The following is a 56921-nucleotide window of genomic DNA, read 5'->3' on the forward strand; positions in this document are numbered from 1 at the left end:
GTGGTAGCGGCCGAGCCCCCCGGCGAGCTGGAGCAGAGTGCGCTGGCGACCCTCTCGCGGATCCGCTACAGCCCGGCAGAGGGCAACCCGGATGCCATTCCGGTCGAGGTGACCAACCGCTTCGAAATCGAGATCAATTGATCCCCCACCACTCTGATGCCAGAGAAAGAGAGACCCCGGCCAGGCCGGGGTCACGTTTATTGCTGTTTGCAGTCGTTGTAGGCGGTCTGCCACTCGCCATCCTGATCCCGCAGCTCGACAAAGCCCTCATCCCCCTTGTTCCACCAGACGGCCTCATGTTCGTCTGTATAGCGGGCACCGGAGGCCGAGACGGCTTGGGGCAGGGTGTAATCCTTGCCGTCCGGCAGTGACAGCTTGATAAAGTTGAGGCTCTCGTCTGAGAGGGAGAAGTAGCGCACCTGCACCTTCTTGCCCTGCTCGCACTGGTAACTGACCGGTTCGCCACCAGTGACTGAGAGGGTATTGCCCTGATTGCAGCCAGCGAGCAGGCCGAGGGCCAGCGCACCAGCGGCCATCATATGTGCTTTATTCATGATTACAGCTCCATTGGTGTCATACGGGCGTGAGCCTAACAGGTTGCCGTTATTGTGCAATCAGCGGGGCCATTCGGTGCGTCGCTGGCTGTCCGGCATACCGCGCGAGTATGAGGGGGATGCCGCTATCAGCAAGGTAGTGTCAATCAGTGCAGGCCAAGTCTGGTTTCAAACTGGCGGATCAGCGTCTCATAGGTGCCGTTGTTCTTGATCTTCTGCAATCCCTGCTCGAACTGCTTGGCCAGCGCTTCCCCTTGCGGTGTGTTGCGGGAGAAAGCGAGCCAGAAGCCATCGGTGGAGATCTTGCCAACCTTGACCACCTTGCCGGTCAGCTGCTTCTGCTGGATCTTGAGGTAGCCCGGCATACCGTTCATCAGGATGTAGTCGACCCGGCCACGTACCAGCATCTCGAGGATCTGGGCATCGGATTTGGCCTGAAAGCGGGTGATCCTGGGGTTCTCCATAAAATCGGTGGGGTAGGTGTAGCCGAGGGTGATGCCCACCCGCTTGCCCTCCAGCGAGGTAAGCTTGAGATCCCGTTGCGGGTCGCTGGCAAGAGCGAAGATGGCGAGATCCTCCTCGAACATGGGGGTATCGTGCCAATGGTACTGGTAGCGGTTCTCTTCGGTGATGGTAGCGTTGAAGCACCCCGCAAGTTTGCCGCTTTTTGCATCGTGCATGCAGCGGGCGAAGGGGAGGGTGCGAAAGACAATCTCGATCCCTTCGGCGGCGAACACCGCCTTGACCAACTCAGGCGCCAGTCCGCGGGGCTGGCCATCCTCATTGTCCTTGCCGCGCTCGCAGTAGGGAGCCCAGTCATCTTCGGCGCCAATGACAAGCGGAGCCGCCCCGAGCGGGCTGGTGGCCAGCAGCACCAGACACACCAGCCATTTTTTAAACAACGAAACCATAGGTGCACCTCATCGACAGCAGCCTTACAAGCATAGCCATACTTCTGTGCTGACTTGTGGTGACGGGAGGATGACAAGGGTGCAAAAAAACGCCCCGGCAGGTGACGGGGCGAAAGAGAGCTCATCCATGGGCTGACAACAGTGTTTACAACAGGAGATCAATAACCGAAGCGGGTCGCCTCGAAGCGGTTGAGCAACCGGTGGACGAGGTAGCAGGCCAGCAGGGTGACCACGATGGCAAACAGGATGCTGCTCACCCGGTAGAGGGCGCTGAACACCAGATCGTTGCCCGGGGTGAGGTACTGGCCAAACAGGATGCCGAGGGTGGTGAGGGCGCCAAAGCCGACCCCGGAGCCGCCTGCCTCCTTGACGTGGGCATGGCTGAACAGCATGGCGCCGAGCCACAGCAGTGGAGCGACCAGCAGCAGTTGCCCTGACCAGTCATAGAGCAGCAGTTGGCCGAGCAGGCCGAAGGTGACCCCCAGCAAGGTACCCATCGCCCGTTTACGGGCATAACTCAGCGCACCGTTCCAGTGCATGGGGAACAGCACCAGCAGGGTTGTGGCCTGGGCAGACATGGAGTCGCGCAGGTCAAACACCTGAAATACCAGAAACGACAGGGTGGCCACAGTGGCACCCAGCAGGGCTTCATGGCGCATCCGGTGCGGTGCCTTGGGGGCCGAGGCGGGCTTGGGTCTGGCCTCCACATCCGGGATCAGCATGGTCATCAGGTAGGCGATCAGCACCGACAGCAGGCTCGCCCAGATATTGTTGAGGATCAGGTCGTTGAGGTCGGTCTGCGGATAGCTGGCAAAGTGCAGCATGATGCTGAGGCTCAGCACCCCGTTGGCCCCGAACAGAAACAGGCTGCCCCGCGACATGGCGGCGAAACGGTAGAGAAACAGCAGAAAGGCGATGGGAGTCATCAGTGCCGGATGGCTGCCAAACAGCCCCCCCAGCAGCCCGACCTCCACCCCACAGACCATCGCCGCCGCGATCAGCTGGCGTGCGGCATGGCCATTCATTACAGGCACCATCCCCAGCAGCAGCACCGGCGTGACCGTATAGAAGACCCCGTAATTCCAGCCAAACAGTTTGCAGAGCAGAAAGCCCGTGGTGCAGCCAAAAGCGATGCGCAGGCACTGGCGCAGCTCGTTGCCAGTGAGGGGCCGATACCAGAGGTGAGTGGCAGCACCACCGACGAGGTGGGCTGGGGCAGTATTGGCCGACGGGTGAGTGGCGTGGTTAGTAGACATAATGGAGCAGGCTGAGCAGGTGGATCTGGCCCCGTGCCAGCATGGCGGTCAGGGCATTGTCCGGCAGCAGTTGCACCGTGGCCCGCGCCCCGGCTGGCAGATGGTCGGGGAGCTGGTCCAGCTCGAGGTGCAGCCGCATCCGCTGGGCATCCCGCACCCAGCGATCCGACTCCACCGGTGCGGCCAGTCGACCATTGGCATCAAACTGACCGGCACTCACCCCGGCATCCAGACTGCTCACCCGGGCAGGATAGAGCTGACCCGGCTCGCCATCGAAGGCGACCAGTGCGCGGGTTTGCGCGCCGACATGGCGCAGGCTTTTCTCCCGAAAATCGGCAATGACGTCCACCTGTTCCGACACCAGCGCCAGCAGCGGGCTGCCCGCGCTGGCAATACTGCCCGGCTTGAGCTGCAGGTTGGTGATGGTGCCATCCTGATCCGCGTGGACCTGGCTGTAAGAGAGGGCCAGCTGCGCTTGCGCCAGCTGGTTGCGGGCCTGGCGCAGCAACAGATTGTCCTCACCGGTCACACCACGACTGGCCTTGAGCTGGGCCAGTTTGGCCTGACTGGCGCGCAGGTTGGCCTGAGCGCTGCGCAGGGCGCTGTCAGCCTCATCTTTTTGTTGCAGCGAAACCATATGACGTTGGTACAGCGCATCGATCCGCTCAGCCTCGCGCCACTTCTGGCTGGCCAGGGTCTCCTTGGCGTTGATCTCGGCAACGGCGGCTGTCAGCGCAGCATCCAGTTCACTGTTCTGCTGCTCTGCCTGTGCCAGCGCAAGGCGGGCTTGCTCCACTGCCAGTTCAAAAGGGGCCGGATCCAGCCTGAACAGCAGATCTCCTTTCTTGACCTGCTGGTTGTTGTGAACGGCGACCTCGATCACCTTGCCGCTCACCTGGGGGGCCAGCTTGGTGACCACCCGGGTCGCCATTGCCTGAGGGGTGAGGGGCATCAGCAGGTCGGCTATCAGAAAATAGGCAAACAGGGTGGTAAAGCCAGCCATGGACCATTTGATCCAGCGGGTAAATTGTTGATCCGGGGTCATCTTATTCTCTCTCTGTGCTGGCATCGGGAGGGCTTGTATCGCCTCCTGCCTGTCGGTCGTGGTGCTGTTCAATCTTGCTGAGGGCGTTGGCCGAGATCCGCTGCACCGTGGCTTCAAACAGCTGTAGGGTCTGCTCGTCGATGCCCCCCAGCAGCTCCCGGCGAATATTCATGATGCGGTCGGCGATCTGATCGAGCAGGGTCTGGCCGGCTGGGGTCACGCAGACTATGCGGGCCCGCTTGTCCTGACTGCAGCAGTGGCGCTCAATCAGTCCCTGCTCTTCCAGCTGGCCCAGGGTGCGCATCAGGGAGGGCAGTTCTATTTCGAGGGCTTCGGCCAGGGTCTTCTGGCTGACATGGCTCCCCATGCGGGAGAGCTTCCACAGCGCGGTCCAGCGGGGATGGGTGAGGCCAAGGGGGGCCAGCTCCAGATCGGCGGCAGTGCGCCATAGCCGGTGCATCCGCGCTATCTGCTCGGCGAGCGACAGCTCGCGCAACCTTTCCAGATCCGTCATCTTCTCATCCTCAATGTACTTAGCCTGCTAAGCATCATACTTGTTTAGCAGGCTAAGTAAATAGTGTGATAGTGATCATGTTTCTGGTCGGATCTTTTGTTGGTGCGAGCGGGTGTCGTTCGAGATCCTGACATTGTTTTTGGGGCTGTTCCACTCGAGGCACTCTTGCCGATTCGGATATTGCACCGTGAATGGAAGATATCCGGTGGTTATTTTCATGAAATTTTCAGCTTCAGCGAGCAGCTCTTTTTTTATCCGCTAATATTGATGGGGTTATAAAACAAGGGGGAAACGGGTTGTGGATGGATATGACAGTGGATGTGTGTATCTGGCAATTGAAAGGCTGTTGAGTGATGGAGAATATGGTGCAGAGTCACACCATGGCGTGAATCGGGAAGGCACTATCAGAAGTACCGATATCAGTCATGATTTTGACCCCGCCAATATTCCATTGCTGTTGGCAGAATAGACCTGACCGTGTGTGATCCTTGTGAGTTCAAGCCAGTGCTCTGGTATTCGCTGGCTTGACTCATCACTATTTCAATCTCCCCTTTTTGCATCTTTCTCCTCACCATTTTTCATCGTGCGTGCTTCCTGCACGCTGACTTAAACCCTGATGTGGCACGCCGTGGCACTCGCGTTATGGCGATGACATTGCCCGCTGATTATCACTCACAGGATCTGTGGCGATAAATGGTCGCAGAGCTTGTTATCTGGCTCTGTTATTTCCCCGAAGGGGGGGAGATCATCGCATCGTTATTACTGCTGATCACCCAAATATCCGCCATTGGGCTCGCTCGTTTGATCGCCCTATTTCCTGACTTGGTCGGGTATCGGATGTCTGGTGTTCTATTGTGCTGCGCTCGTTGGTGGCACCATGATGTTTAAGTTTTTAATGTTTTTATATGGCTTTGCGGTCTGGCTAACCGACAGGGGAGAGGGGGATCAATAAAGTAGTGGCCACAATCACACGCAGAGTACATAACAATGAAAAACCTCTCACCCCTACAAACCACACAAGAAAAGGCCGCCTTTATGGGCGGCCAACAAATTGCCGGTATGCCGCTCTTTATATTTCTCGGGTTGGCAACCTGTGTTCTCTTTTCCGGCTGGAACGGCTCGTTGCCGCTCGGCATGGTCGGTGCGCTGGCACTGATGTTTGTGCTGGGTACCCTGCTGACCGAGCTGGGTGAGCGGATCATGCCGATCCGTGAATATCTGGGGGGCGGCACCATCCTCGCCATCTTCGGCGGCGCCGCCCTGTTCGAATATCAGCTGCTGCCGGTGCAGGCAGGGCAGGTCATCACCAACTTCATGAAGGAGGGGGGCTTTCTCAACTTCTTTATCGCCAGTCTGGTGACTGGCTCCGTGTTTGGCATGAGCGGCGCTTTGCTGAAAAATGCCGCCATGCGCTATCTGCCGGTCATTCTTGGCGGCGTCGCACTGGCACTGCTGAGCGTTGGTCTGGTCGGCTCCCTGATGGGGTATGGCTTCAAGAATGCGGTGCTGCTGATCGGCCTGCCCATCATGGGCGGCGGTATGGGGGCTGGCGCGGTGCCTTTGGTGGAGATCCTCTCCGGCCCGATGCAGATGTCCAGTGCGGATCTCTTGTCACGCATGGTACCGGCGGTGGTGATCGCCAATACCCTGGCCATTCTGGTGGGCTCCCTGCTGGCGCGCCTTGGTCGCCGTTACCCCTCCCTGACTGGCAACGGCAAGCTGATGGTTAAAGATGGTAGCCAGAGCATTGCCGATGAGCAGGCCGAAGCGCCGACCCTGCAGAGTCTGGGCATGGGCCTTTTCATCAGCTCCAGCATGTTTGTGCTGGGCTCCCTGCTTGGCAACTTTATTCCCATGCATCCCTTTGCCCTGATGATTTTGGCGGTCGCCTTTATCAAGGTGAGCGGCCTGCTGCCGCGCCGTTATGAGCAGGCGGCGGCCGACTGGTATCAGTTTGTGGTGAGCAACCTGACCCCCTCCCTGCTGGTGGGGATCGGCGTCGCCTATACCAGTATTCCGGAGCTGATCAGTGCCTTCTCCGTCAGCTACTTCGTGCTGGTCATGGTCACCGTGATCGGTGGCGCCCTCGGTGCGGCGCTGGTCGGCAAGCTGATCGGCTTCTATCCCATCGAGGCGGCCATCACCGGCGGACTCTGCATGGCCAACATGGGGGGGACCGGCGATGTGGCGGTGCTCTCGGCGGCCCAGCGCATGAAGCTGATGCCCTTTGCCCAGATCTCCTCTCGCCTTGGCGGCGCCGTGATGCTGATCCTGGCCACCGCTCTGATCTCCCTGCTCGCCTGATACCGGATTGAGGAACAAACAAAATGAACGACATCATGATGGGCACCAGCCTGCCCTATGCCGAGCGCAAGCGTCAGGGCGTGCGGGGGCGTATGCCCCACAAGGAGGAGTCCCTCTCCCAGCAGCGGCGCCGGATCTACCGGTTGGTCAGCGCCATGCAGAGTCCGTTTGACCAGCATCTGCTGCTGCGCCAGCTGCAGGAGGACAACCCTGTGCTGTTCTACGATCTGGTGCGCCACCATCTGCCGGAGTTGCTGCCGATCATCTACACCCCGGTGGTGGGAGAGGCGTGCCAGCGTCACAGTGATCTCTATCTGCGCAGCCACGGCCTCTACCTCTCCTGGCATGACAGGGATGATCTCGATGACATCCTCGAGTCGGTGGAGCAGGAGGTGGACGTGATCGTCATCTCCGATGGTGAGCGGGTGCTGGGGCTCGGCGATCTCGGTATCGGCGGCATGGGGATCTGTATAGGCAAGCTGGCGCTCTACTCCGCCGCGGGTGGCATCAACCCGGCACGGACCCTGCCGCTCTGCGTCGATGTGGGCACCAACAATCCCGAGCTGCTGGAGGATGACTCCTACCTCGGCTGGCAATCCCCGCGCATTGACGGCGAGAGTTATTACCACTTCATGGACAAGGTGGTTGCCGCCATTCGCAAGCGCTGGCCGCAGGTGGTGCTGCAGTTTGAAGATTTTGCCGGCAAGCACGCCGCCAACCTGCTGAGCCGCTATCGGGACGAGCTCTGTATGTTCAACGACGATATTCAGGGAACGGCAGCTGTGGCCTCCGCCTGCGTGCTGGCCGGGTTGCAGCAGGCAGGTACTGCTCTGTGCGATGCGCCGGTGCTGATCGTCGGGGCAGGCTCTGCCGGTTGCGGCATTGCCGCCATGCTGGCCCAGCTGGCGGGGAGCCACGACGGCGTCTGGCTGTTTGATCAGGATGGGGTGGTCTGCGCCGATCGTCCCAACCTGACTCGCGCCCAACAGCCGTTTGCCCGCGCCGTTGAGGAGGGGAGTAGTTCGCTGCTGGAGACCATCCGTCAGGTGCGTCCGGCGGTCTTGATTGGCGTGAGCGGTCAGGGCGGCCTCTTTACTGGCGAGGTGCTGCAGGCGATGGGGGATGTGTGTGCGCAGCCGGTGATCCTGCCACTTTCCAACCCGACCCGCAGTGCCGAGGCCACCCCCGAGCAGGTGTGGGCTGCCACAGATGGCCGCGCCCTGCTGGCCACCGGTAGCCCCTTTGCGCCGGTGATGGTGGCTGGCGAGCGGCGGGTGGTCTCCCAGTGTAACAACGTCTATGTCTTCCCGGGGATCGGTCTCGGAGCCTGCGCCGTCAAGGCGCGCCGCATCAGCGATGGCATGTTGCTGGCCGCGGTGCGGGCAGTCGGCGCCTATCCGCTGGTGGCGGGTCGGCTGTTGCCCCCCATCGAGCAGGTGGGAGAGGTGGCCCGCGCCGTCGCCAGAGCGGTGGCACTCTGTGCCCGCGAGGAAGGATTGGCCGATTTTTTCGGCGATCCGGCTCCTTTGATTGACCAGACCTGGTGGCATCCGCACTATTGGGCTGCGTCCTGACGTTTTAAGGTATGTGCATGAAACTTCGCCACCAGTTGGTCACCCTCTCTCTTGGGCTCTCCCTGCTGCTGATCCTCATTCTGGGCAGCCTGCTGGCCCTATTTATCCGTCATCTGCTGGAGAGCAACTTGCAGGATAAGGGAAGCGATCTGGCACGGGTCATGGCGGCGGATACCCGGGTGGTCGAGGCTCTGCGTCAGGGCAGTGATCCTACCCTGCGCGACTACGTGGAGGCGGTCTGCAACCGCACCGACGCCACCTATATGGTGGTGACCGATGAGCATGGTCGCCGCCTCAGCCACCCCAACCCCGAGCTGGTGGGACAGAAGTTTCGCGGCGAGGATATCTGGCCCGCGCTGCAGGAGCGGCGCAGCTACTGCTCCAAGGATCGGGGCACCATGGGGCCGGCGATCCGCTGCTTCTCCCCGGTGGTGGGCAGTGACGGGCGCGTCATGGGGGCCGTGGTGGTGGGCTACCTGATGCAGCAGGTGGAGGGCATCTATATGGAGCGGGTGGCCCTGCTCATCTGCGCCATTGTGGCGGTGCTGGGGTGCGGCCTGCTGTTGGCACTCTGGGTGCAATACCTGCTGCGCAAGACCCTGCTCGATCTGGAGCCGGAGGCGATCGTGCGCCGCTTCACCCTGCAGGATCTGGTGCTGGAGCACATCACCGAAGGGGTGATCGCCCTCGATGGCCGCGGCAATATCAACATGATCAACAGCACCGCCAGCTATCAGCTGCGGCTGCCGGTCACCGGGCGCCATGCCCTGCAGGGGCAGTCGCTGGCGGAGCTGGTGCCGCCCCTTGCCCCCTGTCTGGAGCAGGAGGGGGGCGAGGTGAGCTTTACCATTCAGGGGGAGTCCTTTGTCGGTCGCTGGCAGGCGGTGCAGGGCAAGGCGCCGGGGCGGCTGCTGATCTTCAGCCGTCCGGAGGTGGCTGCCAGTCTGGGGGTGCAGGTGACCCATCTGCGCCAGTATGCCGAGATGCTGCGGATGCAGAGCCACGAGTTTGCCAACAAGCTGAGCAGCCTCTCCGGCCTGTTGCAGCTGGGCCATGTGGATCAGGCGGTGGAGCTGATCCAGCAGGAGAACGAAGCGTGCCAGACCATGCTGCAGGAGCTGCTGCGGCTGATCGACAACAAGCCGGTGGCGGGGCTTATTCTCGGCAAGTTCAGCCGGGCCCGCGAGCTCGGGGTGACCCTGGAGCTCGATCCCGATTCGGCGCTGACGGAGTATCCGGCCTCGGTCTCGGCCGATCTCATCACCCTCATTGGCAACCTGCTGGATAACGGCCTGCAGGCGGCTTGGCGCAACCGCCAGCAGCGGCCGCCCCGGGTGCTGCTGTCTCTGTGCGATGTGGGGCGGCGACTGGTGATCGAGGTGGAGGATAGCGGCGAGGGGGTCGACGAGGAGCTGGCCGATCACCTGTTCGATTACGGGGTGAGTCGCCAGAGCGGCGATCACGGGGTGGGTCTGTTCCTGGTCAAGGAGACCGTGGGTCGGCACGAGGGTGTGATAGAATGGCGGCGAACCGCCGAGCAGACCACCCTGTTTGGTATCTACTTGAATAAAAACCAATTAATGTGAGCCATGGACCCAATAATCACGCTTGTTATTGAAGATGACGATCGGATCGGTGCCATCTTGTCAGAACTGGTGGCGGCGACCCCCGGTTTCTCCCTGCTGGGGCGGGCCGGCACCCTGGCCCAGGCCGATGCCATGATGGCCGGTGTGGTGCCCCAACTGCTGCTGGTGGATGTCTCCCTGCCCGATGGCTCCGGCCTTGAGTGGGTGAGCCATCTGCGCAGCCACAACCGCGAAGCCTACGTCATCATGGTGACCGCCTCGCGGGATGTGGAGACCATCCAGCAGGCCCTCAATCTGGGGGTTCATGACTACGTCATCAAACCATTGCGGCTATTTCGCATTCAGCAGAGTCTGGACGAGATCCTGCAACTGCACAGTCGCCTCTGCGAGCGGGGTCGGCTGGAGCAGGAAGATCTCGACAAGCTGCTGGGCAAGGGGGGGCGCTCCCAAATTAAGGAGATGCGCGTCACCCCCAAGGGGATCGACAGCATCACCCTGCGTCAGGTGCTGGATCTGCTGGCGGGCGAGCCGGAGAACGTCTTCTCCACCGACACGGTGGCGCTGCGGCTATCCCTCAGCCGCACCACGGCGCGCCGCTATCTGGAGTATCTGGAGTCGGAAGATCGGGTGGATGTGGATCTCAACTATGGTCAGCGGGGGCGACCGGAGCGGCGCTACCGCTGGCGCCGGGCGGGGTGAAGTCGGTTCACCGTCGCTAGAGCACTATAGAAATGAACAAGGGAGCCAGCGGCTCCCTTGTTGTTTTTTGCATGTTGCCCGTCAGGCCGCATTGCGTTCCGGCAGTGGGACACGCTTTTTCAGCTGGGAGATCATCACGCCCCCAAGAATCAGGCCGCCACCCAGCAGGTGATAGCCGTGGATCGGCTCCCCCAGGCCGACGACGGCGATCAGCGCCGTACAGAGCGGCATCAGGTTCATAAAGACCGAGGTGCGCTCGGCGCCCATGCAGGCGAGGCCGCGCATCCAGCAGTAAGCCGCCAGCAGGGAGGAGGCAAGCCCGGCGAAGAGCACCAGTCCCCACCCTTCGGCTGGCACCGCCATCGAGTCGGCACTGAGAGCGAGCGGCACCAGCAGCAGTACCGCCAGCAGGATCTGCATGTAGAGGTTGAGCCAGGGGCCAAACGGCAGGTGCCAGCGGCGGATCAAGAGGCCGTAAAGGGCGTAGCTGGCGGACCCCAGCAGCATCATGCCATCCCCCGGGTTGATGCCGTTATGGAGCAGGGCAAGCGGTTCGCCCTTGCCAAGCAGCCAGAGCACCCCGAACAGGGAGATACTCATGCCGAGCAGTGCCTGTTTGCCGGGACGCTGGCCGAAGAAGAGCGCCCCTTGCAGCAGGGTGAGCAGTGGAATGAGGGAGCCGATCACCCCCATATTGGTGGCCGAAGTGCTGTGAGCAGCGTAGTAGGCCAGACACTGATAGAGCACCATACCGAGCGCCGCCAGCACCAGCAGCTTGCCGAGCCAGGGGCGAACCTCGCGACGGCGGCGCCACAGCTGCGGCAGGCAGAAGGGGGTCAGTGCCAGGGCGGCAATCACCCAGCGATAGAAGGAGATAGCCGCGGGGTCGAGCACACTGGCGGCCGCCTTGGACACCACGGTATTGGTAGCCCAGATCAGCACCGCCATCAGCGGAAAGAGAAGAGGGGAAAAGATTCGCATCAGAGGCTCCTTATTAACAGGGGGCCAAGTCTACCCTTGTCTTTATATTATCAAGTAGCGTAAAACAGACAGATGACCCAGCAGAAAAGACAACTCTTTCTGATGCACCTTATTCCGGCCCACACGGGCTGCGTCTGCCCGCAACTGATGGCTGCTTTTGACCTGTGCCGGAGACCGAGCCAACAGGGCGTTGCATCACGCCTGCTCCTCTCTCTCGCTGACAAGGGGCGCTGATGGTCACTCACCACTTTCAGCCGGTAGATGTCGTTCTGCCCGCTCCCAATCCGCTCTATTTCAGTTACCAGCAGATGCTGGCCGACAGCGCGACCGTGCTGCACTCCCACCCCTGGGGCCAGCTCAACATGATCAGCCTGGGGATCATGGAGATAGAGCTGGGGGATCAGCGACTGGTGGCCCCTGCCGACTATCTTATCTGGGTGCCGGCGGATCTCGACCACACCTCCTACAACGAGCAGACCCTCGACTACACCTCCATCTACGTCAGTCACGAGCTGGCGGCCAAGCTGCCGCCAGAGCCCAGATTGCTGCTGCTCACCCCGCTGATCCGCGCCCTGCTGAGCGATTTTTGCGAACGGCGGGTGAGCCATATGGCGGATGAGTGGGATCAGCGTCAGGCCGAGTTACTGGTGGAGCGACTGGCGCGCACCCGCTGTCAGGAGAGCTACCTGCCGATGAGTCAGGACAAGCTGCTGGCTCCCATGCTGGCGGCGTTACACAGCGATCCTGCCGATCCCCGAACTCTGGCCCAGTGGGCCGGACAACTGCATACCACAGAGCGCACCCTGGCGCGGCGCTGCCTGCGGGAGCTGGGGATGAGTTTCGGTCAGTGGCGGGCGCGGTTGCGGCTGCTCAAGGCGCTGGCCTGGCTCAAGGGGGACATGCCGATTCAGGAGCTCAGCTGGCGGCTCGGTTACGGCTCCACCTCGGCCTTTATCGCCATGTTCAACCGGGAGCTGGGCTGCTCCCCTCAGCGTTATCGCCAGCAATCGGCAGAACGGGGGCTCTAATGGGAAAAAACGGGAGCGATGCAGTGTGAATGCCATGATAAGTAGCCTGTTTCTTGTCGTTACAGGGATTATCATAGAGCCCTGTTATCATGGGCCATCTGGCAGCAACGATCGGTTGTCTGCCCGAGTGAATGGCTGTGCCTTCATATTCAGGGGTTAGGGTAAGCATGATCGCGTCCGGTTCCCGTTTGGCCGAGTCACTATTCTGGTATCTGCTGGCGCTCACCGGTTGTGCCATCCTGCTGTTCGAGTTCGGGCCAGAGCGAGTTCTCGATATCAAGGAGTGGCCGCTCTCCATCACAGTGCAGCAGCCACGGGATGCTGGGCCGGGGGCGGTGCGCTATCAACCCTCGGCGGATGATCATCCCGGAGTGGTCTGTACGTTAACCGCCAATCCGGCCAGCTACCCAAGTTGCGGCCTTATCCTCACCCTGACCCCCCGTGACAAGGGGATTAATCTGACCCGTTTTGGCACACTTCATATCCGTTTGAGCGTAACCGGGGCTGGCGAGCAGGATTGGCGCTTGTATCTGCGCAACTACAATCCGGTCTATGACCGGGTTGATGAGCCTGAGCAATCCAAGTTCAACGAGATCATTTTTCGGCCGGCGGATTACGGCCGGGATCACGAGGTGCCACTGGATGTGTTTACCCCGGCGACCTGGTGGATCACCCGTTACAATGTGCCGTTGCAGCAGCAGGGGGCCAATCTGGATCGGGTTTATGCCATCGAGGTTATGGCTGGTTCAGATATGCCGCCCGGTAAGCATGGCGTGGTGATCGAAGCGCTGCAGTTTCACGGTAGCTGGCTCGATGCCACCCTCTTCTATCGGCTGATCCTGTTTGTCTGGTTTCTTTACGGTTGTACCGTTTTTCTGATCAACCACCTTTTGATGAAGCAGCGCTTGCAGCATGCCCATCAGGCCAAACTGGAGGCCGAGGCGCTCAACCGGACCTTGAGTGAAGAGAATCGCCGCTCCCGCGAGGAGGCCTGTTATGATGCCCTGACCGGCGCCCTCAACCGGCTCGGCGGTGAGCGACTGCTGCTCGAGATAGGTGAGCAGCCCTGCACTCTTGTCTATATCGATGTGGATCACTTCAAACAGATCAACGATAGCCATGGCCATCCGGTGGGAGACGAGGTGCTCAAACTGCTGGTCAGCGAGATCCTGCGCCACTGCGATCCCCTCTGCCATCTGGTGCGCTGGGGGGGAGAGGAGTTTGTGTTGGTCTGCCTTGATTACGATGAGTTGCGGGCGTGTATCCTGGCCGAGCGGCTGCGTACCCTGCTGGAGGCATCTGCCCATTGGCCGCTGGCCTTGCGGGTGACCGCTTCGTTCGGGGTGGCCGAGCGGGGGGGAGAGCCATGGGAATGCGTACTCAAACGTGCCGACGAGGCGCTCTATCAGGCCAAGACGCAGGGACGCAACCGGGTAGTGGCGCATTGAGGGCGGTAGCATGACATGTTAAAGACGAGAGCAAGATGACCAGACAATCTATTGGTGTCCTGACCCTGCTGGTGGCCGACTATGACGAGGCTATCGCCTTTTTCACCGAGGGGCTGGGGTTTGCGCTGCTGGAAGATACCCGGCTCGACGAACCGGGTAAACCGGGCAAACGCTGGGTGCGGGTTGCTCCCGCTGGCAGCTCGGGTTCCTCGTTGCTGCTGGCGCGGGCTGCGACCCCGGAGCAGCTGGCCGCCATTGGCAAACAGGGTGGCGGACGGGTATTTCTGTTCCTCGAGACCGATGACTTCTGGCGGGATTACCGGCGGATGCAGCAGTATGGTGTCCATTTTTGTGAACAGCCTCGACAGGAGTCCTACGGCACCGTGGTAGTGTTCGAGGATATCAGTGGCAACCGCTGGGACCTGCTGCAACGCGCTGCTGCCAACTGAATCTGAAAACGTTTATCATCCCGCCTGTCATAAAGTCATAAAAGTGTCACAGAAAATTCTAATAATTGGCGCACCCATCTTCACAGAGGAGAGAGAAGGGAATGGCTAAGCGAATTCTGGTGGTCGAGGACGAAGCACCGATCCGCGAAATGCTCTGTTTCGTGCTGGAGCAGAAGGGGTATGAGACGATTGAAGCGGAAGATTTCGCCGACGGACTGGCGAAGGTGCGTGAACCCTACCCGGAACTGATCGTGCTGGACTGGATGATGCCGGGCGGCAGTGGCATCCAGTTTATCAAACAGCTCAAGCAGGATGAGGTGACCCGCCAGATCCCGGTGGTGATGCTCACCGCCCGCGGTGAGGAGGAGGACAAGGTGCGTGGTCTGGAGGCCGGTGCCGACGACTATATCACCAAGCCGTTCTCGCCCAAGGAGCTCACCGCTCGCCTCCATGCGGTGATGCGTAGAGTCTCCCCTACCTCGGTAGACGAGGTGATCGAGGTGCAGGGGCTCAAGCTGGACCCCGTCTCCCACCGGGTCAGTGCCGAGGAGAAGGCGCTCGACATGGGGCCGACCGAATTCAAGCTGCTGCATTTCTTCATGACTCACCCCGAGCGGGTCTATAGCCGTGAGCAGTTGCTCAACAATGTCTGGGGTACCAATGTGTACGTCGAGGACAGAACCGTGGATGTGCATATTCGGCGCCTGCGCAAGGCGATTGAAGAGACAGGGCACGACAGATTGATCCAGACGGTGCGTGGAGCCGGATACCGCTTCTCAACCCGTCTCTAGAGGCAGTTATGTTGCAACCTTACGCCTGGCGGCGACAGTTGTGGCGAATGGCGTTTTTCTACGCCCCCTTCGCATTGGTTGGCTGGTTGATTGATCATCTTGCCCTCTGCCTGTTGGTGGCGGCAGTGTTGCATCTGGGCTGGCATTACCGTTTTCAGAAGCGGCTGTCTGATTGGCTGTGGCACGACCGCAGCCTGGTACCACCTAACGGCAGTGGCAGCTGGGAGCACATTTTCAACGGGATCTACAAATTGCAACAGCGTCACCGGGCTCGGCGGCGCGAGCTGGCGGGGCTGATCCGCCGCTTTCGGGAGGGGGCCGAGGCGCTGCCCGATGCGGCCGTGGTGTTTCGCGAAGATGGCAGCATCCTATGGTGCAACCGGCTGGCAGAGCAACTGCTCGGTTTCCGCTGGCCGGAAGATGCAGGTCAGCACATTGGCAACCTGATCCGCCATCCTGCCTTTGCCGCCTATCTGGGGAAGGGGAGCTATGATGAACCACTGGAGATGACTTCTCCGATCAACGAAGAGAAGTTTCTCGAGTTTCGCATTATGCCCTACGCCTCCGATCAGGCGATGCTGGTGGTACGCGATGTCACCCGCCTGCGCAGTCTGGAGAAGACCCGCAAGCACTTTGTCTCCAATGTCTCCCACGAGCTGCGCACTCCGCTCACCGTGCTCAAGGGCTATCTGGAGATGACTGAAGATCCGCCCCCGCCTGCCATGTGGGCCAAGGCGCACCGGGTGATGATGGAGCAGACCATCCGGATGGACAATCTGGTCAACCAGCTGCTCACCCTGTCGCGCATCGAGGCGGCACCGACCGTGGATCTCTCCCATCTGGTGGACATGCCTGCCATGCTCGGACTGCTGGAGCAGGAGGCGCGGGCGCTCTCGGGCGAACGGGCCCACCAGATCGAATTCATGGTGCAGCCAGACCTGTTTGTGCGCGGGGATAAGGAGCAGCTGCGCAGCGCCGTCTCCAATCTGGTCTACAACGCCATCCACTACACACCGGCAGGGCGCAAGATCAGCGTGGAGTGGCGCAAGCAGGGGGCAATGGCGCTGTTTGCCGTGAGGGATGAGGGGGAGGGGATTGCCCCCGAGCATCTGGCGCGGCTGACCGAACGGTTCTATCGGGTCGACAAGGCCCGCTCCCGCCACACCGGTGGCTCCGGACTCGGCCTTGCCATCGTCAAGCATGCCCTCAGTCATCATGACTGTCAGCTCGAGATTGAAAGTCGTGTCGGCCTTGGCAGTCGCTTCAGCTTCATGATACCGGCTCGTATGGTGGTGTTAAAATAGCCTTTTATGACAATGGGTTAGTAAATTCGAGAGGGCCACAATGCGGGCCCTCTCTGCATTTGTGCAACTTTGTTGTCATGTCATTAAAGTGTCACATTTAATCCATAAATTTGTCACTGCCAGGTCAGATACTGGCGCCGTCTTAAGAACGGACCTTCTGTAACTTTGGAGAGATTGGATGAAACTCAACAAACTGGCTGGTGTAATAGGATTTACCGCAGCAACCCTGTTTTCTGCCAGCACCCTGGCCTATGGTGTCGACAAGGATCTGCCGGATTACACTCCGACCAGCGGTATCTCAGGCAACCTGTCCTCTGTCGGCTCTGATACTCTGGCCAACATGATGACCCTGTGGGCAGAAGAATTTAAGCGTGTCTACCCCAACGTAAATGTCCAGATCCAGGCGGCCGGCTCTTCTACCGCACCGACCGCCCTGACCGAAGGGGTTGCCCAGTTTGGTCCCATGAGCCGCGCCATGAAGGCCGGTGAAATCGAAGCGTTCGAGAAGCGTTATGGCTACAAGCCGACCGCTATCCGCGTTGCCGTCGATGCCCTGGCGGTATTCGTCAACAAGGACAACCCCATCAAGGGGCTGACCATGCAGCAGGTTGATGCCGTTTTCTCCAGCACACTCAAGTGCGGCGAAGCCAAGGCGGCTACCAAGTGGTCTGATCTGGGTCTGGATGGCAGCTGGTCCGGCAAGGATCTGCAACTGTTCGGTCGCAACTCGGTATCCGGCACCTACGGTTACTTCAAGGAGCACGCGCTCTGTAATGGTGACTTCAAGAGCGGTGTGAACGAGCAGCCGGGTTCCGCCTCCGTGGTGCAGTCTGTTTCCGCTTCCCTCAACAGTATCGGTTACTCCGGTATTGGTTACGTTACCTCCGGCGTTCGTGCCATTCCGCTCTCCAAGGATGGCAAGACCTTTGTCGATGCGACTGCCGATAATGCCATCACCGGCAAATATCCGCTGTCACGCTTCCTGTACGTTTACGTGAACAAGCATCCGAACAAGCCGCTCTCTCCGATGGAGCAGGAGTTCGTCAAGATGATGCTCTCCAAGGCGGGCCAGAACATCGTTGCCAAAGATGGCTACGTACCGGTACCGGCCAAGGTGGTGCAGGCGGATCTGAAAAAGCTGGGCATCATGTAACCGCTTGCTGCCAGCATCTACTGATAAAACGAGCCCCAATCGGGCTCGTTTTGTTTTTGGTGACTGTCAGTTCTGTTAATAGCGCTGGATGGATGTTTTTCCGCCAGCCGGGGGCAGGTTCCCTTGCGTAGCAGGGCTGCATTTCCGAGAATAGGGCAACGTTATGGCAAAGGATCCCTTCATGATTGCGTCCCTCTCCAAGTTTGGCCTGGTAGCCCTCTGTAGTTCCCTGCTGGTCGCCTGCGCCCAGTCGCCGACTGGCCGCAGCCAGATGCTGCTCTACTCCCCCCAGCAGATGAACCAGCTTGGTGCCGACTCCTTCGAGCATATGAAAAAGCAGGAGAAGGTGAGCAAGGATGCCAAACTCAACGCCTATGTCTCCTGTGTCGCCAAGGCGGTGACCGCCCAGGTGCCGGCCAGCTATGGCATCACCAATTGGGAAGTGGTGGTGTTTGACTCCAAGCAGGTCAACGCCTTCGCCCTGCCCGGCGGCAAGATCGGGGTCTACAGCGGCCTGCTCAAGGTGGCCAAGAATCAGGATCAGCTGGCGACCGTCATCGGTCACGAGTTGACTCACGTGCTGGCCCAGCACTCCAACGAGCGACTCTCACGCAGCCAGTTGGCGGGGATCGGTCTGGCGGCTGCGGACATTGCCATGGGCACCAGCGAGTATCGCGGCGCCACCATGGCCGCCCTTGGCCTCGGGGTCGAGGTCGGAGTGATGCTGCCCTACGGCCGCACTCAGGAGAGCGAAGCGGATCGGCTGGGGCTTGAGCTGATGGCGCGTGCCGGGTTCAATCCGGCCGAGGCGATCCCCCTGTGGCAAAACATGAGTGCCGCCGCCGGTGGCAACACGCCGCCGCAACTGCTCTCTACCCACCCGAGCAACGAGAACCGGATCGCCGAGTTGCAGGCGCAACAGGCGCAAGTGTTGCCACTCTATGAGCAGGCCCGCGCCAACGGTCTGGTGCCCCAATGCAAGGCATAAGCCTGCGTATGGCGCGCAGCGACGATGCTGCTGCCATGACGGTGATGCAGCGAGCCAGCTGGCTCGCTGCCTATGGCCAGGTGCTCGGTGCCGACCTGCTGGAGCAACTGGATGTTACCGCTCATCTGCAGATCTGGCAGAGCCGTCTGGCCGAGCCGGGCCCAAGGCCCATGCTGCTTTGTCTCGACGAGGTGGTGATTGGCCTGCTCTACTGGCAACCACTGCAGGAAGCGGGGCAGAGCAGCGCCCTGATCCGCGCTTTTTACCTCCATCCCGACCACTGGCGACAAGGCTATGGCAAACGGCTGTGGCAGGCGGTGGCGATGCAGATGCGCCGCGCCGGTTGCCATAGCGTCAAATTGTGGCTGCTCGATGGCAACCACATCGGCGAGGGGTTCTACCTGCGCCGCGGCTTCGTCTTTGATGGCGCAGAGCGCACCCTGATAAGCCTCGGGCAGCCCTGCCTGCAGCGACAAATGAGTCGTTTGCTCTGATCACTCTCCCGTTTTTCGTCCCCGGTCACTTTATTTTTTTTGCGAATTAATACAATGTCCCCCTTGGAACAGAGTTGGATAAACACGGGCTGACAAGGGAGTGCTGGCATGTATTACGGCTTTGATATCGGTGGCACCAAGATCGCCTTCGCGGTCTATGACGGTGCATTGAACCTCTGCCACGAGGAGCGCATGAGCACCCCGGGCAACGATTACGAGGGGCTGCAGCAGCTGATCCGCTCCCGGGTCGAGCAGGCGGATGCCCGCTTCGGCGCTCGGGGCTCGGTCGGCATCGGTTTCCCCGGTGTCATCAACAGCCAGGATCACAGCATAGTGGCGGCCAATCTACCCTCCATCAATGGTCGCCATCTGGGTGCCGATCTGGCCGAGCTGCTGGAGCGGCCGGTCAAGGTGGATAACGACGCCAACTGCTTCCTCTGGTCCGAAGTGCATCAAGGGGCAGCCGACGGCGCAGGCAGTGCGCTTGGCGTCACCATTGGCACCGGCATCGGCGGCGCCGTCTATCTGGCGGGCAAGCTTATTCAGGGGCGCAACTGGCTGGCTGGCGAGATTGGTCACTACCCCCTGCCCGCGACCATGCTGATGAAGTACCCCGAGTTGCCCCGTCCCCGTTGCGGCTGCGGCCGTCTGGTCTGTTTTGAAACCTATGCCTCCGGCACCGGTCTGGAGCGTCTCTATCATCATTTCCATGGCCAGCGCGCCACGGGTCACCAGATTGTGGGACGCTTCGAGGCCCATGAACCCCATGCGGTCGAGACGGTCGACTGCTGGCTGGAGATCATGGCCGCCGGGCTTACCACCGCCATTTCGGTGATTGATCCCGAGGTGGTGGTGTTGGGGGGCGGCCTGAGCGGCCTGCCCGCCCTCTATGAACAGCTGCCGCTGCGTCTGCCCGGTCACTTGCTGCCCGGGGTCGCCCTGCCCGAGATCCGCCAGGCCCGCTTCGGCGGTGCCGGTGGTGTGCGCGGCGCAGCCTTGCTCAATCTATGAGATCAGATGTGGGGTCTGATCTCCCCGAAAAAGGAGTCCTCATGACCCGTCTTGAAATCTGTATCGACAACCTGGAATCCCTGTTTACTGCCCAGCAATCCGGGGCGGATCGCATCGAGCTCTGCTCTGCGCTGGGTCTCGGTGGTCTGACCCCCTCCTACGGTTTTATGCAGCAGGCGGCCCGCCATGCCACCGTGCCGGTTTATGCCATGATCCGCCCGCGCGCCGGGGATTTTTGCTTTAACGACGGCGAGTTCGAGATGATGCTGCAAGATATCGCGGCGGCAAGCGCTGCGGGGCTGCAAGGGGTGGTGGTCGGTCTGCTGGATGAGGAGGGGCGGGTGCCTGCCGCCAAGCTCAAACAGCTGGTGGATGCAGCAGGATCGTTGGGGGTCACCTTCCATCGCGCCATCGACCTCTCCTCCGACTGGCGTCTGGATCTGGAGACCATAGTCGCGGCCGGCTGCGAGCGTATTCTGAGCTCGGGCCACGCCGCAACCGCGCTGGCTGGGCTCGAGACCCTGCAGGAGATGCAGCAGGCGCTGGCGGGACGTGCCAGCCTGATGCCGGGGGCCGGGGTCAATGCCGACAACGTGCGTACCATCATCGAGTTCACCGGGGTGAGCGAAGTGCATATGTCCGGCATGGGCTGGCGCGGTGGCATGGTGCCGCACGGAGTGAATATGGGCACTTCGGATGATGGTCGGGTCAATATCACCGATGGCGCCAAGGTGGCTGCGGTCAGAGCCTTGCTGGATCGCGGTTAAGCAGATCGCCGCCGTTGGGCGGCGTTCATCCGCATCTTGTGTGAAGTTCCTCCCACTGACGGGGAAATCAGGGGCACCCCCGGCAGCACCCCGGCTAAAAGTCTGATATCATCCCGCCTCTTTACTACATGGATCTGGAGCAACATCTCAATGTCCCAATACGACTCTATCGAACAGAAGGCCAGCTATGGCATCGGCCGTAACATGGGTGATCAGCTGGCGCAGCAAGCCTTCGCCGGTCTGGATATCCCGGCCCTGCAACAAGGTCTGGCAGATGCCCTGAATGGTCTGGAGTTCGCGGTCAGCCGTGACGATATCAATGATGCCTTCCAGGTGATCACTGCGCGTATGCAAGAAGAGCAGGAAGCCGCCGCCAAGGCCGCCGCTGCTGACGGCGAAGCCTTCCTGGCTGACAACGCCAAGCGCGCTGAAGTGAAGGTGACCGACTCCGGTCTGCAGTACGAAGTGCTGGTAGAAGGCAACGGTGCCGTTCCGGTAGCCGGTCAGTCCGTGCGTGTGCACTACCACGGTACCTTCACCCACGGTGGCGTATTCGACAGCTCCGTCGCTCGCGGCCAGCCGGCTGAATTCCCGGTGACCGGCGTGATCGCTGGCTGGGTTGAAGCGCTGCAGCTGATGCCGGTTGGTTCCAAGTGGAAGCTCTACATCCCCCACGATCTGGCCTACGGTGCCCGTGGCGCGGGCTCCATCCCGCCTTACTCTGCACTGGTATTTGAAGTCGAGCTGCTGGACATCCTGTGATCCTGCTGGCTTGATGCAAACGGCGACCCTCGGGTCGCCGTTTGTTTTTGGGCTATGTGATAGACAGCATTTGTCTCGACCAGCGGGCTGGAGAGCAGAAAAGGGCGGCACTTTTGCGCTTTTTACTGGTTTTTTCAGAAACGGGAACAGGCATACTGCGACTCATTAGAGAGGATAAGGAGAACCCGATGAGCAAGAAGATGAAGAAAGTAGCGGGGCTTGCTCTGTTGCTGCTGAGCATTCCGGCCAGTGCTGATGCCATGCGCTGCAAGAACGCCCTGATCACCGAGGGAGACACCACCGCCGAGATGCTGCTCAAGTGCGGTGAGCCGATGTTGCGTGAAGAGCTCAACCGCAACGAGGAGAACCAGTTTGGCAACATGGTGCAGGTCAAATATGGTGAACGCTGGACCTACAACTTCGGCAAGAACGAGTTCATGCGCTTTGTGACGGTGCGCAACGGCATCATTACCGATATCGAAAACGGCCCGCGCGGCCAGTAGCCGGCGGGCAAAGCATGGATGCACAACAGACAGTAGGGCAAGACCCTTTGACTCACATGTCCGGCAAGGGGTCGCGGTGACCAAGTTGTCTGACCGCCAGATTGATCTGGCGAGCCAGTCTTAGCCGCTGGCGGCAGGTCAGGCCATGGAGGCTGATCCTGCCCGCGTTGAATTCAAATGTCCCCAGCGACTCGATGGCAAAATAGCCTCGATGAAAGCTCTTGATGTAGCGAGCGATCTGCCGTGGGGATAACTGCTTGAATACCTTCATCACACGGTTCCCTGATTGCCTGGACAGGGCACACTATGGTGTCGGTCGATGACACTGATATGACGGTTTATAAAGATTTGCATGAATCCTTATTTTGCCAGTGAGCTCGGCAAATTGACGGCGTCATCGAAAAAGTTGTGCCATGACAAACCACCGCACCGATATACTGCGGGCTTGAATGGAACAAATAAAAGGGCCTGTGCGTGGAATGGGTTGATGTGGTGGACGAGGATAACCGGGTGATTGGCGTGGCCGAGCGAGCCAAGGTGCGGCGGGAGAATCTCTGCCATCGCGCCAGCTATATTCTGGTGCTCGACGACGCGGATCGGATCCTGGTGCAGCGACGCACCCTCAGCAAGGATTTCTGCCCCGGCATGCTGGATGCCTGCGCCGGTGGCGTGGTCACCACCGGTGAGGAGATGGAGCGCTCCGCCCGGCGCGAGCTGGCCGAAGAGCTGGGGATTATGGATGTTCCTCTGCAGGGCTTTGGCAGCTTTTATGCAGAAGGGGAGGGCTACCGGGTCTGGGGTGGCCTCTTCAGTTGCCGTTATCAGGGGCCGCTGCAGTTGCAGGCCGAAGAGGTGAGCGCGGTGCACTGGATGAGCTTGGCCGAGATCGCGGAGCGCGCCAGCGAATTTACCCCCGACTCCCTGCTCGCCATCGCCACCTGGCAGGCAAGGCGCTGACCAACTTCATATATTCTCTTCTCCAGAGACAAGACGGGCAGCCTGATGGCTGCCCGTCTGCCTTTGTGCATTGACTTGGTCTGCTACGCCAGCTTGAGGCGTCGGTTGGTGCGCCCGCAAGCGCTCGGCTTGGCGAGCCAGTGACCTTGCCAGTCGGTGGCTAGCCGCAGCAATGGATATTCCAGATCGAGTCGGGTCACCACCAGCTGGCCGGTCTCGTCGCCACTCACAGGATTGCCGCTGGCGGGATCGATGATTTCGACGATGCAGCTCTCGTTGACGATAAAGCCCTGACCGGGCTGACTCTCGTAGGCCACCACCCCCACATCCTGCCACACCAGACAGTTGAGGGCCGCAATGCCATGAATGGCGCGCAGCGGCGCGGTTTCGGGATGGGTGGCTTCACACAGCAGGGCGCGGCGCAGTGAGTCGGTCGGGATGTCGGCCGCTTCGGCCGCTTCCAGCAGATCGAGCAGGGTCATCAGCGGACCGACGTAGCCGGTGGGTTGATAGCGCAGCAGCGCCTCCAGTTGGCGCTGGGTATCGTGGGGCCCGCAAGGTACCACGGGGGCTCCCAGCTGTCGGGCACCGTTATCGAAGATAAAGGCGGTGGGGCCGGCATGATAGTCGTGGCCATTGAGTATTACCTCACCCGGCTTGAAGCCGGCGGCAAACAGTGCTCGAGCGGCCCCCCACCAGTCTGCTCCCGCATACTCGGGGATGGCCAGCTGGCCCGGACAGGAGAAGACCCGCAACGCCTGACTGGCGGGGCGGCCCGTGAGACCGGCGAACGGAGGGTGAGCCTGCTGGGCGGCAAACAGCTCTTTGCTGTCGAGCAGTGGCAGGGTGGCCAGCTCTGCCAGATCCTCGAGGCGGCACTGGCGATAGACGCTGGAGTAACCGGCGCAATATTGACTGACATGGGTAAGCTGATGATTGAGCTGTTCCAGCTGCTGTTGTTCGCGCAAGGCGGGGGGGCGAATTTCCAGTCCATCGTAATAGTGCTGCATGAGGCCTCCTTGGTCGGCTGATCCTGCTCAAGGTTAGTTCAAATGATCCCGGCAAAGGGAGGCCTGTGTCACAGCTCGACGGTGGGGTAGACTGGGGCCTTCTCCCTCTACTTAAGGATGAGCACAATGATTGCGATGGGTCAGACTCTGCCTTCGGGCGAATTTACCTTTATCACCGCCGAGGGCAAGCAACTGCGGGATAGCCAGACGCTGTTCGCCGGTAAAAAAGTAGTGCTGTTTGCCGTGCCCGGTGCTTTTACTCCCACCTGCTCCAATGCCCATCTGCCCGGCTATGTGGTGCTGGCCGATCAGTTTATGGCCAAAGGGGTGGATGCCATCTGCTGTCTGTCGGTCAACGATGCTTTCGTGATGCGGGCCTGGCAGACTGCCCAGAACGCCGAGGCGATCACCATGCTGGCGGATGGTGACGGCAGCTGGACCCGTGCGCTGGGTCTTGCCAAGGATACCGGCGCCTTTGGCGGCATCCGTGCCCAGCGCTTTGCGTTGATCGCCAACGATGGCGTGGTCGAGCAGCTGTTTGTGGAGGCGCCTGGCAAGTTTGAGGTCTCCGATGCCGCGAGTCTGCTGGCTGTGCTGTGAAATGTTAATCACAGTTTGATTTTCCCTTGAAATGGGAGGCTGGCTCGTTACACTGGCGCCACTTTTGAATTGGGTCAGGAGCTTGTCCTGACTCTGTTGCTTACTGGCGATGGGATGGAGATGTTATGACCCTGGCTGTTGTTGCCCTGATTGCCGGACTGGCACTGCTGGTCTGGAGTGCTGACAAGTTTGTGGATGGCGCTGCCGCCACCGCCCGTTATGCGGGGATGCCGCCGCTGCTGATCGGCATGGTGATCATCGGTTTTGGTACCTCGGCCCCCGAAATGGTGGTTTCGGCACTGGCCGCCTCGCAGGGCAATCCCGGGTTGGCGCTCGGTAACGCCTATGGATCCAACATCACCAATATCGCGCTGATCCTGGGTCTGACGGCACTGATCAGCCCTATCGCGGTGGCCTCTCAGGTAGTGCGCAAGGAGATCCCGATCCTGCTCGGTATTACCCTGCTCTCCGGCGCCCTGCTGATTGATGGTCATCTGGGCCGGATGGATGCGGTCATTCTGGGGGCCGTCTTCGTTGCCCTGATGGGTTGGTCCATCTGGGCTGGCATGAATGGCAAGGGAGATGCGCTGGATACCGAGACCGCCGAGGATATCGAGAGCGAGGGGATGTCCCTCAAGAGCGCCATCTTCTGGCTGGTGGTCGGGCTGGTGCTGCTGATCGGCGCTTCCCGCCTGTTGGTCTGGGGAGCGGTGACCATCGCTCAGGCACTCGGTATCAGTGATCTGGTGATTGGTCTCACCATAGTCGCGGTAGGCACCTCCCTGCCGGAGCTGGCCTCGTCCCTCATCGCCATTCGCAAGAACGAGCATGATCTGGCTCTTGGCAACGTGCTCGGCTCCAACCTGTTCAACACCCTGGCGGTGGTGGGGATCGCGGCGGGTATTCATCCGTTGGATGTGGCGCCGGAAGTGCTCACCCGTGACTGGAGCATCATGATGGGGCTGACCTTGCTGCTGCTGGTGATGTGTCTGGGCCACAAGGGACAGGGCCGTATCAGCCGGTTGGAGGGGGGCGTGCTGCTGACCTGCTTCGTCGCCTATACCGGCTGGCTGCTGACCAGTCAGTTTATCTGATAGAGGTTGGTGAAATGAGAGAGGGGGAAGCTCAAGCTTCCCCCTCTTGTTTTTGCCCAGTGAACCTGTTGGCGAGCGAATTGTGTGCTCAGGCTACTGCCACCAGCTTCTGCCCCTTCTGGCTGCTGTCCAGAATCAGGATGCTGGCCTTGGGGAAAAAGTTGAAGGTGGAGGCGGAGGCCCAGGTGTAGGCACCCATTACCTTGCCTACCACCAACTCGCCGATAGCCAAATCCGGCAGCATGATGCCGTCGCGGATCACATCCACGCTGTCGCAGGTGGGGCCTGAAAGCACCGAATTGTGCTGCTCGCCACTGGCATAAGGTGTGCTCACCGGATAGGTGACGTGGTCATAGAGCTGGCCGTTGTAGCTGCCGTAGAGACCGTCATCCAGGTAGTACCAGATCTTGTCGCCGCGGTGCGCCTTGCCCATCACGCTTGATACCGAAGTCATGGCCGGCGCGCTGATAAAGCGGCCCGGTTCGGCAATCTTCTGCACGGTAGCGGGCAACTTGGCCAGCGCTTCGCGGATCGGCGCGCAGAAACCGTCGATATCGAACTCGCCCCCTTCATAATCCACCGGGAAACCGCCGCCGATATCCAGCACCCAGGGCTTGAGCCCGAGCGCCCAGGCTTGCTCCATGATCTCGCGGCAGGCGTCGATGGCCTGCACATGGCGACGGGCATGAGGCACTTGCGAGCCGACGTGGAACGACAGCCCCATCACCTTGATCCCCTTGGCGTGGGCCAGTTGCAGCAGCGGCAGCGCCTGCTCCGGAGTGCAGCCGAACTTCTTGGAGAGATCGACCTTGGTCTCGGGGTTCGGGAAGCTGACCCGCAGCAGCAGTTTCACTTCGTCCTTGTAGGGAATGAACTTCTCCAGCTCCAGCGGGTTGTCGTAGACAAACACAGTGCAGCCGAACTCCAGCGCATAACGGATATCGCTGTCGCGCTTGATGGGATGGGTATGAATGCAACGTCCCGGGCGAACCCCCTGACTGCGCACCAGATCCACTTCGCCATTGGTGGCCAGATCGAAACAGGCCCCCTCTTCCTTCAAGACAGAGACCACCGCCTCATGGGGCAGGGGTTTGAGTGCATAGTGCAATCGTACATCGGGCAGGGCGGCGGCCAGGGCCCGATACTGTTTGCGGACGGCTGCCTTGTCGAGCAGCAGCAGGGGGGAGCCGAATTGTTCAACCAGCTGACGGTAATCTTGTGCGACCACATCTTTTGCAACCAGGGTCTCGTTCATTCTCTTTTGGTCATCCTTAGGGGGCGTGATATGCCCAAGCCATATGCGATTGAACCGGCGACGGCCGGGTCAGGCGAGCGGTCCGGTGGGACCAACCGAACACAGTGCATAAATTGATAACAAAGTGCTTGGTTATGCAGCGGATTATCGGCTTATTGATTCTGTGTGCAAGCATTTTGATTGGATATGTCGGCAAGATTTTCTTGGCGAAACGAGAGGGATCACTGTTCTCTATCCGCCATTTTTCCCGTTTGGGCCACATTTGATCCGTGAAAGCCTAACTTGTTGATAGTTAACTAATATTTAACATTCTTGCTGCGATTCTGGTGGTCACTAAAAAAATATAAATGGGGGCGGCCAAGTGCGAGACAGCTCACATTTTTTGGATTAACATGCCGACTTCCTAATCCAAACTAGTTCGGATGAAGGTAGCAGGAGAGCGATGGGCAACCATCCACCGAAGAAGTGAATCTTTCAGGTACCGGGCAACCGGTGTGGACTGCTACTGGACGATACTCTGGAGAGACCCGTTAAATCGGGCGCCGAAGGAGCAAGGCACCATGACTACCCGCAAGGGCAGGCTGGCGCCGGAAACTCTCAGGCAAAAGGACAGAGGGGATGGGATGGTTGTACCTGGGCTTGGCCCGCATCCGATCGCCTCTGGCCGATCGCGACACCTATGGGAAGATCATCCTTCTCCTCCTTAATTTCTGTTTCTTAAGGAGGATGCATGTCATCAATTCAATCGGCGTTAACCGCCATCGATAGTTTTATCTGGGGGCCGCCCCTGCTGATCCTGCTGGTCGGGACCGGTATCTATCTCACCCTGCGTCTGGGTCTGCTTCAGGTCGTGCGCTTGCCGCTCGCTCTGCGGCTGGTCTTTGGCCGCGATCAGGGGCAGGGCAAGCAGGGGGATGTCTCCAGCTTCGGCGCCCTCTGTACCGCCCTCTCTGCCACCATTGGCACCGGTAACATCGTCGGGGTGGCTACCGCCATCAAGCTCGGCGGCCCCGGTGCCCTGTTCTGGATGTGGATGGCGGCACTGTTCGGCATGGCTACCAAGTATGCCGAGTGCCTGCTGGCGGTCAAATACCGCGAGCAGGATGCCAACGGCCAGATGGCTGGCGGCCCCATGTACTATCTGGAGAAGGGGCTCGGTTCCAAACCGCTCGCCAAGCTGTTTGCCCTGTTCGGTATCGGCGTGGCCTTCTTCGGCATCGGTACCTTCCCGCAGGTCAATGCCATCTCCGATGCCATGAGCCTCTCCTTCTCGGTGCCCCGTGAAGCGACCGCCGTGGTGCTGACCCTGATCGTGGCGCTGGTGACCCTGGGAGGGATCAAATCCATCTCCAGCGTGTCGAGCAAGGTGGTGCCCTTCATGGCCATCTTCTACATCGTCGCCTGTCTGGGTGTGCTGGTGAACAACGCCAGCGCCTTGCCCGATGCCGTCATGCTGGTTATCGAGAGTGCCTTCACCGGCCATGCGGCGACCGGCGGCTTCGTCGGTGCCAGCATAATGCTGGCCATTCAGTCCGGGGTGGCGCGCGGGGTCTTTTCCAACGAATCGGGACTGGGCTCTGCGCCCATCGCGGCGGCGGCGGCCAAGACCGATTCGTGCGTGGAGCAGGGGCTGGTCTCCATGACAGGTACCTTCATCGACACCATCATCATCTGCACCATGACCGGCCTGACCCTGGTGGTGACCGGCGTGTGGAGCGGCGATGCAAGCGGCGCGGCCATGACCAGTCTGGCCTTTGCCCAGGGGCTCGATGCTCATGTCGGCCAGTATCTGGTGAGCATTGGGCTGCTGTTCTTCGCCTTTACCACCATCCTTGGCTGGAACTACTACGGCGAGCGCTGCACCGAGTACCTGTTCGGGGTGAAGGCGATCAAGCCCTATCGTCTGGTCTATCTGGCGCTGGTGGCGAGCGGTGCTTTCCTCCATCTGGACATGATTTGGCTGCTGGCCGATATCGTTAACGGCCTGATGGCGGTGCCCAACCTCATCGGCCTGATTGGCCTGCGCCATGTGGTGATCGCCGAGACCCGCGCCTACTTTAGCCGGGATCTGGATAGCGAAGCCGAGCCGGAGCCGCAGACGGCCTGAGCGCCTCGGCCCGTTTCACGTTCCCATTGAAAAGAACAAGCCACGACTCCGGTCGTGGCTTTTTTGTGCGTTGTGTCTAAGGATGGGGACTATCCCTCTCCCTTCGGGATAAGGTCAGGATGAGGGAGATAGCCCCTCGCTCAGCAGGCTATCCAGACGTGCTCGCACTTTCTCTACCAGTGCCTGATCGCTACCGTGCCAATCGATGCAGCTTGCTAGCGTGGTGGAGGTTCCCGCCATAAAACGCAGCTCGCCGCCCGCCAGCTCGTAGAAGCGGCTCGCCATCCTGGTTCCCTCATCCACATCACCCGCCACCAGCAGCATGGCTTGCGCCAGCACGGCGCCCTGGTGATCCTGCCCCGGCGCCAGCCAGCGCTGGGCGGTACCGGTGATCTTGCGTCCCCCGATCACCAGATTGTACTGACCATCGCAAAAGGATCCGGGCACAAAGTCATAGCTTCCCTCAAGGCCGTACTCCGCCAACAGGGTCAGCAGCGGCGCCCCCAGCAGCCGGTAGTAGTGGGCGAGATCTGTGGTGGTGCGGGGCAGCAGCAGGGATAGGTTGAGGATCCCCGCCCCGTGGGGCACGGCGGTGCCACCGCTGTCGCGTACATGTACCGGCCAGCCTTCATCTGCAAGTTGCTGGCAGGCGGCTTCGTAACGGGGGAGGCGGGTATCTTTGCGGGTGACAATCAGGCATTGGGGCGCCTGCCAGAGGTGAGCGCGGGGCTGGCCGTCATGGGCACAGTCGCGCAACCAGCACTGCTCTTGCGCCAGTATCTGTGCGGGTGAAGCGGTATCGTGGAGGGGGGAGAGCAGGCGATAGGGCATGGCGGCATCCTCAAAAAAGGCTGCCCAGCACACTACCCGTGGCGACTGGCAAGGTAAAGCCCCGCAGTGCGGGGCTGTTTGCTATCGGTAGACGGTGTCTCAGGAGTGACGCGCTTCGCGCTTGGGCAGCAGCAGGTTGAGCACGATGGCGGTAATGCCACCGGTGGCGACGCCGTAGGAGAGCACGCTCTTGGCCAGCTCCGGCAGGTGTTGCAGCACTTCCGGCACCTGCGCGACTCCCAGCCCCATGGCCAGCGACACTGCCAGGATCATCAGGGCGCGGCGATCCAGCTCCTCGCGGGCAATGATGCGCACGCCAGCGGCGGCGATGGTGCCGAACATCACGATAGTGGCGCCCCCCAGCACGGGCTCGGGGATCTGCTGCACCAGACTGGCGACCGCCGGGAACAGGCCGAGCAGCGCCAGCATGGTGGCGATAAAGAGCCCGACGTGACGGCTGGCGACACCGGTCAGCTGAATGACGCCGTTATTCTGGGCGAAGGTGGACATGGGGAAGGTGGAGAACACCGCCGCCAGCATGGAGTTGGCACCATCGGCCAGCACGCCGCCTTTGATCCGCTCCATATAGACAGGCCCTTCCAGTGGCTCGCCGGAGATATCCGAGGTGGCGGTCATGTCGCCGATGGCCTCGAGCGCCGTCACCACGAAGATGATGGCGAGCGGCACGAACAGCTGCCAGTCAAAGCCGAGACCGTAGTGGAGCGGAATGGGCACCATCACCAGCGGGCCGTCGAAGGTGGGGGCGCTCACTTTGCCCAACAGCAGGGCCACGGCATAGCCCGCCAGCATGGCGATCATGATGGCGGAGAGGCGCAACCAGGGGTTGCGACTGCGTTGCAGCAACACGATAAGGCCGAGCACCAGCAGGGAGAGGAAGAGGTTGGTGTGACTGGCGAAGCTGCCATCAGAGAGGGCTGCATAGCCGCCGCCCATGCTGATCAGGCCTACCTTGATCAGGGTCAGGCCGATCAGCAGCACCACTATGCCGGTGACCAGCGGGGTGATGATCCGTTTCACCAGATGGAGGAAGCGGCTCATCACCACGATAGTGAGTGCGGCAACCATCATGGTGCCAAACAATGTGCCCAACAGATCCTCGGTGGGCATGGCGGCCTGTTTGAGGGCGAGACCGGAGGCGATGATGGGGCCGAGGAAGTTGAAGCTGGTGCCCTGTACCGAGAGCAGGCCGGAACCGATGGGGCCGAAGCGGCGGGTTTGAATGAAGGAGGCGATGCCGGACATGACCAGCGACATGGAGACGATATAACGGGTGTCGGCGGCAGGGAGGCCGAGGGCATTGGCAATAATCAGGGGCGGGGTAATGATGGCGACAAACATGGCGAGCATATGCTGCAGGGCGGCGAACAGCGTCTGGGGCAGAGGCGGGACATCCTCTATGCCATAGACCAGTTCGCTATGGGCTCGCCTGGGTGGATGTGCCTCTCGATTGGCGCGTGTGATAGCAGCCTGTTCCATAAGTACCTCGAATTGTGTGGGGAGGGGGAGAAAATTGGGCGCTATTGTAGTGATTGAAATGAGGCTGACCAGCGCTAATTATGCAAAAAAAGTTTATTTTTTGATGGGTTGAAACGTTTGCGCGCTGAGATTATCATCGGTCGGTTTGTGTGATCGACCTCTCCTTTTTATTCTCACCGCTAATGACATTTTTACCACTTTGTAGGTGTAGAATGAGCCACTCGACCTTGAAGTGGAGGCGATGGATGCTCAAGTTGTCAGAGTTCTGGAGTGCCAGGGCTCACTCCGAAGACTTTACCCGTACTCGCATGGGGTTTATGACGGTGCGTCTGCGCCTGCTCACCTGCCTGCTGATGATTGGTTTGCCCGCCTGGGCCGTGGTGGATTGGCTGACTTTGCCCGCCGTTCATTTCGAGCAGCTGTTTCAGGCCAGGATCTTCTGCACCCTGGCGCTCTCGCCACTTATTCCGCTCTCGTACCTCATCCACTTCAAGCGGGAACGGATGAAGCTGGCCCTTGGCTACCTGATGGCCGTGATGATGCTCTTCTCCCTCTTCTGCCTGAACAGCTTTGGCGCCGGACAGGAGTTGCAGGCGGGTTATGCGGCCTTTCCCTATCTGCTGATCACCCTGTTTGCCATCTTCCCCATCCCCCTCTCCCTCGGCTTGCAACTGGCTGGTGTGGTACTGGTGACCATGCTGCTGGGCCACTGGCTGCTGGTGGGCCAGAGCATCTGGAGTCAGGCCACCCTGAATCAGGTGTGGGTGCTCGGCATGTTTACCATGGCCAGCTGCTGGGTGCAGTGTGGCCAACTCAACATGCTGCTGCGGCTATATCGGGAATCGACCACCGATGAGCTGACCGGCATGATGAACCGCCGCCTGCTGATGAAGCAGCTGGAGCAGGCCAGAGTCCGGCTGCAGCTCAAGAAGAAGCCCTTTGCGGTGATGCTGCTGGATCTCGATCGCTTCAAGCGGATCAACGATATCTACGGCCATCTGGCGGGGGATGCGGTGCTCAAGGAGGTGGCGACCACCCTGGGGGAGCAGCTGGAGCCTGATATGGTGCTGGGGCGTTATGGCGGCGAAGAGTTTGCCATCCTGATGCACAACTGCGCAGATCCGGCGCTGACGAGCAAAATGGCCGAGCGGCTGCGCATTGCCGTCGAGGCGCGGCTGGTGAAGAGCCCCACCTCGGACGAATTGCTGGAAGTGACGGTGAGTATCGGGATTGCCATGGCTCGTTCCGATGACACCATCGATATTCTGATCAACCGTGCCGACGAGTGTCTCTATCAGGCCAAGATGGCGGGACGCAACTGCGTGGTGGTCGAGGGGCAGAACCGCGCAAAAACAGATGCCGCCTGAGGGCGGCATCTGTTGGCAATGAGCTGGCGAGATCAGGCCAGCTTGTACTTGCCGGAGAGCTGCTGAGCCAGCAGCTTGAACATGTTGAAGACCGCCATGGTTTTGCCGGTCGGGGTGCCATCTTCGGCCAGGAAATACTCCCCCTTGAACACCAGAATATCCCCCTTCTGCTCCACCGAATCGGCGTGCATACCGTGGATGAAGTCTTCATGCTCTTTGATGATCTTGTTGGCCATCTCAAGCAGGGCCGTCTCGGTGATCAGCTCTTTCTGTGGTTGCATGCTCGTCTCCTTAAACGACTACTGGACAGGGAAACCGTGGATCCCTGTCTCTGATTGAAGAGGCGCCCAGCATACTGCAAACAGGGTTTTTCTGTCATTGATATGACCCCGATTTGTGGCTGTTTATCCGATCACCAGATTCTTCAACCAGCAGCGTTGGCGAATACGGCGCTGCACCAGCAACACCTTGCTGAGCTCCTCCAGCAAGACCACCGCCACCACCCAGGAGAGGGGCCAGCCGAGCAGCGTGACCGCCACCCAGGCGAGCGGGATGCCGATGCACCACATGCCGACGATGTCGATAAAGATGCTGTAGTTCACATCACCGCCAGAGCGCAGCACTCCGATGATCCCCACCATGTTGAACACCTTGAGCAGCATCCCGAGGCACATGATGCCGAGCACCTGACCCGCTTCCGTCATCAGCTCGGGGGGCAGGTTGCCGACCCACTGCAGCAGGTTGGCTTGCAGCAGCCAGACGATGATCCCCACCAGTAGCGCGCCAATCGGTGCCAGCAGCAGGAACAGCTGGGAGTGCTGCCAGGCAATCTCGTACTCCTCGGCCCCGAGCCGGTGGCCGAGCAGGGTGGAGCAGGCCACCGCCAGTCCGAAGAAGAGGGAGATAAGGATGCTCTCCAGGGTGCCGAGGGTGGTCATGATGGCCAGCGAATCGGTGCCAAGATGGGCATAGAGAAAGCCGTAAATCAGCATGCCGAAGGCCCAGAGGCCGTCATGGAACAGCAGCGGCAGGGCGATCAGGGTAAAGCGCACCACCTCCTTGCGTTTGAAGGCGGCCAGCCAGTCTGGTGCACGCGGGATCAGGCGCGCCTCATAACGCTTTACGTAGAGCAGCAGCAGGGCTGTCTGCAGCAGCCGTGAAATGGTGGTGCCCCAGGCCGAACCGGCCACCCCCATCGCCTCGAAGCCGAAGTGACCGAAGATGAGGGCGTAGTTGAGGATGACGTTGGCGATGATGGCGATAATGCCGATGCGGGTCGGCGCGGCGGCATTGCCGACCGAGCGCAGGGCTGACTCCAGCGGCACCACGATGGCGGTACAGAGGATGGTGGCGCCGGTGATCATCAAGAATTGATCCGCCAGCTCGCGCAGTGCCGGATCCTGACTGGCAAAACCCAGCACGCTGCCCGGTGATAACACATAGATGAAGGCAAAGGGCAGGGTGACCAGCAGGGCGCCCACTATGGCCAGCGCCAGGGAGCGGCGCACCCCGGCCATCTCACCGCGCCCGAAGTATTGTGCTGCCAATACCGAGACCCCGCCCGCGAGGCCTGCTATCACCAGCAGATTGAAAAAGAAGACCCGGTTACCCAAGCCGACCGCCGCCACAGCCGTGGTGCCAAGCTGGCTCACCATCATGATATCGATGAGGCCGAGCAGGGAGAACATCATGGATTGCAGCGAGACAGGCAGAGCCAGCCGCCACAATCGAGTCATGAACTCGCGATCGGTGGTTTGTTTTAAAATCGCTTGCCAATAATTCATAGTTGTTAACCGGGTATGAGAAAAGCAAGGTTTGTCAGCGGTATGATAGGGACTAGCGAGGCTCTTCTCACTGTGAGTAGCTCTCGATTTTCTTGTGTAAAACTATCCTGTTGAGGTGTTATGCCATTTGCCAGCGAGTGTCTGGAGATAGCGCCAGCCTGTGAAGAGCAGATGCTGGGACGTGAAGGGCTGCCCCTGCTCGGCGAGGCAGGGATCTTCCTGACCGGCCTATCCCGGGTGCGGGATCACTACCTCATTCGCCGCAATCGCCCCGAGTTTCACATTCTGATGGTGAGTCACGATGGGGGGGGCGCGCTGCTCACCGACGAGGGGGAGCAAGCCATTCCGGCCGGATCGCTGATTTTCCTGCCCGCCGCCGTGCCCGGTGGTCTCAAGCTGATTGGCGAAAGCTGGCAGATCAGCTGGATTTTGCTCGATGACGTGCCGCGCTGGCAGCATCTGCACTGCCTTGGCCACCGTATCTGGCAAGGGGATGGCGGCGATCAGCTCTACCATCTGCTCAGCCTGATGCAGGGGGAAGGGGTTCGATCTTCGCTGCAACCCCAACTGCTTAGCCTGTTGCTGGCGCTGCTGGAGCGTACCCTGCAAGGGGAGGTGCGCGGTACCCCTGAACTCAGATTGCAGGCGCTGTTTCGCCGGGTGGAGGCGCGCCTGGACGAGCCCTGGAGTGTCGCCCTGTTGGCCCGACAGATGGCCTGCTCCGTCCCCCATCTGCACCGGCTTTGTCAGCAAGTGTTCGGTATGGGGCCGATGGCGAGGGTGACCGAGCTCAGAATGAACAAGGCACGCCAGCTGCTGCTCTATACCAACTGGCCACTTGGCGAGCTGGCGGCCCGGGTCGGTTACAGCGATGGGGCCAACTTTGCCAACTGCTTTCGCCGTCTGACTGGTCAGACCCCCGGCGCCTTTCGTCGACTGGGTCGCAAACCTTTTGCAACGGATGTGCAAACTCTTTGAAATTAATGACACAAGCCCCTAGGATCGGCGGGTCCCTGCGTCTAGCTAACCGTTTAGGTACCAAGATCCATGTTTGAAGATAATAACCAGAAACGTCCTCTCTACATTCCCTACGCCGGTCCCGCCCTGTTGGAGACCCCTTTGCTCAACAAGGGCAGCGCCTTCACCAGCGAAGAGCGCAGCAACTTCAACCTCGAAGGTCTGTTGCCCCAGAATATCGAGACCATCGAAGAGCAGGCCGAGCGTGCCTATCGCCAGTTCATGGCGTTTGGCAACGACATGGACAAGCACATCTATCTGCGCAACATCCAGGATACCAACGAGACGCTGTTCTACCGTCTGCTGCACAACCACTTGACCGAGATGCTGCCCATCATCTACACCCCGACGGTGGGCAAGGCGTGCGAGGAGTTCTCCAACATCTATCGCCGCGCCCGTGGCCTGTTTATCTCCTATCCGGACAAGGACAGGATCGATGACATGCTGCAAAACGCCACCAAGCAGAACGTCAAGGTGATCGTAGTGACCGATGGCGAGCGGATCCTGGGTCTGGGTGATCAGGGGATCGGCGGCATGGGCATTCCCATCGGCAAGCTCTCCCTCTACACCGCCTGTGGTGGCATCTCGCCCGCCTACTGCCTGCCGGTGGTGCTGGATGTCGGCACCAACAACCAGCAACTGCTCAATGACCCCTTCTATATGGGGTGGCGCAATCCGCGTATCTCGGGGGATGAGTACGCCGAGTTTGTCGATGCCTTCATTCAGGCGGTCAAACGCCGCTGGCCCGACATCCTGCTGCAGTTCGAGGACTTCGCCCAGAACAACGCCATGCCGCTGCTTAACCGCTACAAGAACGAGCTCTGCTGCTTCAACGACGATATTCAGGGCACTGCAGCGGTGACCTTGGGCAGCCTGATCGCCGCCTGCAAGGCCTCCGGCGCCAAGCTCTCCGAGAAGCGGGTTGCCTTCCTCGGGGCGGGCAGCGCCGGTTGCGGCATTGCCGAGCAGATCGTGGCGCAGATGAAGGCCGAAGGGCTGACCGATGCCCAGGCCCGCAGCCGGGTCTTTATGGTGGACCGCTTTGGTCTTATCACCGACAAGATCCCCAACCAGCTCGACTTCCAGCGCCGTCTCTCCCAACCGGTGGAGCGGATCAAAGACTGGCCGGTGGGGGACAACATCTCCCTGCTGGAGGTGATGGAGCACGGTCGCCCGGACATCCTGATCGGGGTATCCGGTCAGCCGGGGCTGTTCACCGAAGAGGTGGTCAAGACCATGCACAAGCACTGTGCCCGTCCCATCATCTTCCCGCTCTCCAACCCCACCTCCCGGGTCGAGGCGACACCTGCGGATTTGATCCGCTGGACCGACGGTCAGGCGCTGGTGGCCACCGGCAGTCCGTTTGCACCGGTGGAGCACAAGGGCAAGCGCTACGTCATCGCCCAGTGTAACAACTCCTTCATCTTCCCGGGGATCGGCCTTGGCGTCATCGCCTCCGGCGCCACCCGGGTGACTGACGCCATGTTGATGTCGGCCAGCCGCGCGCTGGCGGAGTGCTCGCCGCTGGTGAAAGGGGAGGAGGGCTCCCTGCTGCCGGACCTGGCGGATATCCATCAGGTCTCCCGTTACATCGCCAAGATGGTGGCCAAGACCGCCATGCTGCAGGGCAAGGCGGTGCAGACCCCGGACGAGGTGATCGATCAGGCCATCGAAGCCAACTTCTGGCATCCGGAGTATCGCCGCTACCGCCGCACCTCCTTCTGATTGGGGAGAAGGGAATGCCACGGCAAAGCAAAAGGGATGCGAAAGCATCCCTTTTTACTGCACGTCTGACATGGTTATCGCCTCAAAATCAACTACTCGCTGGCGCCCTGTACGCCGGTGACGCGCACCTCGACCCGGCGATCCGGCCCAAGGCAGTCTATGAGGGCGGCTCTGGCCTTGATGTCGTCACACTGGTTGCCGGTGACCGGATTGCTCTCGCCATTGCCCTGAATGCTTACCTTGTCGGCAGGCAATCCCTTGCTGATCAGAAAGTCGGCAACGGTTTGGGCCCGAGCTTCTGACAACCTCTGATTGTTGGCATCCGAGCCGATACGGTCGGTATATCCCATCACCACCGCACTGCCATCCTTGGGTTGTACATCGACGATCCGCTGGTAGAGATCGTCCAGCGCGCTCATCCCCTCCGGTTTTAGGTCCGCTTTGCCAAAGGCGAACAACACATCGGAACTGAGGTTGAAGGTCTGATCTACCACCTCCGGTTCGGCCGGTGGCGGGGGGACCACGACCGGTGCGGGCGTGGGAGCCGGCTCTGTCGGCTGGCTGCGATTGGGATGGATCACTACTTCCAGGGTTGCTGTGCTGATGTCGCTGACCCAGCGCTGGGTGCCGCTGTTTGCCTTGTCATTGTCAGGATCATCGCCGACCCTGACCAGATAACGATACCTGGCTTGGAGATCGACCCAGTCATGGAGCCGGGCCGTCACTCCCAGACCTGCCAACGGTGCCAGGTTGTCGTCCCCGCCATTGATCGATTCAACGTGATAGATATAGCCACCACCCTCGGCAAACACCGAGAACATCTCGCTGAGCGGCAAACGACCAATCACAGACAGGGTAGCTCCCTTGCTGTTGAACTCATGACCGCTGATATCCCAGTCACCTGTGGAGAGGTAACCAATTTCGGCGCCCAGGTTCTCCGTGAAGTTGTAGCCGCCAAACAGGGAGAGCGCAGTCGCATCCTTGCTGACATCCTGGCTGAAATCATTCAGATCGTGGGCTATCGCCCAGCCACCGCCTATCCCGGCATACCAGTCATGGACCGGTACCGCTTGTGCGCCTGTGCTCGCCAATGCCAGTGCAATCCACACAGGTTTTAATCTTATGTTCATCGCGTATCCTCGTCGATGTGTGGTTTATTGGGGCTGCTTGTTGGTCAAACCCCACACTTATGTATAGGTGACAGGTTGTATTTAACCACTCAAGAGGTGTGGATTGCGGCCATAAGTGAACCTATGTCACTGAAACCATGCGGGAAGAGGGAAGATAGCCTGAGGTGGGCGGCATGGAAGACAATAAAAAGGAGGCCATACGGCCTCCTGCTTATCCAAGTGATCAGGATTATTGTGTGACTTGTTGCACACCGGTGACGCGCACTTCAACGCGGCGATCCGGCGCCAGGCAGGAGATCAGCTGAGCCTTGCCCTTGACGCTGTTGCACTGGGTGCCTGTGACCGGATTGGCTTCACCGCGGCCTTCGATGGCAACTTTGCCAGCCGGCAGGCCCTTGCCAACCAGGAAGTCGGCTACGGTACGGGCGCGTGCTTCGGAGAGTTTCTGGTTGTAGGCGTCAGTGCCGATACGGTCGGTGTAACCGACGACCACGGCACTGCCATCTTTTGGCTGTACGTCGACGATCTGCTGATACAGGGTGTTGAGCGCTGCGACACCTTCTGGCTTGAGGGTGGATTTGCCAAAGGCAAACAGCACGTCAGAGCTCAGGGCGAAGTTCTTGTCAACCACCACAGGCTCTGGGGTTGGCTCGGGTGCTGGTGCCGGAGCGGGGGCCACGTAAGTGGTGCGGTTCGGGTGCATCACCAGCTCCAGGGTTGCGACGCTCATGTCGCTCTCCCAGGTCTTCTGCTCGTCACCCAGACTCCACATGTAGCGGTAGCGGGCTTGCACATCGATAAGGTCGGAGAGCTTGGCAGTCAGGCCCAGACCCGCCAGCGGCGCAGTGCCGTTGTCGCTGTTGCCATTGCCGTTGACGTGGTTGAAGTAGGCACCACCTTCGGCAAACACCGAGAAGATGTCACCCAGTGGCAGGCGGGCGATACCGGAGAGGGTTGCACCCTGGGTTTTGAAATCGGCACCGTCAACGCCCGCTTTACCTGCGTAGAGGTATCCCAGTTCTGCCGAGTAGTAGTCGTTGAAGTTGTAGCCGCCGAACAGATTGAGCGCGGTGGCATCCTTGTCAGTGTCTGTCCCGAAGTCATCCAGGTTGTGAGCATAAGCCCAACCGGCACCGACACCGGTATACCAGTTATCGGCGGCCTGAGCCGTGGTTCCTGCGGCGGCGAGCGCCAGTGCAATCAGGGTAGGAGCCATTTTGAGTTTCATCGGTTTATCCTCGTTGTGTTAGCCCATGTCGGGCAATGCACTTGTTTTTATTGCTGCGAAAAAACCGCCAGCAAAGTGGATAGCGAAGGCTTATGGACACTCATGAGGCAGTGGCGTCATGGACAACAGACCGGACAAGAAGCGCTTTTTAGTGCTTATCCAATACCTTACAGGCGCAACTACTTTATGCTTTCGGGGCGGGGCAGGCAAGGGTAGGGAGGCGGGAGTGAGGGATGATGCAAGCGAGAATGAGGCAAACAAAAAGGGATGCCGCAGCATCCCTTTCTTTTGCATTATTTGAACGAGGTCAGATTATTGCTGAACTTCTTGTACGCCAGATACGCGAACTTCTACGCGACGATCCGGAGCCAGGCAGGAGATCAGCTGAGCTTTAGCGGTTACGCCGTTGCACTTGGTGCCGGTAACCGGGTTGGCTTCGCCACGACCTTCGATGGCAACCTTGCTGGCAGCCATACCTTTGCTCACCAGGAAGTTGGCAACGGTACGGGCACGGGCTTCAGACAGCTTCTGGTTGTACGCGTCGGAACCGATACGGTCGGTGTAACCAACAACAACAGCGTTGCCATCTTTCGGCTGGAACTCAACGATCTGCTGGTACAGCGCATTCAGGGCTGCAACGCCTTCCGGCTTCAGAGTCTCTTTGCCAAAGGCAAACAGCACGTCTGAGTTCAGTGCGAAGTTCTTCTCTACAACTTGCGGAGCAGGAGCCGGTGCTTCTTCAACAACCGGGGCAGCTACCGGAGCTACGTAGGAAGTGCGGAACGGGTGGTATACCGCTTCCAGAGTAGCGATGCTCTGGTTGGCCTTGTAACGCTCACCGTTGGCGTGCAGGTCAGCCACGTCCCACATGTAGCGGTAACGAGCTTGCAGATCCAGCGCGTCATTTACCTTGTAGGTCACACCGGCGCCAGCCAGCGGGGAAACTTTAGTGTCGCTGGTACCCAGACCATCGGTGTGACCCCAGTAGGCGCCGCCTTCAGCGAACAGGGAGAAGTCGTTGCCAACCGGCATACGGGCGATACCGGACAGGGTGGCGCCCTGGCTCTCGTAACGGTTGCCGTCGGTGTTGCCACGACCGGTGTACTGGTAGCCCAGTTCGGTACCGAAGTTCTCGGTGAAGTTGTAACCCATGAAGGCGTTGGCGGCAGCCGCGTCTTCCTGGCCTACATTGGTGCTTTCCAGCTTGTTCAGGCCGTTGAAGTGAGTAGCACCGACACCGGCACCGAAGTAGATGTCGTCAGCGGCGTGAGCAGCGGTAGCACCCAGAGCAGCCATGGCGATGGCGATCATGGAAGGAGCCATTTTCATCATAAAAAAATCCTCGTTGAGATCGCACGTTATTCACGTGCTTCACACTTTGTAATTTATGTAAGCTGCAGGCTCCGCCGTACGGCTGGCGTCGAGTCTGGCAGATGACCCGGTACAACCGGGTTGCACACTCTCCTGGTGTGTCGAGTGCGCTGGCATGGCACGCAATGCGTGAGAAACCACTGCCAGGCAACTGATGTCATTCCGATGACGAGGCGCACTCTATGCCGATTTTAAAACATGATCAAGCTCACAAATGAGCCTTGTGGCAAATTGTGTCGTGACCTTAAATGGCTGTTTATCCAGATTAATTAGTGATCCAGATAGGCCCTGTGCAGTTTTTTTTCCAGTTTCATATAGGCCTGAACCCAGTCGGAGTGCGGGTTGGCAGGATTTGCTCTGGCAGTGAACACCTCGAGGTAGTCTGCTTCCGTTGCACTTTTCAGCAGGGGAGTAAACGCCATCAGGTAGTGGCGGGCCAGATAGGGATCCAGGGGCCAGATGTTGAGGATGGCTCGTGCCACAGGCTGAACCGCGGCTGAACAGATGAAATGGCGGTGTCCCGCCTCCAGCCAGTCGGCCATCTCGCACATGCCCGATTCAGCTACCAGACCACCATCACCCGGGGCGCTTGCCAGCGCAATAGACTGGCCATTTACCGTGGTGAGCTCTTCATTGTTATGCAGGGCACCATCGTGGCTGCGCAAGGGTAGGTTATGCGATTCCTGTTCAAGAAACAGGCTGCAGCTCTCCGGCAGGGCGGCCAACAGCTCGCTGGCCTGGCTGGACATCAAGGCCGGAAGCCAGAATGCTTCGGCACGATATTGTGCACCTTGACTGAGCTGTTGTTGCAATTGGGCCGGGTCAGAAACCGGGTGCAGGCGAGAGATAATGCCGGGAAACGCCATACTTATTCCTCTTAATGGGTAGCTGGCGGATTATACGAGTTATTCTGGTGGCAACAATAAAGGTTTCTTTTCGAGACTGTTTACCTGAGACAGCTGAGCGATTACCATCCCCCGTTGAAGATAAGGGTTGTCGCCGAAAGGCGCTCATAAAGATAGAGACTCGACCATAACGAGTCCGTACAAAACTGATACACTTGACTACGAGTCGTCGCGAAAAATAAAGACGGATTTAATCCGTCAAACGGAGTATGGAACATTATGAATTCAAATATCGTCACTGTTGGCAAGAAGATCCGTCAGATCCGTGAAGCGGTCGGTTTGAGCCGTCCGAAGTTTGCTGATTTGCTCGGTGTTCCCCCCACAACCCTGAAAAACTACGAGCTGGGTTACCGTGAAGTTGGGGGCGCCTTCCTGGTTGCCCTGGCGCACCACCCGGATCTGCACAAGTTCACCCTCTGGCTGCTGGCAGACAAGAAAGTCGCCGAAATCGGCCAGATTGGCCCGGATGACCTCGCCAAGGCGTGATCATCGATGTGAATAGAAATGCCGCCTTCGGGCGGTATTTTTTTGGGTCGCCGATCGATATTTTGATCTAACACGCTTTGAATTATCCATGCAGGCCAACGAGAATAAGCGGCCCCGAAAAGTGGGCCCCTGGTGGTATCTGGCCACCTGAACACTATTACATTCAGGATGATATGAGCAATCGTATGGAGTATGGGTATGAGCAGTAATGAGTTGGATAAACGCTATGGCCTGATGACTGCCATTGCGATGGTGGTCGGCGTGGTGATCGGCTCCGGTGTCTTCTTCAAGGCCGATGATGTACTGCGTCTGACTGGCGGTAATCTGGCCATTGCGCTGCTGGCATGGGCGCTGGGGGCATTTTCGATGATCTTCGGCGCGCTGGTGTTTGCCGAGTTTGCCCAGCGGATCGAAAAGTCCAACGGTATCGTCGATTATGCCGAAGCGGCATACGGCAAAATGTTTGGTTATCTGGTGGGGTGGTTCAAAGGCGTACTCTATTACGCCCCTCTTTCCGCCATCCTTGCCTGGGTCGCCGCTCTGTACACCATGATCTTGCTTGGTAGTGATAATCCGACCAACTCTGGTGCGACCTGGATACTGGCGGCTGTCTATATGACGGTCACCTATCTGATCAACTTCTACACCCCGGTCCTGGCGGGCAAGCTGCAAGTGGGCTCTACCCTGATCAAGTTGATCCCGCTGATCCTGGTTGCCATTGTGGGCACCATTTCAGGCTTGCTCAATGGTGTCACCGTGACCAACTTTGTGCAGGCAATGGATGGGATAGGAAGCACCGGAGGCACGCTGGCCACGGCCGTGGTTGCCACCGCCTTCGCTTATGAGGGGTGGATCGCCGCCGTGACCATCAACAGCGAAATTCGCGATTCCAAGAAGAATCTGCCCAGAGCACTGGTGATTGGCACCCTGATAGTCTTTGTGGTCTATGTCACCTATTTTCTGGGGATCGCCAGCGTCTTGCCGACGGACGAGATAGTGGCGCAAGGGGATAACGCGGTTAATCTCGCGACAACCAGCCTGTTTGGCGGGACTGCCTCGACCATTTTGACCGTGTTCGTGATTATCTCCTGCCTCGGCACCCTCAATGGTTTGGTATTGGCGACCATGCGTATTCCCTACTCGCTGGCGATCCGCAATCAGGGGCCAGCCCCCAAGTGGATGAGCCGTATCGAACCGCATCACCACATGCCAATCAACTCGGCCCTCGCGGCAGCGCTGTTGTCGGTGATCTACTCAGTGCTGTGGTACTGCAGCATCAACGAGACATTCGGTCGTTACATCGCCCTGGACGAGATGCCGATCGTGCTGATTTATGGCCTCTATCTGTTCCTCTATGTCTGGTACATGCGCACCTTTACCGAGTTGGGCTGGATAAAGCGGTTTGTGATCCCGACCTGCGCCACCCTGGGCGCGCTCATCATTCTGTATGGCGGTATCACCAATCCCAGTCTGGGACTCTATCTGCTGGTCTCTGTGGGGGTGATTCTGCTCGGGTTGCTCTTCTACCGTAAGGAGTAACCGGGTAAGTAAGTTGAAAAAAAAGCGCCGAATGGCGCTTTTTCCATGTGTAAACCGCTGCATGTCGACAACTAACTGCCCAGCAACCCGAGGCGGCCCAGTTCATCCTTGAGCTGATCGAGATTGCGCTCGACACAGGCTTCCCCCTCGTTGATAGCATCGCTGGCGCGATGAAAATCCATGATGGAGAAGCTGCCAAGGCGCGGGCAGAGCTGGATCTCCGGCGGGTCACCGGCCATCCGGGCGCGGGTGATCCGCTCCTGCATGATGTTGATGGAGCCACTCATCACGCTCCACAGACCGGGGGTGGCTGGCGCGGATTCACCGCGATTGAGCCACTGGCTGAGCAGACCGCCGCTGCCGGGTTGATCCGGCTCGTCGGTCCAGGGTTGGTGCATATCGGTGTTGAGGTTGACCGCAATCACCACCTCGGCCCCCATGGCGCGGGCCAGCGAGATGGGCACCGGATTGACCACGGCGCCATCGACCAGCCAGCGGTCGTTGATCCGGGTCGGGGTTAGGATCCCCGGCATACCACAGGAGGCGCGCACCGACTGGCGCAGCGGGCCCTGTTGCAGCCAGATCTCGCGGCCGGTATCGAGCTCGGTGGCGATGCAGGCGAAGGGGATGGGCAGGCTCTCGAGATCGGGATCCCCCAGATGGCTGGCGGCAAGACCAAACACCTTTTCGCCGCGAAACAGACCGCCGGAGAGGGCCGGGTCGAGCAGGCTGACCACCTGCAGGCGGGTAAAGCCGCGCACCCAGGTTTCCAGCCGATCCAGTTCACCGGCGGCATAGGCGGCACCGACAAAGCTGCCGATGGAGCAGCCAGCGATCAAATCCGGTTTGATGCCGAGACGTTCAAGGGCGCGGATGACGCCGATATGGGCCCATCCTCTGGCGGCGCCGCTCCCGAGAGCGAGCCCTACGCGGGGTTTACGTGGCACGACAGTCCTCCAAAAAGGGGTTGAGGGGTCAGCTTACTCCGAGAGTCAGGAGGCGTCACCCTGCCATCTTTCGCTGCGGTTGCGACCGTTGGCCTTGGCCTGATAGAGCGCCACATCGGCGCGGCGCACCGCTTCGTGCAGGGGAAGGTTCTCCTGGTGGGGCAGATAGCCGAGGCTGATGGTGACTTCCAGCCTGGGTTCGATGGCGGCCCAGTCGTGATCTGCCACCGCCTTTCTCAGCCGCTCCGCCAGCTCGCCGAGCTGCGTTGCATCTGCGCGGCCAATCAGCAGCAGAAACTCTTCGCCCCCCCAGCGGATCAGGCGATCTGTGGGCCTAAGTTGCTGCTGGCAGACCTGCACCAGCCGGATCAGCACGATATCGCCGACTGCATGGCCGAAGTTGTCATTGACCCGTTTGAAGTGATCCGCATCGAACATCAGGATCCCCGCTTGCAACCGGGCCAGCTCTCCCGCCTGCTCCAGCAGCACCAGATAGTGGCGGTTGAAGGCGCCGGTGAGGGCATCGTGGCAGGAGAGGTAATTGAGCCGTTGGTTGAGGCGATGGGATCTCAGGTTGGAGAGGGCGGCCAGCAGCATAAAGAGGATGGCGAGCAGGGTCGGCGTGGACTGGCAGAGCATGGCCCACACCAGCGGCAGCAGGGTGACGTTGTGCACCAGTCGCAACGGGGTATCTGGGATTGCCATGGTCAGCTGCAATGTGCCTTGCCGCCATTGATATTCGCCGGTCGGTTCGGTGTTTTGCGGCGCCACGGGTTGGCGCGCGCTGCTGGCCAGCACCTGGTGGTACTGATTGAGCAGCAGATATTCCCCCAGCGCCGGGGTCATCTGATCGAGCTGCTGCTGCAGGCGGGCGAGCAGCACATCCATGTTGATCATTCCCACCAGAGTTCCCTCTTTGTAGAGGGGCTGGGACATGGTGACCATGGGGCCGCGCCCGATAAAGTCCTCATAGGGGCGCGAGAGAACGGTCTTCTTGTCCGGATTGGTGCTGTGCAGCGCATCTTGCCAGAAGCTCTTCTGGTAGATGGTGGGATAAAAGCGAAACCAGCTGGAGGGTTGCCAAGGGTAGAGATAGATAAAGTTGTCCACACCGGTGAAGTAGACCCAGGCGATCTCGTTGCCAAGGCGCTGGCTGGCGGTGGCAAGCAAGGGGGAGAGGCTCAGGGCCAGATGAATGCGTGCCTCACGCTCGCTGCCGGGGGGCGGCAGCGGGCCATCACCGGTGAGGTTGCCTGCCAGTCCGGCCGGCAAATCACCGGGGAGCTTGTCGAGAGCCAGCCCCTCTGGCAGCGCCTCGATATGGCGATAGAGCTGGCGGGTGAGCACCGACTGGGGGTCGCTGCGCAGTCGCTCCTCAGCCTGCCCGCGCATCGCCTCCAGAAATACTTCGGTCCGTTTGAACCGATCCCGCAGGTAGATGGCACTGTTGAGGGTATCGCTTTGATAGAGGCGTTCAATCTGTTTCAGGCTTTGCCACAAAGTCAAACCAATCAGCAGGATGACCACGGCGAACAGGAGCCAGGTCAGGCGTGTGAGAAAACGGTGGCCAGACATGTTGGGCATAGGCAGTCAGTCGGGTTGCGAAGGAAATTGTCGTTAGTGTATGCGATGTGGTGTGAAAACAAACTGAACTACCTGAAACCGGGTGAGTTCACCATGCACCTGTTACGTTTTGTCACATTTATACATAGTCACGGCATAGTCTGGGGCTAAAATGGCCCCCACTCAGATTCCCCCTTCTTAACACTTCATGGATTGTTTGATGAAAATGCGTATCTGGATTGGCCTCGGCCTGCTCTCTCTGGTAGCGGCCATCTGGTGGGCGGTTGGCCACTTGCAACCAGCAGCCAAAGCCCCTTCCCGCGAGATAAATATTCGTACCCAGACCGTCGAGCAGAGTCTGGCCGAGCCGACTCTCAAGCTGGTAGGTAAACTGGCGGCCAACCACTCGGTGGTGATCACTCCCGAGGTGACCGGGCGCCTGGTCAAGATTGCGGTGCAGTCGGGTCAGCAGGTCAACAAGGGCGATACGCTGGTCGCGCTGGATGCGGGCAAGCAACAGGCGGAGCTGGCCGAGCAGAGTGCCAGTCTGCGCGACGAGAATCGCAAGCTGACCGAAATGCGCAAGCTGGTCGCCCGTGGAGCCGTCACCCAGTCGGTGCTGGAGGGGCAGGAGGCCACCGTTGATCAGGTGCAGGCGCGGGTCGATGCCGCCCGTTACGAACTCTCCCTGCGCACTCTCACCGCTCCCTTTGCCGGTACCGTGAGCCTGATTGATTTGAGCGAAGGGGCCCTGGTCAATAGCGGCGATACCCTGCTGCACCTCGACGATATCGACACCCTGCGCCTCGATCTGGCAGTGCCGGAGCGCTACCTTTCCCTGCTGCGCCCCGGCATGGCGGTGACAGCGACCAGCGCAGCCTGGCCGGATCAGCGCTTTAACGGCACCCTCACCACCCTCGATAGCCGTATCTCCAACGAGACCCAGAACATCAAGGCGAGGGTCGAGTTACCCAATAATAACGGCCAGTTGCGCCCGGGCATGCTGCTCAACGTGGAGCTCTTGCTCCCCTCCCGCCAGCTCACTCTGATCCCTGCCCAGTCGGTGGAGTACGCCGGCGAGCAGCGTTTCGTCTATCGCCTCGAGGCCGATGGCCGGGTCAAGCGGGTGCCAGTGGTGCTCGGCGAGACCGAGGGTGAGACTGTCTGGGTTACCGAGGGGCTGAAAGTCGGCGATCGCATCGTGGTCGAGGGGCTGGTCAACTTGCGTGATGGTGCCAAGGTGCACGATCTGGCGGAGGTGAATGGCTGATGTGGCTCTCCGATATCTCAGTACGCCGACCGCTGGTGGCGGTGGTGCTCAGCGCCCTGCTCAGCGTGTTCGGTCTGGTCGCTTTTAGCAAATTGACGGTGCGGGAGATGCCGGACGTGCAGATCCCGTCGGTCTCCATCACCACCACCTATGAGGGAGCGGCTCCCGCAGTGATGGAGAGTCAGGTCACCAAGCCCATCGAGGATCAGCTCTCCGGCATCAGCGGTATCAAGAATATCAACTCGGTGACCCGCAAGGGGCGCTCGATGATCACGGTGGAGTTCAAGCTTGGCTGGAACATGGTGGAGGGGGTCTCCGATGTGCGCGACGCCCTGACTCGCGCCAAGAGCAAGCTGCCGGAGGATGCCGACGAACCGCTGGTGACCAAGGATAGCGGCAGCGGTGACGTGGCGATCTGGCTCAACTTCAGCAGCAGCCAGATGGATCGCACCGCCATGACCGACTACGCCAACCGGGTGCTGGTCGACCCCTTGAGCCTGGTGGATGGGGTGAGTGAAGTGGCGCTCTCCGGCGATCTGACCCAGGTGATGTATGTGCGGTTGAGGCCGACCGATATGGCGGCCCGCGGCGTGACGGTGGCGGATGTGCAGGATGCCCTCAAGCGCGAGAACATCGAGCTGCCGGGTGGCGAGATCCGCAACAACTCCATGACCATGTCGGTGCAGATTGCCCGGCTCTACCACACCGCCGAAGATTTCCAGCAGTTGCAGGTCCGTACCGCGACCAACGGTCAGAGTGTCTATCTGGCCGATATTGCTGATGTGGAGGTGGGAGCCAAGAACGAAGACAGTGCCTACCAGCGCAATGGCCGCGAGAGTCTGGGTATCGGCATCGTCGCCCAGTCCACCGCCAACCCGCTGGCGGTGGCACAGGGGGTGGAGAAGAAGCTGGTGGAGATGCAGCGCTTCCTGCCGGAGGGGGCCACCCTTGAGGTTGACTACGACTCCACCATCTTTATCAAGCAGGCCATCGACGAGGTATATGAAACACTGGCCATCTGTGCCGTGCTGGTGGTGGCAGTGCTCTATCTGTTCCTCGGGCAGGGGCGCACCACACTCATTCCGGCCATCACGGTCCCGGTGTCGCTCATCTCCGCCTTTATCGGCGCCTGGTATCTCGGTTTTTCCATCAACCTCATCACCCTGCTGGCGCTTATTCTCGCCATCGGTCTGGTGGTGGATGATGCCATCGTGGTGGTGGAGAACATTCACCACCATCTGCAGCGGGGTGAGCCCCCCCTGCTGGCGGCCTGGCACGGCACCCGCGAGGTGGGCTTTGCGGTCATCGCTACCACCGCCGTGCTGGTAATGGTCTTTATTCCCATCGCTTTTATGGATGGTATGGTGGGCAGGCTCTTTACCGAGTTTGCGATGTTGCTTTCGTTGGCGGTGCTCTGCTCCTCGCTGGTGGCGCTGACCCTCACCCCGGCCATGGGCTCCTGGCTGATGCGCCCGCTCGACAAGCCGAACCGGCTGACGGCGGCCCTCGATCGCGCTTTGGGCCGGATGGAGGGGCACTATCGTCACCTGCTGCAGGGGCTGCTGCGTCGCTCCCGCTGGATGCCGCTGGCGCTGCTGCTCTGTCTGGCCGGTATCGGTGCCCTCTTTACCCAGCTGCCTAGCAGTCTCACCCCGACCGAGGATCGCGGTGTGGTCTTCGTCTTCGTCAAGGGGGCGGAGGGGACCAGCATCGAGCGGATGAAGCGCAACATGCAGCAGGTAGAATCGACCATCATGCCGATGTTGGGCCAGGGGGTGGTCAAGGCGATGAGCTTCAGTACCCCCGCCTTTGGCCGCGGCGGTGATCAGACCGGTATGGTGATTATCCAGCTCACCGACTGGGCCGAGCGCGACATCACCGCCACCCAGTTCTCCCGCTCGCTCGGGGCCAAGCTGTCGGTTATTCCCGACGTGATGATCCGCACCTTCCAGCCAGGCTTTCGTGGCGGCTCTACCGCTGCGGTGCAGTTCGTGCTGCAGGGCAACGACTATGCCGAGCTCTACCAGCAGGGGCTGGCGCTGCAAAAAGCGGCGCAGGCGAGCGGCCTGATGATAAGCCCGGATCTCGACTACGCCGAGAAAACGCCGGAGCTGCAGGTGACCGTCTCACGTGACAGCGCCAGCCAGCTCGGCATACCGGTCTCCACCGTTGCCAGCACTCTGCAGGCGATGCTGGGCGGGGTGAGCAAGACCACCTATGTGGACAGGGGCGAGGAGTATGACGTCTACCTGCGCGCCAACCAGAAGGAGTTCAACGGCATCTCGGATCTCGGCCGCATCTACCTGAAGGCGGCCAATGGCGAGATGGTGAGCCTTTCGACGCTGGCGACCGTCAAGCAGGTGGCGACCGCCAACCGCCTCAACCACTATCAACGCCAGAAGGCGGTGACCCTGACCGCCGATGTGGCACCGGATCACACTCTGGGCGAGGCGCTCGACTTCCTCGATGGCTGGGCCAACGAGCATCTGCCGAGCGGTATGACGGTGGATTACGCCGGTGACTCCAAGGATTACCGCGACAATCAGGGGGAGATGGCGATGGTCTTCGGCCTCGCCCTGCTGGTGGTCTATCTGGTGCTGGTGGCCCAGTTCGAGAGCACCCTCACCCCGACTGTGGTGATGATGACGGTGCCGCTCGGCATCTTCGGCGGTCTACTTGGCCTCTGGTTGACGGGGCAGGAGATGAGCATCTACAGCCAGATCGGGATGATCATGCTGATCGGCATGGTGACCAAGAACGGTATTCTCATCGTCGAGTTCATCAACCAGTTGCGTCAGCGCGGTGAAGGATTCGAAGAGGCGATCATCGCGGGTTCGGTGCGCCGTCTGCGGCCGATCTTGATGACCTCGCTCACCGCCATCATCGGCGCTGTGCCGCTGATGCTCTCCATGGGGGCTGGCTACGAGAGCCGGATGGCGGTGGGGACCGTGGTCTTCTTCGGTCTCTCCCTGGCGACCCTGGTTACCCTGCTGGTGGTGCCCGCCACCTACCACCTGATCGCCCGTCACGCCAGCATGACCGGGCAGCGGGATCAGCAGGTAGATGAGGCGCTGGCCGCCAGGGGGGACACTTCTGAGCCATAACGGCAGTGTCCGATGCCAGCTTTGACTGGGGCCGCGGAGCGTATCAGTCCGCACCCGCAAGCGTGCAGAGCCCGATAGCCGGCTCTGCACGCGCCATCCCCCCGGACTGATAGCCCGTCGAGTGGTTAATCTTCACAACAAACCACTGGTCAAGTGGCTCGACAAACATCACGGTTCTACGGTGTGGCCGGTTACGGAGCCGTGCCGTGCGTGAAGCGGCCTATTCCCCGATCCCCCTCATCATCTCTTTTTCCCCTCCATTTCTGCGGCTTGAGATCGTTTTTACCTAATTGGCACTTTTATTGCTTTTGGTCCGTCAGCGTCAATGATTTGTCTGGGGACAGAAAATGGAAATTAGTGCAAGCAGCCTGATGCAAGAGATGCAGGCTCTCAAGGTAGAGGCCGGTGCAACCCCGCTGTCACAGCCTGGCCGTCAGGTGACCTCCGATTTTGGCCTGCTGTTGCAGCAGGCGCTCGGTAACGTCAACGAGTTGCAGGGCGCAGCCAATGATCTGCGCACCCGTTTCGATATGGGCGACAAGTCGGTGGATCTGGCCGAGGTGATGATCGCGGGCCAAAAATCCTCCATCGCCTTTGAGGCGACGGTGCAAGTGCGCAACAAGATGGTTGATGCCTACAAAACCATCATGAATATGCCGGTCTGAGCGATGACCGTGCATCATGACATGTCAGCAATAAGGACATAAATCGTGGCTACTGACCAAAATGGCGATCTGCTGATAAACGATGAGGGCACCGCCGCCCTCGATGCCAACGAGCAGAAGAGCTCGGCACTGGGATTCTTGTCCAATACCGATGTACTGCGCCAGATCACTCTGATCCTGGGGCTTGCCATCTGCCTGGCCATCGCCGTCTTCATCCTGCTGTGGGGCAAGGAGCCGGATATGCGCCCTCTTGGCACCTATACCACTCAGGAGCTGGTCAAGACCCTCGACTTTCTCGATCAGCAGAAGATCCCCTATGAGGTCGATGGCAAGAGCGTGCTGGTCAGTGCCGAGAACTTTGCCAGTATCCGGTTGGCACTGACCCGGGCCGGCCTCACCAATGCGGCCGATGTAGCCAATGGTGGAGAGGATATTCTGCTCAAGGACTCCAGTTTCGGTGTCAGCCAGCGGATGGAGGCCGAGCGCCTCAAGTTGAGTCGCGAGCGCCAGTTGGCGAGCGCCATTGAACAGTTCCAGAATGTGGCCAAGGCCCAGGTGCTGCTGGCCATCCCCAAAGATAACGTCTTTGCCCGCAACGAGCGCAAGCCCAGTGCTACCGTGGTACTCAACCTGAAAGGGGCGGCACTGGGGCAGGGGGAGGTGGACTCCATCGTCGATATGGTGGCCTCTGCGGTACATGGCCTGGAGCCGACTCGTGTCACCGTCACCGACCAGAATGGCCGCCTGCTTAATTCCGGCTCCCAGGATCCCGTCTCTGCCCAGACGCGCAAGGAATTTGCGATGCAACAGAAGCAGGAGCTGGAGTACAAGCAAAAAATTGACGCCATTCTGATCCCGGTGCTTGGCGCCGACAATTATACGGCGGAAGTGGATCTCTCCCTCGACTTCTCCCAGCAGGAGCAGACCCGCAAAACCTACAACCCGGATCTGCCTGCAGTGCGCTCCGAGATGACGTTGGAAGAGAACAGCTCCGGCGGCAGCAATGGCGGAGTGCCGGGGGCTCTCAGCAACCAGCCCCCTGCCGCGTCCAATATTCCTGAACAGGCCACTGGCGGTGATGGGGCCAGCGCTGCTGCCTCGGGGCGTTCTCGCAAAGAGGCGACCCGCAACTTCGAACTGGATACCACCGTCAGCCATACCCGGCGTCAGATGGGGGGCATTCGCCGCATGACCGTCTCGGTCGCGGTGGATTACAAGGCGGTGCCCGGTGCCGACGGGGCTGTGACCCGCGAAGCGCGCACCCAGGCGGAACTCGATACCCTGCGCCGTTTGCTGAGCGGTGGCCTTGGCTTTGATGTGACCCGTGGTGATACCCTCGAGGTGGTCGCCATTCCGTTCAATCGTCCCGAGCTTGATACCGTGGCCGAGGTGCCGCTCTACGATCAGCCCTGGTTCTGGCGTGCGGTACGGATTGCCGCCTCGGTACTGGTGATTATTGTCTTGATCGTCACCGTGGTTCGCCCCATGCTCAAGCGGTTGCTCTATCCGGATGCCAAGCCGGAAGGGGAAGTTGACTTTGACAACCACACCGTATTGGGGGGTGACGACGAGCTCAGCTTGCTGGCAGCCCAGGTTGAGGGAGAGCAGGTATTCGGGGTGCGCGATGGTCAGCTGAAACTGCCGGATCTGCACCGTGACGAAGATTTGCTCAAGGCGGTGCGTGCGCTGGTGGCGAACGAACCGGATCTGGCCGCTCAGGTCATTAAAGAGTGGGTAACCAAAGATGCCTGAAGAAACTAAAAGCCAGGTGACCGGCAACGACATTACCGACAGCCAGCGCCAGTTGCTGGATCAGATGTCCGGTATGGAGATGGCGGCTGTATTGATGTTGAGCCTCAACGAAGAGGATGCCGCCCAGATCTTCCGCCATCTCGAACCCAAGCAGGTGCAGCGGCTCGGTATGTCGATGGCCTCCATGTCCGATTTCAGTCACGATCGGGTGGCGGCGGTGCACCGTCAATTCATCGACGATATCCAGAAGTACACCAACATAGGTATCGGTAGTGAAGACTTTGTGCGCAAGGCGTTGGTGGCGGCCCTTGGCGAGGACAAGGCGAGCAATCTGGTGGACCAGATCATTCTCGGTTCCGGCGCCCGTGGCCTCGATTCGCTCAAGTGGATGGATGCCCGTCAGGTGGCCAGCATCATCCAGAACGAACACCCGCAGATCCAGACCATAGTGCTCTCCTATCTGGAGCCGGAGCAGTCCGCCGAGATCCTGAGCCAGTTCCCGGAGCAGGTGCGCCTCGATCTGGTGATGCGTATCGCCAACCTCGAAGAGGTACAACCGGCGGCACTGCAAGAGTTGAACGACATCATGGAGAAACAGTTCGCCGGTGCGGCCGGTGCCCAGGCAGCCAAGATGGGCGGCCTGAAGGCAGCCGCCAACATCATGAACTATCTGGATACCAATATCGAAGGCCAGTTGATGGACTCCATCCGCGAGTCGGACGAAGAGATGAGCCAGCAGATCCAGGATTTGATGTTCGTGTTCGAAAACCTCATCGATGTGGACGATCGCGGTATCCAGACTCTGCTGCGGGAAGTGCCTGGGGATCTGTTGCAGCGCGCCCTCAAGGGGTCCGACGATCAGATGCGCGAGAAGATCTTCAAGAACATGTCGAAACGGGCGGCAGAAATGCTGGCAGACGATCTGGAGGCCATGGGGCCGATCCGGGTCTCCGAGGTGGAGGCTGCCCAGAAGGAGATCCTCTCCATCGCCCGCCGTCTGGCGGATGCCGGCGAGATCATGCTGGGTTCCGGCGGTGGCGAGGAGTTCCTCTAAACCATGGCCAACTCATGTAACCTGTCTGCCGCCCAGTATGTTGTCTTGGCAAGGAGCGGCGCGAATAGATGAACAACAAGCTGCGTGGTTATGTGCGGCCTGAAGGGGAAGAGACCCGGGTAGAGGCCTGGGGCTGGCCCGAAATGGACGTGGTGGCTGAGGCCGAGACCAATGCGCTCGGTCTTGCACCTGACTGGTATCAGCAGGAAGAGGAGGTGGTGGAGCCGGAACCCGAGCAGGAGCCGACCCCCAGCATCACCGCCGAAGAGCTCGAAGCGATCCGTCAGGCCGCCTGGGAAGAGGGACTGACCGAAGGGCGCGAGGCCGGTTTTGCCAAGGGGCTCGAAGAGGGCAAGCTGGAAGGATTGCAACAGGGTCATGCTGCAGGTCTCGAACAGGGGCGCGAGGAGGGGCTGGCCATGGGGCGCGATCTGGTGGAGCAGGAGATCGCCCACTGGCAGGGTCTCGCCGCACGCCTTGCCAATCCCCTGAGCGCGCTGGATCTGGCGGTAGAGCAGCAACTGGTCTCGCTGGTGATGCAACTGGCCCGCGCGCTCATTCGCCATGAAGCAGAGACCTCGCCCCGCATCCTGCTGGAGGCGCTCAAGGAGGGGCTGGCGTTGCTGCCTGCCGCCGAGCAGGGGGTGACTCTGATGCTGCATCCCGATGACATCACGCGAATCGAGCAGGCATTTGGCGCCGACGAGTGCGCCAAGCGGCACTGGCGACTGCAGAGTGATCCCACCCTCTCCCCCGGCGATCTGCAACTGGTCACCGAGCTCTCCAGCATCGATCTGACCCTCTCCGGGCGCATCGATCAGCTGCTGCGCAACTTCTTGCGGGACAATGCGTCGCAGAAACCGGCCTCGCAGGATCCACGCCCATAACCGATGCCGGACGTTACCGTCCGGCTGCACTTTTTAGCTCTCAGGAGGCCAGATGAGCGGCTCGCTACTGAACCGGTTGCAAGGGTACAAGGTACGCGACAGCGCCCCCAAACCGCCGGTCGCCGGTAAATTGACCCGGGTGGTGGGGCTGACCCTCGAAGCCATCGGCTGCCGTGCCGCCATCGGTGCCCTCTGCCGTATCGATACCCTTGATGGGACGCTGGAGGCTGAGGTGGTCGGCTTCTCTGGCGATCGCCTCTATCTTATGCCGAGCGAGCAGCTCAAGGGGGTCATTCCCGGTGCTCGGGTGGTGCCCATCACCGAAGAGCATGGTATTCCGGTCGGTATGAATCTTCTCGGTCGGGTCATCGACGGCATCGGCCAGCCACTCGATGGGCTCGGCCCCATTTTCTCCTCCCAGACCGTGCAGTTTGCCCAGCATCGCATCAACCCGCTCTCTCGTCGCCCGATCCATCAGCCGATGGACGTGGGGGTGCGCGCCATCAACGCCGTGCTGACGGTGGGTCAGGGCCAGCGGATGGGGCTGTTTGCCGGTTCCGGTGTCGGTAAATCCGTGCTGCTGGGTATGATGACCCGTGGCTCGGTGGCGGATGTGGTGGTGGTCGGCCTCATCGGTGAACGGGGCCGTGAGGTGAAAGAGTTTATCGAGGACATTTTGGGAGAGGAAGGGCGAGCCCGCTCCGTGGTGGTGGCCGCTCCCGCCGATGCTTCGCCGCTGATGCGGCTCAAGGGGTGTGAAACGGCGCTGGCCATTGCCGAGTATTTTCGCGATCAGGGGCTCAATGTGCTGCTCTTGATGGATTCGCTGACCCGTTACGCCCAGGCTCAGCGGGAAATCGCACTGGCGGTGGGCGAGCCGCCAGCGACCAAGGGCTATCCACCGTCGGTATTTGCCAAATTACCGGCGCTGGTAGAGCGGGCTGGTAACGGCAGCGACGGCCAGGGCTCCATCACCGCCTTCTTCACCGTACTGACCGAGGGGGATGACCTGCAAGATCCCATTGCCGATGCGGCGCGGGCGATCCTCGATGGCCACATAGTTCTGTCGCGCGATCTGGCCGATGCAGGCCACTATCCGGCCATTGACATCGAGAAATCCATCAGCCGGGTCATGCCCATGGTCACTTCACCTGAGCACATGGAGTTGGCGCGCACCCTCAAGCAGTTTTACTCCCTCTATCAGCAGAACCGGGATCTCATCACCATCGGTGCCTACAGTCAGGGTTCCGACCCCCGCATCGACCGCGCCATCATTCAAAAACCCTACCTGGATCAGTTCTTGCAGCAGGGGATGCGCGAGGTCATTCACTACGATGATGGCCTGCAAGCCTTGCAGATGGTGGCGATGCCCTTGATGCGTTGATGACGGTTGGGAAGAGAGGGGGCGACTATGAGTAAAGGGTTGCTATTGTTGGCAGAGCGGCTGGCTGAGGCAGAGCAGCAGTGTGCGCTGGCGCTGGTGAAGGCGCAGCAGGATCTCAAGCTGTTTATGGATCAGCAAAATGCCCTCAACCAGTACCGCCAGATCTACCACCAGCAGTGGACCGATCGCGGTTTACAAGGGATTTCGCCCCAGCAAAACAGCCAGTATCACGCCTTTATCAACAAGCTTGAGCAGGCGGCGACCCAGCAA

53 protein-coding genes and 1 riboswitch (2 of these 54 only partly in view) are annotated in these 56921 nt (G+C 60.2%); of the genes, 34 read left to right on the plus strand and 19 right to left on the minus strand.

The window, feature by feature from the left end; all coding sequences use genetic code 11:
- Positions 1 to 141: the 3' portion of a TonB family protein gene (locus G5179_RS04575; RefSeq protein WP_108542479.1), read on the plus strand. Its footprint begins 252 nt before the window's first position; the window shows 141 of its 393 coding nt (coding positions 253-393); the start codon falls outside the window, past its left edge; its stop codon occupies positions 139 to 141.
- A gap of 56 nt (positions 142 to 197) precedes the next feature.
- On the opposite strand, the gene G5179_RS04580 is transcribed toward G5179_RS04575, so the two are convergent.
- The 5 genes from G5179_RS04580 to G5179_RS04600 all read right to left on the minus strand — a co-directional run bounded on the left by G5179_RS04580 (position 198) and on the right by G5179_RS04600 (position 4280).
- Positions 198 to 554, minus strand: a complete 357-nt coding sequence (locus G5179_RS04580) for an MliC family protein (protein WP_005358851.1) — start codon at positions 552 to 554, stop codon at positions 198 to 200.
- A 146-nt stretch (positions 555 to 700) separates the two neighbouring features.
- Entirely contained in the window at positions 701 to 1465 is a 765-nt protein-coding gene (locus G5179_RS04585; RefSeq protein WP_216979290.1) for a substrate-binding periplasmic protein, read from the minus strand.
- Positions 1466 to 1623: 158 nt separating this feature from the next.
- Positions 1624 to 2721, minus strand: a complete 1098-nt coding sequence (locus G5179_RS04590; RefSeq protein ID WP_216951842.1) for a DUF2955 domain-containing protein — start codon at positions 2719 to 2721, stop codon at positions 1624 to 1626.
- On the minus strand, positions 2711 to 3766 hold the full coding sequence (locus tag G5179_RS04595; protein WP_421257964.1) for an HlyD family secretion protein: 1056 nt from the start codon (positions 3764 to 3766) through the stop codon (positions 2711 to 2713). The genes G5179_RS04590 and G5179_RS04595 overlap by 11 nt, the downstream gene beginning before the upstream one ends.
- Before the next feature lies 1 nt (position 3767).
- Complete coding sequence (locus G5179_RS04600) at positions 3768 to 4280, minus strand: MarR family transcriptional regulator (protein ID WP_216979287.1); 513 nt, start codon at positions 4278 to 4280, stop codon at positions 3768 to 3770.
- A 987-nt stretch (positions 4281 to 5267) separates the two neighbouring features.
- Here G5179_RS04600 and G5179_RS04605 point away from each other — a divergent pair.
- Genes G5179_RS04605 through G5179_RS04620 form a run of 4 tightly spaced genes read left to right on the plus strand, consistent with a single transcriptional unit; the run spans position 5268 to position 10443 of the window.
- On the plus strand, positions 5268 to 6584 hold the full coding sequence (locus G5179_RS04605) for a 2-hydroxycarboxylate transporter family protein (protein WP_421257965.1): 1317 nt from the start codon (positions 5268 to 5270) through the stop codon (positions 6582 to 6584).
- Between the two features lie 23 nt (positions 6585 to 6607).
- Positions 6608 to 8158 (plus strand): NAD-dependent malic enzyme, encoded by a 1551-nt coding sequence (locus G5179_RS04610; RefSeq protein WP_421257966.1) that lies wholly within the window; start codon positions 6608 to 6610, stop codon positions 8156 to 8158.
- A gap of 17 nt (positions 8159 to 8175) precedes the next feature.
- Positions 8176 to 9744 carry an ATP-binding protein gene (locus G5179_RS04615; protein ID WP_421257967.1) on the plus strand — a complete coding sequence of 523 codons (1569 nt, stop codon included), beginning with the start codon at positions 8176 to 8178 and terminating at the stop codon, positions 9742 to 9744.
- Between the two features lie 3 nt (positions 9745 to 9747).
- Positions 9748 to 10443, plus strand: a complete 696-nt coding sequence (locus G5179_RS04620; protein WP_288726630.1) for a response regulator — start codon at positions 9748 to 9750, stop codon at positions 10441 to 10443.
- 81 nt (positions 10444 to 10524) lie between these two features.
- Here G5179_RS04620 and G5179_RS04625 read toward each other — a convergent pair whose 3' ends face one another.
- Positions 10525 to 11424 (minus strand): DMT family transporter, encoded by a 900-nt coding sequence (locus tag G5179_RS04625; protein ID WP_421257968.1) that lies wholly within the window; start codon positions 11422 to 11424, stop codon positions 10525 to 10527.
- 233 nt (positions 11425 to 11657) lie between these two features.
- On the opposite strand from G5179_RS04625, the gene G5179_RS04630 reads away from it, so the two are divergent.
- The 12 genes from G5179_RS04630 (at position 11658) to G5179_RS04685 (ending at position 22122) form a co-directional block, all read left to right on the plus strand.
- Positions 11658 to 12452, plus strand: coding sequence for an AraC family transcriptional regulator (locus tag G5179_RS04630; protein ID WP_421257969.1), 795 nt, complete (start codon positions 11658 to 11660; stop codon positions 12450 to 12452).
- Positions 12453 to 12619: 167 nt separating this feature from the next.
- Entirely contained in the window at positions 12620 to 13900 is a 1281-nt protein-coding gene (locus G5179_RS04635; RefSeq protein ID WP_216951838.1) for a GGDEF domain-containing protein, read from the plus strand.
- Between the two features lie 35 nt (positions 13901 to 13935).
- Complete coding sequence (locus G5179_RS04640; protein WP_421257970.1) at positions 13936 to 14349, plus strand: VOC family protein; 414 nt, start codon at positions 13936 to 13938, stop codon at positions 14347 to 14349.
- Positions 14350 to 14450: 101 nt separating this feature from the next.
- The gene (gene phoB, locus G5179_RS04645) at positions 14451 to 15140 is read left to right on the plus strand and encodes a phosphate regulon transcriptional regulator PhoB (RefSeq protein WP_026457670.1); all 690 of its coding nucleotides are present in this window, start codon (positions 14451 to 14453) and stop codon (positions 15138 to 15140) included.
- 8 nt (positions 15141 to 15148) lie between these two features.
- Positions 15149 to 16444 carry a phosphate regulon sensor histidine kinase PhoR gene (gene phoR / locus G5179_RS04650; protein ID WP_227341115.1) on the plus strand — a complete coding sequence of 432 codons (1296 nt, stop codon included), beginning with the start codon at positions 15149 to 15151 and terminating at the stop codon, positions 16442 to 16444.
- A 178-nt stretch (positions 16445 to 16622) separates the two neighbouring features.
- Positions 16623 to 17597: a PstS family phosphate ABC transporter substrate-binding protein gene (locus tag G5179_RS04655; protein WP_216951835.1), complete on the plus strand. Its 975-nt coding sequence runs from the start codon at positions 16623 to 16625 to the stop codon at positions 17595 to 17597.
- Between the two features lie 181 nt (positions 17598 to 17778).
- Positions 17779 to 18585: a M48 family metallopeptidase gene (locus G5179_RS04660; protein ID WP_216951834.1), complete on the plus strand. Its 807-nt coding sequence runs from the start codon at positions 17779 to 17781 to the stop codon at positions 18583 to 18585.
- The gene (locus tag G5179_RS04665; protein ID WP_150390418.1) at positions 18573 to 19079 is read left to right on the plus strand and encodes a GNAT family N-acetyltransferase; all 507 of its coding nucleotides are present in this window, start codon (positions 18573 to 18575) and stop codon (positions 19077 to 19079) included. Before G5179_RS04660 ends, G5179_RS04665 begins: the two co-directional genes overlap by 13 nt.
- Before the next feature lie 108 nt (positions 19080 to 19187).
- Complete coding sequence (locus tag G5179_RS04670; RefSeq protein ID WP_421231276.1) at positions 19188 to 20090, plus strand: ROK family protein; 903 nt, start codon at positions 19188 to 19190, stop codon at positions 20088 to 20090.
- Positions 20091 to 20131: 41 nt separating this feature from the next.
- A complete protein-coding gene (locus tag G5179_RS04675) occupies positions 20132 to 20857 on the plus strand; it encodes a copper homeostasis protein CutC (RefSeq protein WP_421209561.1) in 726 nt (241 codons plus the stop codon).
- A gap of 150 nt (positions 20858 to 21007) precedes the next feature.
- Positions 21008 to 21619, plus strand: coding sequence for an FKBP-type peptidyl-prolyl cis-trans isomerase (locus G5179_RS04680; protein ID WP_005338405.1), 612 nt, complete (start codon positions 21008 to 21010; stop codon positions 21617 to 21619).
- Between the two features lie 188 nt (positions 21620 to 21807).
- The gene (locus G5179_RS04685) at positions 21808 to 22122 is read left to right on the plus strand and encodes a DUF2845 domain-containing protein (protein ID WP_005338404.1); all 315 of its coding nucleotides are present in this window, start codon (positions 21808 to 21810) and stop codon (positions 22120 to 22122) included.
- Positions 22123 to 22174: 52 nt separating this feature from the next.
- Here the strand turns inward: G5179_RS04685 and G5179_RS04690 are convergent, their stop codons facing one another.
- Positions 22175 to 22393 (minus strand): DUF1107 family protein, encoded by a 219-nt coding sequence (locus G5179_RS04690; RefSeq protein ID WP_005338403.1) that lies wholly within the window; start codon positions 22391 to 22393, stop codon positions 22175 to 22177.
- Positions 22394 to 22596: 203 nt separating this feature from the next.
- Here G5179_RS04690 and yfcD point away from each other — a divergent pair, with 203 nt between their 5' ends.
- Entirely contained in the window at positions 22597 to 23079 is a 483-nt protein-coding gene (yfcD, locus tag G5179_RS04695; RefSeq protein ID WP_047435956.1) for an NUDIX hydrolase YfcD, read from the plus strand.
- An 83-nt stretch (positions 23080 to 23162) separates the two neighbouring features.
- Here yfcD and G5179_RS04700 read toward each other — a convergent pair whose 3' ends face one another.
- The gene (locus G5179_RS04700) at positions 23163 to 24089 is read right to left on the minus strand and encodes a phenylacetate--CoA ligase family protein (protein WP_421257971.1); all 927 of its coding nucleotides are present in this window, start codon (positions 24087 to 24089) and stop codon (positions 23163 to 23165) included.
- A 126-nt stretch (positions 24090 to 24215) separates the two neighbouring features.
- Here G5179_RS04700 and G5179_RS04705 point away from each other — a divergent pair, with 126 nt between their 5' ends.
- Both G5179_RS04705 and G5179_RS04710 read left to right on the plus strand, forming a co-directional pair.
- Complete coding sequence (locus G5179_RS04705) at positions 24216 to 24689, plus strand: peroxiredoxin (RefSeq protein ID WP_100646526.1); 474 nt, start codon at positions 24216 to 24218, stop codon at positions 24687 to 24689.
- Positions 24690 to 24814: 125 nt separating this feature from the next.
- The gene (locus tag G5179_RS04710) at positions 24815 to 25783 is read left to right on the plus strand and encodes a calcium/sodium antiporter (protein WP_421257972.1); all 969 of its coding nucleotides are present in this window, start codon (positions 24815 to 24817) and stop codon (positions 25781 to 25783) included.
- Between the two features lie 88 nt (positions 25784 to 25871).
- Here the strand turns inward: G5179_RS04710 and G5179_RS04715 are convergent, their stop codons facing one another.
- Positions 25872 to 27038 carry a type III PLP-dependent enzyme gene (locus G5179_RS04715; RefSeq protein ID WP_043818871.1) on the minus strand — a complete coding sequence of 389 codons (1167 nt, stop codon included), beginning with the start codon at positions 27036 to 27038 and terminating at the stop codon, positions 25872 to 25874.
- Between the two features lie 507 nt (positions 27039 to 27545).
- Positions 27546 to 27661, plus strand: a riboswitch (glycine riboswitch).
- Positions 27662 to 27768: 107 nt separating this feature from the next.
- Here G5179_RS04715 and G5179_RS04720 point away from each other — a divergent pair.
- Positions 27769 to 29145, plus strand: a complete 1377-nt coding sequence (locus G5179_RS04720; RefSeq protein WP_005338391.1) for an alanine/glycine:cation symporter family protein — start codon at positions 27769 to 27771, stop codon at positions 29143 to 29145.
- Between the two features lie 114 nt (positions 29146 to 29259).
- Here G5179_RS04720 and G5179_RS04725 read toward each other — a convergent pair whose 3' ends face one another.
- Together G5179_RS04725 and G5179_RS04730 are read right to left on the minus strand one after the other, a co-directional pair.
- Complete coding sequence (locus G5179_RS04725) at positions 29260 to 29976, minus strand: lipoyl protein ligase domain-containing protein (RefSeq protein ID WP_421257973.1); 717 nt, start codon at positions 29974 to 29976, stop codon at positions 29260 to 29262.
- A 99-nt stretch (positions 29977 to 30075) separates the two neighbouring features.
- Entirely contained in the window at positions 30076 to 31473 is a 1398-nt protein-coding gene (locus G5179_RS04730; RefSeq protein ID WP_421257974.1) for a nucleobase:cation symporter-2 family protein, read from the minus strand.
- Positions 31474 to 31718: 245 nt separating this feature from the next.
- On the opposite strand from G5179_RS04730, the gene G5179_RS04735 reads away from it, so the two are divergent.
- Positions 31719 to 32840, plus strand: a complete 1122-nt coding sequence (locus tag G5179_RS04735; RefSeq protein WP_421257975.1) for a GGDEF domain-containing protein — start codon at positions 31719 to 31721, stop codon at positions 32838 to 32840.
- 32 nt (positions 32841 to 32872) lie between these two features.
- Here the strand turns inward: G5179_RS04735 and G5179_RS04740 are convergent, their stop codons facing one another.
- On the minus strand, positions 32873 to 33121 hold the full coding sequence (locus tag G5179_RS04740; protein ID WP_043818864.1) for a DUF2498 family protein: 249 nt from the start codon (positions 33119 to 33121) through the stop codon (positions 32873 to 32875).
- Between the two features lie 123 nt (positions 33122 to 33244).
- Complete coding sequence (locus G5179_RS04745) at positions 33245 to 34624, minus strand: MATE family efflux transporter (RefSeq protein ID WP_005343930.1); 1380 nt, start codon at positions 34622 to 34624, stop codon at positions 33245 to 33247.
- Between the two features lie 120 nt (positions 34625 to 34744).
- Here G5179_RS04745 and G5179_RS04750 point away from each other — a divergent pair, with 120 nt between their 5' ends.
- Together G5179_RS04750 and G5179_RS04755 are read left to right on the plus strand one after the other, a co-directional pair.
- Positions 34745 to 35602, plus strand: a complete 858-nt coding sequence (locus G5179_RS04750) for a helix-turn-helix transcriptional regulator (protein ID WP_270904672.1) — start codon at positions 34745 to 34747, stop codon at positions 35600 to 35602.
- Positions 35603 to 35671: 69 nt separating this feature from the next.
- The gene (locus tag G5179_RS04755; RefSeq protein WP_386914962.1) at positions 35672 to 37366 is read left to right on the plus strand and encodes an NAD-dependent malic enzyme; all 1695 of its coding nucleotides are present in this window, start codon (positions 35672 to 35674) and stop codon (positions 37364 to 37366) included.
- A gap of 92 nt (positions 37367 to 37458) precedes the next feature.
- Here G5179_RS04755 and G5179_RS04760 read toward each other — a convergent pair whose 3' ends face one another.
- The 4 genes from G5179_RS04760 to G5179_RS04775 all read right to left on the minus strand — a co-directional run bounded on the left by G5179_RS04760 (position 37459) and on the right by G5179_RS04775 (position 41961).
- Positions 37459 to 38496, minus strand: coding sequence for an OmpA family protein (locus G5179_RS04760; protein WP_421257976.1), 1038 nt, complete (start codon positions 38494 to 38496; stop codon positions 37459 to 37461).
- Between the two features lie 229 nt (positions 38497 to 38725).
- Positions 38726 to 39724 carry a porin OmpA gene (gene ompA, locus G5179_RS04765; RefSeq protein WP_266134074.1) on the minus strand — a complete coding sequence of 333 codons (999 nt, stop codon included), beginning with the start codon at positions 39722 to 39724 and terminating at the stop codon, positions 38726 to 38728.
- 312 nt (positions 39725 to 40036) lie between these two features.
- Positions 40037 to 41056 (minus strand): porin OmpA, encoded by a 1020-nt coding sequence (gene ompA, locus G5179_RS04770; protein WP_266134073.1) that lies wholly within the window; start codon positions 41054 to 41056, stop codon positions 40037 to 40039.
- A gap of 308 nt (positions 41057 to 41364) precedes the next feature.
- On the minus strand, positions 41365 to 41961 hold the full coding sequence (locus G5179_RS04775; protein ID WP_421206210.1) for a hypothetical protein: 597 nt from the start codon (positions 41959 to 41961) through the stop codon (positions 41365 to 41367).
- Positions 41962 to 42219: 258 nt separating this feature from the next.
- On the opposite strand from G5179_RS04775, the gene G5179_RS04780 reads away from it, so the two are divergent.
- Both G5179_RS04780 and G5179_RS04785 read left to right on the plus strand, forming a co-directional pair.
- Complete coding sequence (locus tag G5179_RS04780; RefSeq protein ID WP_005338367.1) at positions 42220 to 42486, plus strand: helix-turn-helix domain-containing protein; 267 nt, start codon at positions 42220 to 42222, stop codon at positions 42484 to 42486.
- Between the two features lie 198 nt (positions 42487 to 42684).
- A complete protein-coding gene (locus G5179_RS04785) occupies positions 42685 to 44025 on the plus strand; it encodes an APC family permease (protein ID WP_005338365.1) in 1341 nt (446 codons plus the stop codon).
- Positions 44026 to 44096: 71 nt separating this feature from the next.
- Here the strand turns inward: G5179_RS04785 and G5179_RS04790 are convergent, their stop codons facing one another.
- Together G5179_RS04790 and G5179_RS04795 are read right to left on the minus strand one after the other, a co-directional pair.
- Complete coding sequence (locus tag G5179_RS04790) at positions 44097 to 44972, minus strand: patatin-like phospholipase family protein (RefSeq protein ID WP_100654262.1); 876 nt, start codon at positions 44970 to 44972, stop codon at positions 44097 to 44099.
- Positions 44973 to 45017: 45 nt separating this feature from the next.
- Positions 45018 to 46556 (minus strand): sensor domain-containing diguanylate cyclase, encoded by a 1539-nt coding sequence (locus tag G5179_RS04795; RefSeq protein WP_421257977.1) that lies wholly within the window; start codon positions 46554 to 46556, stop codon positions 45018 to 45020.
- A gap of 199 nt (positions 46557 to 46755) precedes the next feature.
- Between G5179_RS04795 and G5179_RS04800 the strand changes: the two genes are divergently transcribed.
- From G5179_RS04800 to fliJ, 8 genes are all read left to right on the plus strand, one after another.
- A complete protein-coding gene (locus tag G5179_RS04800) occupies positions 46756 to 47805 on the plus strand; it encodes an efflux RND transporter periplasmic adaptor subunit (RefSeq protein ID WP_421222773.1) in 1050 nt (349 codons plus the stop codon).
- Entirely contained in the window at positions 47805 to 50909 is a 3105-nt protein-coding gene (locus tag G5179_RS04805) for an efflux RND transporter permease subunit (RefSeq protein ID WP_421257978.1), read from the plus strand. Before G5179_RS04800 ends, G5179_RS04805 begins: the two co-directional genes overlap by 1 nt.
- A 347-nt stretch (positions 50910 to 51256) precedes the next feature.
- A complete protein-coding gene (fliE, locus tag G5179_RS04810) occupies positions 51257 to 51574 on the plus strand; it encodes a flagellar hook-basal body complex protein FliE (RefSeq protein ID WP_042011636.1) in 318 nt (105 codons plus the stop codon).
- Positions 51575 to 51619: 45 nt separating this feature from the next.
- Positions 51620 to 53326, plus strand: coding sequence for a flagellar basal-body MS-ring/collar protein FliF (gene fliF / locus G5179_RS04815; RefSeq protein ID WP_266134068.1), 1707 nt, complete (start codon positions 51620 to 51622; stop codon positions 53324 to 53326).
- Positions 53319 to 54380 (plus strand): flagellar motor switch protein FliG, encoded by a 1062-nt coding sequence (fliG, locus tag G5179_RS04820; protein ID WP_216951816.1) that lies wholly within the window; start codon positions 53319 to 53321, stop codon positions 54378 to 54380. The genes fliF and fliG overlap by 8 nt, the downstream gene beginning before the upstream one ends.
- 68 nt (positions 54381 to 54448) lie before the next feature.
- Positions 54449 to 55267, plus strand: coding sequence for a flagellar assembly protein FliH (gene fliH, locus G5179_RS04825; RefSeq protein WP_216951815.1), 819 nt, complete (start codon positions 54449 to 54451; stop codon positions 55265 to 55267).
- Positions 55268 to 55319: 52 nt separating this feature from the next.
- A complete protein-coding gene (fliI, locus tag G5179_RS04830) occupies positions 55320 to 56651 on the plus strand; it encodes a flagellar protein export ATPase FliI (protein WP_421254383.1) in 1332 nt (443 codons plus the stop codon).
- A 27-nt stretch (positions 56652 to 56678) separates the two neighbouring features.
- Positions 56679 to 56921: the 5' portion of a flagellar export protein FliJ gene (fliJ, locus tag G5179_RS04835; RefSeq protein ID WP_216951813.1), read on the plus strand. 198 nt of this gene lie beyond the right edge of the window; 243 of the gene's 441 nt are visible here — the first part of the coding sequence; it begins with the start codon at positions 56679 to 56681; its stop codon lies off the right edge, out of view.

The organism is Aeromonas sp. 600886, from assembly GCF_049174935.1.
In the GTDB taxonomy this organism is placed as follows: Bacteria; Pseudomonadota; Gammaproteobacteria; order Enterobacterales; family Aeromonadaceae; genus Aeromonas; species Aeromonas veronii_A.

Excerpts from the sequence above, each read along its gene's own strand:
- G5179_RS04580 (WP_005358851.1), bottom strand. The coding sequence starts at position 554 with ATGAATAAAGCACATATGATGGCCGCTGGTGCGCTGGCCCTCGGCCTG.
- G5179_RS04585 (WP_216979290.1), bottom strand. The coding sequence starts at position 1,465 with ATGGTTTCGTTGTTTAAAAAATGGCTGGTGTGTCTGGTGCTGCTGGCC.
- G5179_RS04590 (WP_216951842.1), bottom strand. The coding sequence starts at position 2,721 with ATGTCTACTAACCACGCCACTCACCCGTCGGCCAATACTGCCCCAGCC.
- G5179_RS04595 (WP_421257964.1), bottom strand. The coding sequence starts at position 3,766 with ATGACCCCGGATCAACAATTTACCCGCTGGATCAAATGGTCCATGGCT.
- G5179_RS04600 (WP_216979287.1), bottom strand. The coding sequence starts at position 4,280 with ATGACGGATCTGGAAAGGTTGCGCGAGCTGTCGCTCGCCGAGCAGATA.
- G5179_RS04605 (WP_421257965.1), top strand. The coding sequence starts at position 5,268 with ATGAAAAACCTCTCACCCCTACAAACCACACAAGAAAAGGCCGCCTTT.
- G5179_RS04610 (WP_421257966.1), top strand. The coding sequence starts at position 6,608 with ATGAACGACATCATGATGGGCACCAGCCTGCCCTATGCCGAGCGCAAG.
- G5179_RS04615 (WP_421257967.1), top strand. The coding sequence starts at position 8,176 with ATGAAACTTCGCCACCAGTTGGTCACCCTCTCTCTTGGGCTCTCCCTG.
- G5179_RS04620 (WP_288726630.1), top strand. The coding sequence starts at position 9,748 with ATGGACCCAATAATCACGCTTGTTATTGAAGATGACGATCGGATCGGT.
- G5179_RS04625 (WP_421257968.1), bottom strand. The coding sequence starts at position 11,424 with ATGCGAATCTTTTCCCCTCTTCTCTTTCCGCTGATGGCGGTGCTGATC.
- G5179_RS04630 (WP_421257969.1), top strand. The coding sequence starts at position 11,658 with ATGGTCACTCACCACTTTCAGCCGGTAGATGTCGTTCTGCCCGCTCCC.
- G5179_RS04635 (WP_216951838.1), top strand. The coding sequence starts at position 12,620 with ATGATCGCGTCCGGTTCCCGTTTGGCCGAGTCACTATTCTGGTATCTG.
- G5179_RS04640 (WP_421257970.1), top strand. The coding sequence starts at position 13,936 with ATGACCAGACAATCTATTGGTGTCCTGACCCTGCTGGTGGCCGACTAT.
- phoB (WP_026457670.1), top strand. The coding sequence starts at position 14,451 with ATGGCTAAGCGAATTCTGGTGGTCGAGGACGAAGCACCGATCCGCGAA.
- phoR (WP_227341115.1), top strand. The coding sequence starts at position 15,149 with ATGTTGCAACCTTACGCCTGGCGGCGACAGTTGTGGCGAATGGCGTTT.
- G5179_RS04655 (WP_216951835.1), top strand. The coding sequence starts at position 16,623 with ATGAAACTCAACAAACTGGCTGGTGTAATAGGATTTACCGCAGCAACC.
- G5179_RS04660 (WP_216951834.1), top strand. The coding sequence starts at position 17,779 with ATGATTGCGTCCCTCTCCAAGTTTGGCCTGGTAGCCCTCTGTAGTTCC.
- G5179_RS04665 (WP_150390418.1), top strand. The coding sequence starts at position 18,573 with ATGCAAGGCATAAGCCTGCGTATGGCGCGCAGCGACGATGCTGCTGCC.
- G5179_RS04670 (WP_421231276.1), top strand. The coding sequence starts at position 19,188 with ATGTATTACGGCTTTGATATCGGTGGCACCAAGATCGCCTTCGCGGTC.
- G5179_RS04675 (WP_421209561.1), top strand. The coding sequence starts at position 20,132 with ATGACCCGTCTTGAAATCTGTATCGACAACCTGGAATCCCTGTTTACT.
- G5179_RS04680 (WP_005338405.1), top strand. The coding sequence starts at position 21,008 with ATGTCCCAATACGACTCTATCGAACAGAAGGCCAGCTATGGCATCGGC.
- G5179_RS04685 (WP_005338404.1), top strand. The coding sequence starts at position 21,808 with ATGAGCAAGAAGATGAAGAAAGTAGCGGGGCTTGCTCTGTTGCTGCTG.
- G5179_RS04690 (WP_005338403.1), bottom strand. The coding sequence starts at position 22,393 with ATGAAGGTATTCAAGCAGTTATCCCCACGGCAGATCGCTCGCTACATC.
- G5179_RS04700 (WP_421257971.1), bottom strand. The coding sequence starts at position 24,089 with ATGCAGCACTATTACGATGGACTGGAAATTCGCCCCCCCGCCTTGCGC.
- G5179_RS04705 (WP_100646526.1), top strand. The coding sequence starts at position 24,216 with ATGATTGCGATGGGTCAGACTCTGCCTTCGGGCGAATTTACCTTTATC.
- G5179_RS04710 (WP_421257972.1), top strand. The coding sequence starts at position 24,815 with ATGACCCTGGCTGTTGTTGCCCTGATTGCCGGACTGGCACTGCTGGTC.
- G5179_RS04715 (WP_043818871.1), bottom strand. The coding sequence starts at position 27,038 with ATGAACGAGACCCTGGTTGCAAAAGATGTGGTCGCACAAGATTACCGT.
- G5179_RS04720 (WP_005338391.1), top strand. The coding sequence starts at position 27,769 with ATGTCATCAATTCAATCGGCGTTAACCGCCATCGATAGTTTTATCTGG.
- G5179_RS04725 (WP_421257973.1), bottom strand. The coding sequence starts at position 29,976 with ATGCCCTATCGCCTGCTCTCCCCCCTCCACGATACCGCTTCACCCGCA.
- G5179_RS04730 (WP_421257974.1), bottom strand. The coding sequence starts at position 31,473 with ATGGAACAGGCTGCTATCACACGCGCCAATCGAGAGGCACATCCACCC.
- G5179_RS04735 (WP_421257975.1), top strand. The coding sequence starts at position 31,719 with ATGCTCAAGTTGTCAGAGTTCTGGAGTGCCAGGGCTCACTCCGAAGAC.
- G5179_RS04740 (WP_043818864.1), bottom strand. The coding sequence starts at position 33,121 with ATGCAACCACAGAAAGAGCTGATCACCGAGACGGCCCTGCTTGAGATG.
- G5179_RS04745 (WP_005343930.1), bottom strand. The coding sequence starts at position 34,624 with ATGAATTATTGGCAAGCGATTTTAAAACAAACCACCGATCGCGAGTTC.
- G5179_RS04750 (WP_270904672.1), top strand. The coding sequence starts at position 34,745 with ATGCCATTTGCCAGCGAGTGTCTGGAGATAGCGCCAGCCTGTGAAGAG.
- G5179_RS04755 (WP_386914962.1), top strand. The coding sequence starts at position 35,672 with ATGTTTGAAGATAATAACCAGAAACGTCCTCTCTACATTCCCTACGCC.
- G5179_RS04760 (WP_421257976.1), bottom strand. The coding sequence starts at position 38,496 with ATGAACATAAGATTAAAACCTGTGTGGATTGCACTGGCATTGGCGAGC.
- ompA (WP_266134074.1), bottom strand. The coding sequence starts at position 39,724 with ATGAAACTCAAAATGGCTCCTACCCTGATTGCACTGGCGCTCGCCGCC.
- ompA (WP_266134073.1), bottom strand. The coding sequence starts at position 41,056 with ATGATGAAAATGGCTCCTTCCATGATCGCCATCGCCATGGCTGCTCTG.
- G5179_RS04775 (WP_421206210.1), bottom strand. The coding sequence starts at position 41,961 with ATGGCGTTTCCCGGCATTATCTCTCGCCTGCACCCGGTTTCTGACCCG.
- G5179_RS04780 (WP_005338367.1), top strand. The coding sequence starts at position 42,220 with ATGAATTCAAATATCGTCACTGTTGGCAAGAAGATCCGTCAGATCCGT.
- G5179_RS04785 (WP_005338365.1), top strand. The coding sequence starts at position 42,685 with ATGAGCAGTAATGAGTTGGATAAACGCTATGGCCTGATGACTGCCATT.
- G5179_RS04795 (WP_421257977.1), bottom strand. The coding sequence starts at position 46,556 with ATGCCCAACATGTCTGGCCACCGTTTTCTCACACGCCTGACCTGGCTC.
- G5179_RS04800 (WP_421222773.1), top strand. The coding sequence starts at position 46,756 with ATGAAAATGCGTATCTGGATTGGCCTCGGCCTGCTCTCTCTGGTAGCG.
- G5179_RS04805 (WP_421257978.1), top strand. The coding sequence starts at position 47,805 with ATGTGGCTCTCCGATATCTCAGTACGCCGACCGCTGGTGGCGGTGGTG.
- fliE (WP_042011636.1), top strand. The coding sequence starts at position 51,257 with ATGGAAATTAGTGCAAGCAGCCTGATGCAAGAGATGCAGGCTCTCAAG.
- fliG (WP_216951816.1), top strand. The coding sequence starts at position 53,319 with ATGCCTGAAGAAACTAAAAGCCAGGTGACCGGCAACGACATTACCGAC.
- fliH (WP_216951815.1), top strand. The coding sequence starts at position 54,449 with ATGAACAACAAGCTGCGTGGTTATGTGCGGCCTGAAGGGGAAGAGACC.
- fliI (WP_421254383.1), top strand. The coding sequence starts at position 55,320 with ATGAGCGGCTCGCTACTGAACCGGTTGCAAGGGTACAAGGTACGCGAC.